50 protein-coding genes, 4 tRNA genes, 1 other RNA gene and 1 riboswitch (2 of these 56 cut by a window edge) are annotated in these 56,497 nt (G+C 67.0%); of the genes, 24 read left to right on the forward strand and 31 right to left on the reverse strand.

Features of this window, described 5'->3' with window-relative positions; all coding sequences use genetic code 11:
* The 4 genes from LMA02_RS04500 to LMA02_RS04515 form a co-directional block, all read left to right on the forward strand.
* Positions 1–191, forward strand: the final stretch of a protein-coding gene (locus LMA02_RS04500; protein WP_011656223.1) for a YicC/YloC family endoribonuclease. The gene continues 733 nt to the left of window position 1, outside the view; the window shows 191 of its 924 coding nt (coding positions 734–924); its start codon lies beyond the left edge, outside the window; it ends in the stop codon at positions 189–191.
* An 87-nt stretch (positions 192–278) separates the two neighbouring features.
* Positions 279–962, forward strand: a complete 684-nt coding sequence (gene gmk / locus LMA02_RS04505) for a guanylate kinase (protein WP_006750850.1) — start codon at positions 279–281, stop codon at positions 960–962.
* Positions 963–1,020: 58 nt separating this feature from the next.
* Positions 1,021–1,224, forward strand: a complete 204-nt coding sequence (gene rpoZ / locus LMA02_RS04510) for a DNA-directed RNA polymerase subunit omega (RefSeq protein WP_006750851.1) — start codon at positions 1,021–1,023, stop codon at positions 1,222–1,224.
* A 63-nt stretch (positions 1,225–1,287) separates the two neighbouring features.
* Complete coding sequence (locus LMA02_RS04515; protein WP_228907085.1) at positions 1,288–3,654, forward strand: RelA/SpoT family protein; 2,367 nt, start codon at positions 1,288–1,290, stop codon at positions 3,652–3,654.
* Positions 3,655–3,842: 188 nt separating this feature from the next.
* Here LMA02_RS04515 and LMA02_RS04520 read toward each other — a convergent pair.
* The 3 genes from LMA02_RS04520 to LMA02_RS04530 form a co-directional block, all read right to left on the reverse strand.
* A tRNA-Arg gene (locus LMA02_RS04520) sits at positions 3,843–3,919 on the reverse strand.
* A 61-nt stretch (positions 3,920–3,980) separates the two neighbouring features.
* Positions 3,981–4,057: transfer RNA gene (locus LMA02_RS04525), tRNA-Arg, on the reverse strand.
* Between the two features lie 67 nt (positions 4,058–4,124).
* Positions 4,125–4,201, reverse strand: a tRNA-Arg gene (locus LMA02_RS04530).
* A gap of 130 nt (positions 4,202–4,331) precedes the next feature.
* Between LMA02_RS04530 and greB the strand changes: the two genes are divergently transcribed.
* Positions 4,332–4,895 (forward strand): transcription elongation factor GreB, encoded by a 564-nt coding sequence (greB, locus tag LMA02_RS04535; protein WP_228907086.1) that lies wholly within the window; start codon positions 4,332–4,334, stop codon positions 4,893–4,895.
* A 108-nt stretch (positions 4,896–5,003) separates the two neighbouring features.
* On the opposite strand, the gene LMA02_RS04540 is transcribed toward greB, so the two are convergent.
* Both LMA02_RS04540 and LMA02_RS04545 read right to left on the reverse strand, forming a co-directional pair.
* Positions 5,004–6,146 carry a porin gene (locus LMA02_RS04540; RefSeq protein WP_228907087.1) on the reverse strand — a complete coding sequence of 381 codons (1,143 nt, stop codon included), beginning with the start codon at positions 6,144–6,146 and terminating at the stop codon, positions 5,004–5,006.
* A gap of 499 nt (positions 6,147–6,645) precedes the next feature.
* Positions 6,646–6,909: a hypothetical protein gene (locus LMA02_RS04545; RefSeq protein ID WP_006750856.1), complete on the reverse strand. Its 264-nt coding sequence runs from the start codon at positions 6,907–6,909 to the stop codon at positions 6,646–6,648.
* A gap of 391 nt (positions 6,910–7,300) precedes the next feature.
* Here LMA02_RS04545 and LMA02_RS04550 point away from each other — a divergent pair, with 391 nt between their 5' ends.
* The gene (locus LMA02_RS04550) at positions 7,301–7,504 is read left to right on the forward strand and encodes a cold-shock protein (RefSeq protein WP_006750857.1); all 204 of its coding nucleotides are present in this window, start codon (positions 7,301–7,303) and stop codon (positions 7,502–7,504) included.
* 161 nt (positions 7,505–7,665) lie between these two features.
* Positions 7,666–8,793: an exonuclease domain-containing protein gene (locus LMA02_RS04555; RefSeq protein ID WP_228907607.1), complete on the forward strand. Its 1,128-nt coding sequence runs from the start codon at positions 7,666–7,668 to the stop codon at positions 8,791–8,793.
* Between the two features lie 36 nt (positions 8,794–8,829).
* Here LMA02_RS04555 and LMA02_RS04560 read toward each other — a convergent pair whose 3' ends face one another.
* Both LMA02_RS04560 and LMA02_RS04565 read right to left on the reverse strand, forming a co-directional pair.
* Complete coding sequence (locus tag LMA02_RS04560) at positions 8,830–9,423, reverse strand: chorismate mutase (RefSeq protein ID WP_228907088.1); 594 nt, start codon at positions 9,421–9,423, stop codon at positions 8,830–8,832.
* A gap of 220 nt (positions 9,424–9,643) precedes the next feature.
* Positions 9,644–9,790 carry a hypothetical protein gene (locus LMA02_RS04565; RefSeq protein ID WP_006756195.1) on the reverse strand — a complete coding sequence of 49 codons (147 nt, stop codon included), beginning with the start codon at positions 9,788–9,790 and terminating at the stop codon, positions 9,644–9,646.
* A gap of 197 nt (positions 9,791–9,987) precedes the next feature.
* Between LMA02_RS04565 and LMA02_RS04570 the strand changes: the two genes are divergently transcribed.
* The 4 genes from LMA02_RS04570 to LMA02_RS04585 all read left to right on the forward strand — a co-directional run bounded on the left by LMA02_RS04570 (position 9,988) and on the right by LMA02_RS04585 (position 14,585).
* Positions 9,988–10,377 carry a DUF2946 domain-containing protein gene (locus LMA02_RS04570; protein ID WP_228907089.1) on the forward strand — a complete coding sequence of 130 codons (390 nt, stop codon included), beginning with the start codon at positions 9,988–9,990 and terminating at the stop codon, positions 10,375–10,377.
* 127 nt (positions 10,378–10,504) lie between these two features.
* A complete protein-coding gene (locus LMA02_RS04575) occupies positions 10,505–12,859 on the forward strand; it encodes a TonB-dependent receptor (protein ID WP_228907090.1) in 2,355 nt (784 codons plus the stop codon).
* Positions 12,847–14,106 carry a sialidase family protein gene (locus LMA02_RS04580; RefSeq protein ID WP_228907091.1) on the forward strand — a complete coding sequence of 420 codons (1,260 nt, stop codon included), beginning with the start codon at positions 12,847–12,849 and terminating at the stop codon, positions 14,104–14,106. Before LMA02_RS04575 ends, LMA02_RS04580 begins: the two co-directional genes overlap by 13 nt.
* On the forward strand, positions 14,103–14,585 hold the full coding sequence (locus tag LMA02_RS04585) for a TlpA family protein disulfide reductase (protein ID WP_228907092.1): 483 nt from the start codon (positions 14,103–14,105) through the stop codon (positions 14,583–14,585). The genes LMA02_RS04580 and LMA02_RS04585 overlap by 4 nt, the downstream gene beginning before the upstream one ends.
* A gap of 85 nt (positions 14,586–14,670) precedes the next feature.
* Here LMA02_RS04585 and LMA02_RS04590 read toward each other — a convergent pair whose 3' ends face one another.
* The 7 genes from LMA02_RS04590 to pepN form a co-directional block, all read right to left on the reverse strand.
* A complete protein-coding gene (locus LMA02_RS04590) occupies positions 14,671–14,925 on the reverse strand; it encodes a GlsB/YeaQ/YmgE family stress response membrane protein (protein WP_006753220.1) in 255 nt (84 codons plus the stop codon).
* Positions 14,926–15,185: 260 nt separating this feature from the next.
* The gene (locus LMA02_RS04595; protein WP_228907093.1) at positions 15,186–15,398 is read right to left on the reverse strand and encodes a hypothetical protein; all 213 of its coding nucleotides are present in this window, start codon (positions 15,396–15,398) and stop codon (positions 15,186–15,188) included.
* Positions 15,395–17,140, reverse strand: coding sequence for an FAD-dependent oxidoreductase (locus LMA02_RS04600; RefSeq protein WP_228907094.1), 1,746 nt, complete (start codon positions 17,138–17,140; stop codon positions 15,395–15,397). Before LMA02_RS04600 ends, LMA02_RS04595 begins: the two co-directional genes overlap by 4 nt.
* A gap of 174 nt (positions 17,141–17,314) precedes the next feature.
* Complete coding sequence (locus LMA02_RS04605) at positions 17,315–18,124, reverse strand: helix-turn-helix transcriptional regulator (protein ID WP_228907095.1); 810 nt, start codon at positions 18,122–18,124, stop codon at positions 17,315–17,317.
* A gap of 174 nt (positions 18,125–18,298) precedes the next feature.
* A tRNA-Thr gene (locus tag LMA02_RS04610) sits at positions 18,299–18,374 on the reverse strand.
* A 205-nt stretch (positions 18,375–18,579) separates the two neighbouring features.
* Positions 18,580–19,599: a class 1 fructose-bisphosphatase gene (locus LMA02_RS04615; RefSeq protein ID WP_166725654.1), complete on the reverse strand. Its 1,020-nt coding sequence runs from the start codon at positions 19,597–19,599 to the stop codon at positions 18,580–18,582.
* Between the two features lie 288 nt (positions 19,600–19,887).
* Positions 19,888–22,581, reverse strand: coding sequence for an aminopeptidase N (gene pepN / locus LMA02_RS04620; RefSeq protein ID WP_228907096.1), 2,694 nt, complete (start codon positions 22,579–22,581; stop codon positions 19,888–19,890).
* 187 nt (positions 22,582–22,768) lie between these two features.
* Here pepN and LMA02_RS04625 point away from each other — a divergent pair, with 187 nt between their 5' ends.
* Positions 22,769–23,473, forward strand: coding sequence for a DUF4136 domain-containing protein (locus LMA02_RS04625; RefSeq protein WP_228907097.1), 705 nt, complete (start codon positions 22,769–22,771; stop codon positions 23,471–23,473).
* 61 nt (positions 23,474–23,534) lie between these two features.
* Here the strand turns inward: LMA02_RS04625 and LMA02_RS04630 are convergent, their stop codons facing one another.
* The 8 genes from LMA02_RS04630 to LMA02_RS04665 form a co-directional block, all read right to left on the reverse strand.
* On the reverse strand, positions 23,535–24,107 hold the full coding sequence (locus LMA02_RS04630; RefSeq protein ID WP_166725651.1) for a TMEM165/GDT1 family protein: 573 nt from the start codon (positions 24,105–24,107) through the stop codon (positions 23,535–23,537).
* Positions 24,108–24,185: 78 nt separating this feature from the next.
* A riboswitch (yybP-ykoY riboswitch) is annotated at positions 24,186–24,323 on the reverse strand.
* Positions 24,324–24,436: 113 nt separating this feature from the next.
* On the reverse strand, positions 24,437–25,753 hold the full coding sequence (guaD, locus tag LMA02_RS04635) for a guanine deaminase (protein ID WP_228907098.1): 1,317 nt from the start codon (positions 25,751–25,753) through the stop codon (positions 24,437–24,439).
* The gene (locus LMA02_RS04640; RefSeq protein WP_228907099.1) at positions 25,750–26,133 is read right to left on the reverse strand and encodes a hypothetical protein; all 384 of its coding nucleotides are present in this window, start codon (positions 26,131–26,133) and stop codon (positions 25,750–25,752) included. The genes guaD and LMA02_RS04640 overlap by 4 nt, the downstream gene beginning before the upstream one ends.
* Before the next feature lie 27 nt (positions 26,134–26,160).
* Complete coding sequence (locus LMA02_RS04645) at positions 26,161–27,186, reverse strand: adenosine deaminase (protein WP_228907100.1); 1,026 nt, start codon at positions 27,184–27,186, stop codon at positions 26,161–26,163.
* A gap of 18 nt (positions 27,187–27,204) precedes the next feature.
* The gene (gene xdhC / locus LMA02_RS04650; RefSeq protein WP_228907101.1) at positions 27,205–28,209 is read right to left on the reverse strand and encodes a xanthine dehydrogenase accessory protein XdhC; all 1,005 of its coding nucleotides are present in this window, start codon (positions 28,207–28,209) and stop codon (positions 27,205–27,207) included.
* A gap of 610 nt (positions 28,210–28,819) precedes the next feature.
* Positions 28,820–29,332, reverse strand: a complete 513-nt coding sequence (locus tag LMA02_RS04655; RefSeq protein WP_228907102.1) for a disulfide bond formation protein B — start codon at positions 29,330–29,332, stop codon at positions 28,820–28,822.
* A gap of 149 nt (positions 29,333–29,481) precedes the next feature.
* Positions 29,482–30,858 carry an amidase gene (locus LMA02_RS04660; RefSeq protein ID WP_228907103.1) on the reverse strand — a complete coding sequence of 459 codons (1,377 nt, stop codon included), beginning with the start codon at positions 30,856–30,858 and terminating at the stop codon, positions 29,482–29,484.
* A gap of 7 nt (positions 30,859–30,865) precedes the next feature.
* A complete protein-coding gene (locus LMA02_RS04665) occupies positions 30,866–31,546 on the reverse strand; it encodes a GntR family transcriptional regulator (RefSeq protein WP_228907104.1) in 681 nt (226 codons plus the stop codon).
* A gap of 279 nt (positions 31,547–31,825) precedes the next feature.
* Between LMA02_RS04665 and LMA02_RS04670 the strand changes: the two genes are divergently transcribed.
* From LMA02_RS04670 to LMA02_RS04680, 3 genes are all read left to right on the forward strand, one after another.
* On the forward strand, positions 31,826–33,025 hold the full coding sequence (locus LMA02_RS04670) for a gamma-glutamyl-gamma-aminobutyrate hydrolase family protein (protein ID WP_228907105.1): 1,200 nt from the start codon (positions 31,826–31,828) through the stop codon (positions 33,023–33,025).
* 164 nt (positions 33,026–33,189) lie between these two features.
* Complete coding sequence (locus LMA02_RS04675; protein ID WP_228907106.1) at positions 33,190–33,843, forward strand: DUF2968 domain-containing protein; 654 nt, start codon at positions 33,190–33,192, stop codon at positions 33,841–33,843.
* 461 nt (positions 33,844–34,304) lie between these two features.
* Complete coding sequence (locus LMA02_RS04680) at positions 34,305–35,600, forward strand: MFS transporter (protein WP_228907107.1); 1,296 nt, start codon at positions 34,305–34,307, stop codon at positions 35,598–35,600.
* Between the two features lie 76 nt (positions 35,601–35,676).
* Here LMA02_RS04680 and LMA02_RS04685 read toward each other — a convergent pair whose 3' ends face one another.
* A complete protein-coding gene (locus LMA02_RS04685; protein WP_416378657.1) occupies positions 35,677–37,515 on the reverse strand; it encodes a tetratricopeptide repeat protein in 1,839 nt (612 codons plus the stop codon).
* 130 nt (positions 37,516–37,645) lie between these two features.
* Here LMA02_RS04685 and LMA02_RS04690 point away from each other — a divergent pair, with 130 nt between their 5' ends.
* Positions 37,646–39,298, forward strand: coding sequence for an FAD-dependent monooxygenase (locus tag LMA02_RS04690; RefSeq protein WP_228907109.1), 1,653 nt, complete (start codon positions 37,646–37,648; stop codon positions 39,296–39,298).
* An 8-nt stretch (positions 39,299–39,306) separates the two neighbouring features.
* On the opposite strand, the gene LMA02_RS04695 is transcribed toward LMA02_RS04690, so the two are convergent.
* Genes LMA02_RS04695 through LMA02_RS04720 form a run of 4 tightly spaced genes read right to left on the reverse strand, consistent with a single transcriptional unit; the run spans position 39,307 to position 44,609 of the window.
* A complete protein-coding gene (locus tag LMA02_RS04695; protein ID WP_228907110.1) occupies positions 39,307–39,558 on the reverse strand; it encodes a formate dehydrogenase subunit delta in 252 nt (83 codons plus the stop codon).
* Positions 39,559–39,565: 7 nt separating this feature from the next.
* On the reverse strand, positions 39,566–42,517 hold the full coding sequence (gene fdhF / locus LMA02_RS04700; protein WP_267478973.1) for a formate dehydrogenase subunit alpha: 2,952 nt from the start codon (positions 42,515–42,517) through the stop codon (positions 39,566–39,568).
* Positions 42,518–42,534: 17 nt separating this feature from the next.
* On the reverse strand, positions 42,535–44,112 hold the full coding sequence (locus LMA02_RS04715; RefSeq protein WP_228907111.1) for a formate dehydrogenase beta subunit: 1,578 nt from the start codon (positions 44,110–44,112) through the stop codon (positions 42,535–42,537).
* A complete protein-coding gene (locus LMA02_RS04720; protein ID WP_175763310.1) occupies positions 44,109–44,609 on the reverse strand; it encodes an NAD(P)H-dependent oxidoreductase subunit E in 501 nt (166 codons plus the stop codon). Before LMA02_RS04720 ends, LMA02_RS04715 begins: the two co-directional genes overlap by 4 nt.
* Before the next feature lie 131 nt (positions 44,610–44,740).
* Here LMA02_RS04720 and LMA02_RS04725 point away from each other — a divergent pair, with 131 nt between their 5' ends.
* The 3 genes from LMA02_RS04725 (at position 44,741) to LMA02_RS04735 (ending at position 46,897) form a co-directional block, all read left to right on the forward strand.
* Positions 44,741–45,847 (forward strand): substrate-binding domain-containing protein, encoded by a 1,107-nt coding sequence (locus LMA02_RS04725; protein ID WP_228907112.1) that lies wholly within the window; start codon positions 44,741–44,743, stop codon positions 45,845–45,847.
* Positions 45,848–45,947: 100 nt separating this feature from the next.
* Entirely contained in the window at positions 45,948–46,217 is a 270-nt protein-coding gene (locus LMA02_RS04730; protein ID WP_012363336.1) for a hypothetical protein, read from the forward strand.
* A gap of 326 nt (positions 46,218–46,543) precedes the next feature.
* Positions 46,544–46,897 carry a DUF4148 domain-containing protein gene (locus LMA02_RS04735; protein WP_166722795.1) on the forward strand — a complete coding sequence of 118 codons (354 nt, stop codon included), beginning with the start codon at positions 46,544–46,546 and terminating at the stop codon, positions 46,895–46,897.
* Positions 46,898–47,135: 238 nt separating this feature from the next.
* Here the strand turns inward: LMA02_RS04735 and ssrA are convergent.
* The 4 genes from ssrA to ompA form a co-directional block, all read right to left on the reverse strand.
* Positions 47,136–47,505: a transfer-messenger RNA gene (gene ssrA / locus LMA02_RS04740) on the reverse strand.
* Positions 47,506–47,522: 17 nt separating this feature from the next.
* Positions 47,523–48,239 carry a phosphoglycolate phosphatase gene (gene gph / locus LMA02_RS04745; RefSeq protein WP_228907113.1) on the reverse strand — a complete coding sequence of 239 codons (717 nt, stop codon included), beginning with the start codon at positions 48,237–48,239 and terminating at the stop codon, positions 47,523–47,525.
* 13 nt (positions 48,240–48,252) lie between these two features.
* Complete coding sequence (ubiG, locus tag LMA02_RS04750) at positions 48,253–48,951, reverse strand: bifunctional 2-polyprenyl-6-hydroxyphenol methylase/3-demethylubiquinol 3-O-methyltransferase UbiG (RefSeq protein WP_166722797.1); 699 nt, start codon at positions 48,949–48,951, stop codon at positions 48,253–48,255.
* Positions 48,952–49,105: 154 nt separating this feature from the next.
* Positions 49,106–49,774, reverse strand: coding sequence for an outer membrane protein OmpA (gene ompA, locus LMA02_RS04755; protein ID WP_006400736.1), 669 nt, complete (start codon positions 49,772–49,774; stop codon positions 49,106–49,108).
* Between the two features lie 537 nt (positions 49,775–50,311).
* On the opposite strand from ompA, the gene gyrA reads away from it, so the two are divergent.
* The 5 genes from gyrA to LMA02_RS04780 all read left to right on the forward strand — a co-directional run.
* Entirely contained in the window at positions 50,312–52,915 is a 2,604-nt protein-coding gene (gyrA, locus tag LMA02_RS04760; RefSeq protein ID WP_012363342.1) for a DNA gyrase subunit A, read from the forward strand.
* Positions 52,916–52,998: 83 nt separating this feature from the next.
* Positions 52,999–53,598 (forward strand): DUF2059 domain-containing protein, encoded by a 600-nt coding sequence (locus LMA02_RS04765; protein WP_006750759.1) that lies wholly within the window; start codon positions 52,999–53,001, stop codon positions 53,596–53,598.
* 161 nt (positions 53,599–53,759) lie between these two features.
* Positions 53,760–54,842, forward strand: coding sequence for a 3-phosphoserine/phosphohydroxythreonine transaminase (gene serC / locus LMA02_RS04770; RefSeq protein WP_228907114.1), 1,083 nt, complete (start codon positions 53,760–53,762; stop codon positions 54,840–54,842).
* 34 nt (positions 54,843–54,876) lie between these two features.
* Positions 54,877–55,959 carry a prephenate dehydratase gene (pheA, locus tag LMA02_RS04775; protein ID WP_228907115.1) on the forward strand — a complete coding sequence of 361 codons (1,083 nt, stop codon included), beginning with the start codon at positions 54,877–54,879 and terminating at the stop codon, positions 55,957–55,959.
* Positions 55,960–56,146: 187 nt separating this feature from the next.
* Positions 56,147–56,497 carry the beginning of a prephenate dehydrogenase gene (locus LMA02_RS04780; protein ID WP_228907116.1) on the forward strand. 576 nt of this gene lie beyond the right edge of the window, so the window shows 351 of its 927 coding nt (coding positions 1–351); its start codon is at positions 56,147–56,149; its stop codon lies beyond the right edge, outside the window.

A 56,497-nucleotide genomic window follows, 5' to 3' on the forward strand; every position in this document is an offset into this window, starting at 1 on the left:
TGAACGAAACGCGTCACGTGATCGAGAAGGGCGGCCGCGTCGGCAAGCGTCTCGACTTCATGATGCAGGAACTGAATCGCGAAGCAAACACGCTCGGCTCGAAGGCGGCGGCGAAGGAACTGGCCGACGCATCGATGGCGCTCAAGCTGTTGATCGAGCAGATGCGCGAGCAAGTGCAAAACCTGGAGTAAAGAGATGAAACAACCCCCATGCTCACTACGTTCGCTGCCCCTTGAAGGGGCGGGGAATCTTATTGGGGCGGCACGGCGGAGGCTGACATGACCGAATTCACCCGCGACGGCCACGCGTCGCATGCGCTGCACGGCGGCGTCTATCCCGGCAACCTGTTCATGGTCATCGCACCGTCGGGCGCCGGCAAGTCGACGCTCGTGAACGCGCTGCTGTCGAAGGACAGCGACATCTGCCTGTCGATTTCGTACACGACGCGCAAGCCGCGCCCGGGCGAGCAGGACGGCCAGCACTACCACTTCACGACCGTCGAGGATTTCCGCGCGCGCCACGCCGCGCACGAATTCCTCGAGAGCGCGGAAGTGCACGGCAACTACTACGGCACGTCGCGCGTCTGGATCGAAGAGCAGATGATGAACGGCCACGACGTGCTGCTCGAGATCGACTGGCAGGGCGCGCAGCAGGTGAAGAAGCAGTTCCGCAACGCGGTCGGCATCTTCATTCTGCCGCCGTCGCTCGATGCGCTCGAGGAGCGCCTGAAGAAGCGCGGTCAGGACGAGCCGAACGTGATCACGCGACGCCTGCTCGCCGCGGGCAGCGAGATGGCGCACGCATCCGAGGCGGAATACGTCGTGATCAACGAGAATTTCGATCGTGCGCTGGCCGAGCTCGAATGCATCGTCACGGCAACGCGCCTGCGCTTTGCTTCGCAGTACGCGCGACACACGGAGCTGTTCATCGAGCTCGGCATCCATCTGCCCCACGCGGAATGACGCGAGGGTAGAGGGACATAAGGTAGAATAAGGACTATATTCAGAAGGAATTACCAACATGGCTCGCATTACTGTCGAAGACTGCCTGAAGCAAATCCCCAACCGCTTCGAACTGGCGCTCGCCGCCACCTACCGCGCGCGGCAGCTCGCGCAAGGCCATACGCCGAAGATCGAGAGCCGCGACAAGCCGACCGTCGTCGCGCTGCGCGAGATCGCTTCCGGTCTCGTCGGCGTCGAGATGTTGAAGAAGGTGCCGGTGTAACGCGCATCCGGCCCGTTCCAGCCATGTAATCCACGCGCGCAACGACTCGACCTGGAGGCGAATATGAGCACCACCCCATCGTCCGCCTCCGCGGATTCGACCACCGAAGCCACGGCCCGGTCGCCTGCGCGCCAGTACATCGACGCGGTCCTCGAACAGTCCTTCCGGCATCTGTTCGGGCCGACCGCCACTCCGGAGCAGCCGCGCAAGCACGGCGTCGTTTCGATCGCGAAACTGACGGCCGTGCTTGCCGAGTATCTCCCTCCGGAAGAAATCAAAGAGGTCAAGGCGGCGTTCCACTTCAGTGACGAAGCCCACCTCGGTCAATATCGCCAGAGCGGCGAACCCTACATCACTCATCCCGTCGCCGTCGCGGAAATCTGCGCCGGCTGGAAGCTCGACGCGCAAGCCGTGATGGCCGCGCTCCTGCACGACGTGATGGAAGACCAGGGCGTGACCAAGAGCGAGCTGGCCGAACGCTTCGGCCCGAAGGTCGCCGAACTGGTCGACGGCCTGTCGAAGCTCGACAAGATGGAGTTTCGCAGCCGCGAGGAAGCGCAGGCGGAAAACTTCCGCAAGATGCTGCTCGCGATGGCACGCGACGTGCGCGTCATCCTCGTCAAGCTCGCCGACCGTCTGCACAACATGCGCACGCTCGGCGCGGTGCCGATGGAAAAGCGCCGCCGCGTCGCACGCGAGACGCTCGACATCTATGCGCCGATCGCGCACCGTCTCGGGTTGAACAATACGTATCGCGAGCTGCAGGACATGAGCTTCGCGAATTTCAACCCGCATCGCTACGCGACGCTCGAGAAGGCCGTGAAGGCCGCGCGCGGCAACCGCCGCGAAGTGATCAGCAAGATCCTCGAGTCCGCGCAGCGCGCGATGAGCGACGCGAAGATCGACGCCGAGATCACCGGCCGCGAAAAGACGATCTACAGCATCTACCGCAAGATGCGCGACAAGCAGCTGTCGTTCTCGCAGGTGCTCGACGTGTACGGCTTTCGCGTCGTGGTCGATAGCCCGCTCGACTGCTACACGTGCATCGGCGCGCTGCACGCGCTGTACAAGCCCGTGCCCGGCAAGTTCAAGGACTACATCGCGATCCCGAAGATCAACGGCTATCAGTCGCTGCACACGACGCTCGTCGGCCCGTTCGGCGCGCCGATCGAGTTCCAGGTGCGCACGCGCAAGATGCACGAGATCGCCGAGGCCGGCGTGGCCGCGCACTGGCTGTACAAGAACGGCGGCGCCGATCTGAACGACGTGCAGAAGCGCGCGCACCAGTGGCTGAAGTCGCTGCTCGACATCCAGAGCGAAGCCGGCGATTCGAGCGAATTCCTCGAGCACGTGAAGATCGACCTGTTCCCGGATGCGGTCTACGTGTTCACGCCGAAGTCGAGGATCATGGCGCTGCCGCGCGGCGCGACGGCGCTCGATTTCGCGTATTCGATCCACAGCGATCTCGGCAACCAGTGCGTGGCCGTGAAGATCAACAACGAGTTGCTGCCGCTGCGTACCGAGCTGAAGAGCGGCGACATCGTCGAGGTGATCACCGCGCCGTATTCGAAGCCGAACCCCGCGTGGCTCGGTTTCGTGCGTACCGGCAAGGCACGCTCGGCGATTCGCCACTACCTGAAGACGATGCGCCTGAACGAGTCGGTGCAACTCGGCGAGCGGCTCGTCGATCAAAGCCTCAAGGGTTACGGGCTTGCGCTGGCCGACGTGGCGCCGGAAGTGTGGGAGAAGCTCGTGCAGTGGACGGGCAACAAGAGCCGCCAGGAAATCTTCGCGGACATCGGCCTCGGCCGCCGCGTCGCCGCGGTGATGGCCAAGCGCATCGAGGTGCTGACGAGCGGTCGCGATGCGGACGACGATCTGCCGAAGTCCGAGCGGCATCCCGCGCACAATGCGCCGCCGGTCGTCATTACCGGCACCGAAGGGATGTCCGTGCAGCTGTCGGCATGCTGCCGGCCGATTCCGGGCGATGCGATCATGGGCTATATCGGCATCGGCCTCGGGATGGCGATTCATACGACCGATTGCCGTGTCGCGCAGCGCATCCATCGCCGCGATCCGGGCCGCTGGATCGACGTCGAGTGGGCGCCGCAGCCGGGTCGTTTGTTCGACGTCGCGGTGAAGGCGCTCGTGAAGAACACGAAGGGCATCTTCGCGCGCGTGGCGGCGGACATCACGTCGGCCGACGCGAACATCGTCCACATCGCTATGGACGAGGATCTGACGCACGAATCGACGGTGCTGCGCTTCGTGATCCAGGTCAGCGATCGCGTGCACCTGGCGAACGTGATGCGGCGCGTGCGGACCAATCCGGACGTGATGCGGATCATGCGCGAGCGCTCGACCGACGACAGCGTGCATGCGCGTCACGACGGCGGCATGCGCATCGAGCGCGAACGACAGGATTACTGACGCGACGCGTTGCCTGAGCGGGATACGACGGCGGCCACGGGCCGCCGTTTTCATTGGTGACGCGGGCCGGGCGGCGTGGTGCGGTGGCGGCCCGGCTCGAGTCGAGCGGGAGCGACGATCGCCGCGAAGAAGCGTGGAGGGGAGTGGCAAAGAAAAAAGGGCCTTCCCGGAGGAAGGCCCTTCTAAGGTGGCGCGGCTGGCAGGATTCGAACCCACGACCCCTTGGTTCGTAGCCAAGTACTCTATCCAACTGAGCTACAGCCGCACGCAAAGCGGTACTACTTCAACTGTCGGAACCTTCTGCGATGGGAAGGCCCCCAAAAAGGTGGCGCGGCTGGCAGGATTCGAACCCACGACCCCTTGGTTCGTAGCCAAGTACTCTATCCAACTGAGCTACAGCCGCACGCAAAAACAAAATACTACTACTTTGAACTGAAAGGGCCTTCGGTTCGGAAGGCCCTCGAAAAAGGTGGCGCGGCTGGCAGGATTCGAACCCACGACCCCTTGGTTCGTAGCCAAGTACTCTATCCAACTGAGCTACAGCCGCACGCAGAAGCGGAAGTATAGCAGAGTCGTATAAAAAGGGAAGCCTTATCCGCAAAATATGTCGCACGATATTGTGCGGCCGCCTTCGTGTACCCTTGAAGCATCGATCATCCAGGTTTTGAATCCGCATCATGAACAAGGCGTTTGTCAAAGAGTCGGACGGTGACGACGACGATCTCGACCCGAGTCAACCCGCGATCCCGGCGGGCACGAAGAACTACATCACGCCGGCCGGCCACAAGCGGCTCAGGGACGAGCTCCTGAACCTGATCGACGTCGAGCGTCCCGAGGTCGTGCGCCTCGTGTCGTGGGCCGCGTCGAACGGCGACCGGTCGGAGAACGGCGATTACATCTACGGCAAGCGGCGGCTGCGCGAGATCGACCGCCGGATCCGCTTCCTGACGAAGCGGCTCGATCTCGCCGAAGTCGTCGACGCGAGCCGGCAGGAGAACGTCGACCAGGTGTTCTTCGGCGCGACCGTCGATTATGCGACGCCGGACGGCGAGGATCACACCATCACGATCGTCGGGATCGACGAGGTCGATCTCGATCGCGGTTGCGTCAGCTGGATCTCGCCGGTCGCGCGGGCGCTCATCAAGGCGAAGATCGGCGATACCGTCACGCTGATGACGCCGGCCGGTCCGCAGCCGATCGACGTGCTCGACGTTCGCTATCCGGCAGCGGGCAACGTGTGAGCATGAAGCGACGCATCCGCGCCACGCCGCGCTGAAACGAACAAGCGCCCCGGGCGGGGCGCTTCGTCATGACGGTCCCGGTCGAACGGCCGGGGCCCATCGTATCGCTCAGAAGCGGTGGCGCATGCCGGCCGTGACGGCGATCTGCTTGTTCGTCGACGACGCGGTGCCGAGTCCGTTGATGTTCGCGCCGATCGCCAGCCCATTGGCATTGACCCGCTGGTATTCACTCTGCAGGTACAGGTCGGTGCGCTTCGACAGCGCATAGTCGGCCTGCAGGTTGAACTGGTGCCAGCTTGGCGTCTGGCCGTCGAGACGGCTGTCGGTGTACGTGTACGAGCCGGCGAGCGAGAACGCCGGCGTCAGCGCGTAGCGGCCATTCACCTCGTAATTATTGAAGCGCGTGCCGCCGGTGAGCGGGATGCCGCTCGACACGCCGGACTGCCCGGGGCTGATCCCAGCCGAATTGGTCAGGCGCGTCTGCGTGAACACGAAGCCGGCCGTCGCGGGCCCGAACGTGTAGTTGAGGCCTGCGCCCCAGGTGCGCTGCCGGCTGGCCGCGAAGGTCCAGTCGCCGGCTACCGCGCCGGGGTCGCTGGCCGCGAGCGCCAGCGCGTTGATGTTGTTGTTGAGCTGCAGGTACGCGGCCGCGACGTTGAAACCCATGTAGCTGTACGACGCGCCGACGCTGTACGCGCGATTGTTCGCGAAACCGGTGGAATTCGAGAAGCCGTACAGGCCGCCGAACTTCAGGCCGCCGTAGTTCGCGCTCTGGTACTTGACCGAGTTGTTGATCCGGAACGAGTTGTTCAGGTTGTCGTTGTCGAACGGGTGCGCGAACTGCGTGCCGCCATACTGGGTGCCGGTCAGGGACAGCGGGCCGACGAAGTCGACGACGCTGTCATATTGGCGGCCGAGCGTGAGCGAGCCGTAGCTGTTGTGCGCGAGCCCGACGAACGCCTGGCGACCGAACTCGCGGCCGTTCTGCTTCAGTGAACCGTTGTTGATGCCGAAGCCGTTTTCCAGCGTGAAGATCGCCTTCAGTCCGCCGCCGAGATCCTCGGTGCCGCGCAGGCCCCAGCGGCTGCCGTTGATCGAGCCGCTCGTCTCCTGCCACGCGCTGTGACCACGCTGGTTGTTCGTGTAGGTGATGCCGGCATCGATCAGGCCGTACAGCGTGACGCTGCTTTGCGCATGGGCGGCGCTGGCAGCCACGCCCGCCAATGCGGCGACGATCAGGGTCTTTTTCATGATCTGTCTCCAAACAGGATGATGTCGATCGAACCTGCTGTGGGCATCGGCGGCGTCGCGGGTCGGCGACACCGTGCGCGTGGGGCGCGGCACCCTCGTCGGAAAACCATTTGCAGTGTACGGATCGGTCCGGGCGGGGACGAAAACCGCTTCCTGCAATACTGTATTTTGAATCGCGCAAGAATAACCGCATGCGCGGAGAGCCGCGGCCAGCAAGGCTTTGCGGCGGCGCAGCAGGCGGAAATGCTACTCAGGACTGCGTACTAGGCGTTGCGCGATCGCGACAGGCGCTCAGGGGCAGGCGAGGGTAGGCCTAGCGCGATTATTGACACATCGGCAATAGAGGTTTGTGTGGAGCATGGATAATGAAAGGATGCTCTCTCGCTATACTGCGATCTCTGCTTTCCGAAGCAGACTTTTTCGTTGACGGAAAAGATCTCCAAACCTTTGTCGGCGCGACTTCCCAGTCGCGCTTTTTTTTGCCCCGTCTTCTCGATCCCTACTGCGTGTACGAGCGCCGCTTGCGCTTGGCAGCCGGCGGCGTGTCGTCGGCTTCGGCCGGCAGCGGCGTATAGGTCCAGTCTTCCATCACATAGTGACGGGCGTCCAGCGGCGACGCCAGCAGGTTCTGCCAATGATCGCCGTGCCAGTTCGGATCGAACTCGGTATCGCACGGCGCTTCACGGGGCTCGGCCAGCGCGCGGGACTTGCGGCGTGCGCGTGCGAGCCGGCTCGCGAAGCGCTTGATTCCATCCAGCCACATGACCCTTCTCCTTCCATTGCCTGGCACCAGCATTGCAACGTCCCCCGCTTTTCGCAACCCGAAAAAACCCGAGGATTTTACCGACCCGTTTTTTCTCGGTAGGTTTTTCACGGTATTGATTATTGGGGATCCGATCCCGGTAATATTGACAGGTTTTTGATGCGAATCAATTAATAAAAGACGATGGTGTACCGATTCCAGTGGTATTGACGTTTTTTTGATAAAGAACGCATCAAAAATTTTCTTGACGCACCCGGATTGTCCAATTTATAAAGTGAGCACTCCGTCCCCGGGCGGAGCGCTGGGGGTGGGTATCGGCGCGCCGTTGCGGGATTTCGGGAGGCGGCTATATCAGTAGCTTTTTTGATCTAAACGAGTGGGGAAGAAAGGTATGGATACCGGTATCGTAAAATGGTTTAACGATGCTAAAGGTTTCGGCTTTATTACGTCAGACAATGGCGGCGAAGATTTGTTTGCGCACTTTTCCGAAATCCGGATGGACGGCTTCAAAACGCTGAAGGAAAACCAGCGCGTTTCCTTTGAGGTGAAACTCGGGCCGAAAGGCAAGCAGGCAGCGAATATCCAGGCGGTCTGACGCGCCACGCACTGCCGATCACGTCCGGCCCCCGCATCGCGGGGGCTTTTTGCTTTTTGGGGCATGAAAGCCGGCTACCGGCGAATCGTTTCCGGTTCGGACTGGTCGTGAACCTGCATGCCGGTGCATACTCACGAAAGCACCGTTTCCCTGCATTTTTCATGTCCGATTCTTGTCCGTCCGATCCCGCCTGCGAGCAGCCGCTCGTCTTCGTCGACCTTGAAACCACCGGTGGCTCGTCCGCCGAGCACCGCATCACCGAAATCGGCGTGGTCGAAATCGGCCCACTCGGCGTATCGACGTGGACGACGCTGGTCAACCCGGGACAGTCGATTCCACCGTTCATCGAGCAACTGACCGGCATTTCGGACGAAATGGTGCGCGATGCGCCGTCGTTCGCGTCGCTCGCACCCGCGCTGTTCGAGCGGCTCGACGGCAAGCTGTTCGTCGCGCACAACGCGAGCTTCGACCGCGGCTTCCTGCGCGCCGAATTCGAACGTGCCGGCATCGCGTTCAATCCGGACGTGCTGTGTACGGTGCGGCTGTCGCGCGCACTGTTTCCGCGCGAGGCGCGGCACGGACTCGATGCGCTGATCGAGCGGCATGGCCTTGTCCCCGCGGCCCGCCACCGGGCGCTCGCGGATGCCGATCTCCTATGGCAGTTCTGGCGTCAGTTGCACGAGATCGTGCCGCTCGAGCGTCTGCGCGACCAGATTGCGCTTACGACGCGCCACTTCCGTCTCGCGGGGGGCATGACCGAAGCGTGGCTTGATACCGCGCCCGCCGGATGCGGTGCGTACGCGCTGTTCGGGGAGGGCGACGAAGCCCTTTACGTCGGGCGCAGTGTGCGTGTGCGGCAGCGCTTGCGGGCGTTGCTGACCGGCGAGCGGCGCTCGTCGAAGGAAATGCGGCTCGCGCAGCAGGTGCGGCGAGTCGAATGGCGGGAGACCGGCAACGAGCTGGGGGCGATGCTCGCCGAAGCGCAGTGGATCGCCCGCCTGCGCCCGTCGCACAACCGGCGGCCCGCGGCAGATAAGGCCCGTGCGGGCAATGCGTGCTGGCCGTTCGACGGCGCGGTCGCGTTCGAAGCGTGCGGCGAGCGCCGCCTGTTTCACGTGATCGACGGGTGGCGCTATCTCGGTGTGGCCGAATCACTCGACGCGGCCGTGCGGCTCGTGGCCGACGGCCCGGACGGTGCGTACGAACCCCATACCCATCGCCTGCTGCAGACCCATCTCGCACGCGGCCTGCAACTGATTCCGCTCGCGGCGCTCACGCCTGCCGACTGAGCGCCGCGTGCCGCGGCGCGCGGTGGCCGCGCGTCGTCAGCCGATCGCGCTGGCGCCGCCACCCGAGCAGACGTGCGACAGCGCGGTGCCGAGCGCCTGCGTCCGGCTGGCGTCGTAGCGGGTGAGCGTCTTCCAGTTCGCAATGCTGCGGGCGAGCCGCGCCTGGCAATCGGGCGCGTCGCGCAGCGGCGCGATCTGTACGAGGGCGGCCAGCATCTTTTGCGTGAGCTGGTCGAGTGCCGGCCGCGTGCTGGTCGCGAGGTCGGGCGGCGTGCCTTCGGGCGGCCGCGTCGCGCGCCAGGTGGCAAAGAGCGCGTTCTGCACGTCCTTGCTCGCGGCGATCTGATCCTCGAAGAACGTACGCGCGAACGCCGGATCCACGCCCGCCTGTGCGGCGCGCTTCTCCACCGATGCGAGCAGTTCCGCTTCGCGCGGCTGGTCCTCGATCGCCTTGTGGTTCGCCCATTTCCAGCGTGCGACGGGTTCGGCAAGCGCGATCCGCTGCGACGCGAGCGCGACGAGGTTGGTGAGCGCGGTGTCGTCGCCGTCGGCGCGCGCGACGGGCGGCGACGAAAAAAGGGCGACGCCGAGCGCGGCGACAGCGACGCTGGCACGAATGGCTTGTTTCATCGGAACGATCGGGAGAGCCGGGCGGGCCGGAGGTGGAAAACCAGAAGGATAGACGAAGACAGTCGCGCGGCGAAACGACGCGACAGAAGAATCAGCGGACGCGCTGACCCGGCACCGTCAGGCCGTTGCAGCCCGGGTGCGAAGCGATCTGCGCCGAAAACGCAGCGATGAACCGCACGATATCGATCGACACGTGGCGGTTACAGAACCGAACGTAGGTTCACTTCGGCGAGTACAGCTTGTGCTGCTCGTCGAAGAATGCCCGGACGTGGTCGGGCAATTCGGCGAGGAATTCCACGCCGACGGGTTCCGGATCCGGGCTCATCACTTGCTCGGGCGGGGGCATGCGAGTTGGTCTTTCGTCCATGGTCGTTTCTCCAGCAGGTCCAATAATTATCAACCTCGCGCTTGGATTTATGCCAGTGGCGAATCGTTAGATTTTGTCTCTGTTGTATTAACGGCACATGCGCTGCGGCGCGCCGTGCGATGCCGACTATTGCATCCGGCTCAATCGGCAACCATCGGGTGCTTGCTATACTTGCGCGCACTTTTTCCTGGACCGCGATGAAACGGACGACGCGATGGATCGGCCTCGTATGGCTGGCGCTGGTACTGAACGTACTGTCGCCCGTCATCGGCTACGCGCGTGTCGCGTCGAGCGGTTCCGGCGAGCTCACGCTCGAGCTGTGCAGCGCGGCGGGCGCTCGGCAGGTCATCCTCGCGCAGTCCGGCGACGATCGTGGCGCAGCGTCGTTCGACCATGCCGGCGTGCCGCACTGCGTGTACTGTCCCGGCTTCGCGGCGAACGTCGCGCTCGGCACGAGCCTGCCCGCGTTGCCGGGTTTCGTGCGCGCGTTCGCATACCGGTCGGCCGCCCCGGCCGTTCCCGATTTCCCCCGCAAGGGCATCCGCCTCGCGCAGCCGCGCGGTCCGCCTGAAAACGTCCCGATCTGATTGACATCGTCCGCGCGCCCCGCAGGCGCGCGTGCCGCCCGCGGCCCGGTCCGCGCGCCGCGCCGTATGCGCGCGGCGCGTCGGCTCGCGTCCGGCGGCTCCCGGTCACGTTTTCAGGAATTCATCCATGTCGTTCACCTTCGCCGCGCGGCCGTCGCGCGGTCGGCTCGCGCTCGCTTGCGCGGCCGCTTTTGCCTGGCCTGCCGCGCAGGCGGCTGCGATCGATGGCGCGTCCGCCGAGCCGGTGGCCGGCGGCTCGGGCAACCCGGCCGGCCGTGCCGCATCGGTTGCCGCAGCTGTGCCCGCGCCGTCGGGCGACACGCTGACCGAGGTCAGCGTCACCGCCCGGCGGCAACCCGTCGATCCGGATACGCCGGCCGTCGTTGAGTCGATCACGCGCGAGCAGATCGACGCGCACACCAACGTCACGACCGAGGACGCGCTGAAGTACGCGCCCAACCTGATGGTTCGCAAGCGCTATATCGGCGACCGCAACAGCGTGTTCGCCGGCCGCGACTTCAACGAACTGCAGAGTGCGCGCGGGCTCGTGTATGCCGATGGCCTGCTGCTGTCGAACCTGCTCGGCTCGAGCTATGCATACCCGCCGCGCTGGTCGCTGATCGCGCCCGACGATATCGAGCGCGTCGACGTGCTGTATGGCCCCTTTTCCGCGCTGTATCCCGGCAACGCGATCGGCTCGACCGTGCTGCTGACGACGCGGCGCCCCGACAAACTCGAGGCGTCGCTGTCGACGCAGTTCTTCACGCAGCGCTATCACGACGGCTACGGGCTGGCGGACAGCTTCGGCGGCAATCACCAGACCGCGCGGATCGCGAACCGGATCGGCAAATTCTGGTTCTCGCTGTCGCTCGACCGGCTGGAGAACGACGGTCAGCCGATGCAGTATGCAAGCCCCAATTCCGCGTACAACCCGAAGCTCGGCGCCGCGGTGCCCGTGACGGGCGCGGCCACCGACATCGGACCCAACGGCAAGCCGCGCACGATTGTCGGCGCGCAGAACATCGAGCGGACCGAGCAGCTCAACGAGACGGTCCGGATGGGCTACGCGTTCACGGACCGCGTCGACGCGACGCTGACGCTCGGGCACTGGGAGAACCATTACCGGCAGCACGGCGAAACCTTCCTGCGCGACGCGGCCGGCAATCCCGTCTACGGCGGCAACGTGTCGATTGGCGGCCGGAACGTGACCGTCGCGCCGAGTGCATTCGCGCCGCAGCGCGGCGACCAGGAGAACTGGCTGTACGCGCTCGGCCTGAACGGCCGGCTCGATTCGGGTTGGCGGCTGTCGGGCGTGGTGTCCGCATACGACGTGTCGCGCGACGTGCTGCGCGCGGCAGCGACCGCGCAGGGCGGGGCGGGCACGCTGTTCCAGGGCGACGGCACGGGCTGGCGTACGCTCGACCTGAAGGCCGAGGCGCCGGAAGTGAAGGGCCATACGTTCACGTTCGGCTATCACTACGACAACTATTTCCTGCGCAACGTCACGTACAACACGGCCGACTGGCTGGCCGGGCCGACCACCTCGCTCGCGAGCGTCTATCAGGGTGACACGCGCACCCAGGCGCTGTTCGCGCAGGACGCGTGGCGTTTCGCGCCCGGCTGGCTCGCGACCCTCGGCCTGCGCTACGAGCGCTGGGATGCATATGGCGGGGCGCTCGGCAACGCGGACGGCACGGTCGGCTACGCGGACCGCGGCGCGAATGCGCTGTCGCCGAAAGTCGCGCTGCAGTGGGACGCGACGGACGTCTGGCGCTTCCGGGTGTCGTTCGCGACGGGCACGCGCTTCCCGACGGTCGGCGAACTGTTCCAGGGCACGATCTCGAACAACGCGATCGTCAACAACAACCCGAGCCTGCGGCCGGAAAAGGCGATCGACTGGGACTTCACGGCCGAGCGCGACGTGGGCGTCGGCGTCGTGCGCGCGAGCGTGTTCCAGAGCGACCTGCGCGATTCGATCTACAGCCAGACGACGGTGTCGGGCGCATCGACCGTCACCAACATCTCGAACGTCGATCGCGTGCGCGTGCGCGGCGTCGAACTCGGATTCAGCGGCCGGAACGTCGGGCTGCGCGGGCTCGACATCGACGCGAACGTGTCGGCGAGCAATGCGCAGATCCTGGCCGACACCGCGAATCCCGCGTACGTCGGCTCGCGCTTTCCGCGCATCCCGCGCATGCGCGCGAACCTGCTCGCGTCGTACCGCTTCGACGAGCACTGGCTCGCGAGCGTCGGCGTCCGCTACTCGGGCCGCCAGTTCAACACGCTGGACAACAGCGACGTGAATCCGGACGTGTACGGCGGCACGAGCATCTTCACGGTCGTCGACCTGAAGGCGCGCTACCGGTTCGACCGTCACTGGACCGCCTCGGTCGGCATCGACAACCTGACGGACCGCCGCTACTACGTGTTCCACCCGTATCCGGGCCGCACTTTCTTTGGAGAACTGAAATGGTCGCTGTGAAATCGTTCGCGGCAGGCTGCGCGCTGTGGCTCGCGGCGCTGTCGCCCGCCGGCGCGCACGACGCACCGAAAACCGCCGATCCGCATGCCGCGCACATGAGCATGCAGGCTGCGCCGGCGCAACAGAAGCAGCCGCTCGCAACCGGCGCCGCGTTCGACGCGCGGCACCGGCTGTGGGTCGCATGGGTCGAAGGCGCGCACGTCGTCGTCGCGCACTCGGACGACGCGGGCCGCACGCTGTCCGCGCCCGTGACCGTCAACGCGATGCCCGAGCCGATCTACACGAGCGCGGAGAATCGGCCGAAGATTGCGACGAGCCCCGACGGCCGGGCGGTGTACGTGTCGTGGTCGATGCCGCTCGATGCGCCGTACACCGGCATGGTGCGCTTCTCGCGCTCGCTCGACGGCGGCGCGACCTGGAGCGTGCCCGTCACCGTGCATCGCGACCGGCAGGCGATCACGCACCGCTTCGACATGATGGCCGTCGATCCGGCCGGCAACATCGCGATCGCGTGGATCGACAAGCGCGATCTCGTCGCGGCGAAAGCGGCGGGGCAGGCGTATGAAGGCGCGGCCGTCTACTACGCGGTGTCGCGCGACGGCGGCGCGTCGTTCGAGCCCGAGCGCAAGGTGACCGACCACACGTGCGAATGCTGCCGCATCGCGATGGCGATCGATCCGGCCGGACACATCGAAGGCGTGTGGCGCAACGTGTTCCCGGGACAGATCCGCGATCATGCGCTCGCGGTGCTGCCCGTGTCGGCGTCGGAGCCCGTCGTGCCGGTGCGTGCGACGTTCTCGAACTGGCATGTCGAGGCTTGCCCCGAGCACGGGCCGGCGCTTGCGATCACGCCCGACGGTACGCGTCATATCGCGTGGTTCGGCGTCGTCGATGGCCGCGCCGACGTGTTCTACTCGCGCATCGGCGCCGACGGCCAGCCGCGCGGCACGCCGTGGGCATTCGGCGCGAATCCGGCGGCGCCGGCCGAGCAGGCATCGCATGCGGCGCTTGTCGCGCGCGGCGACGTCGTCTGGCTTGCGTGGAAGGCGTTCGACGGCGACACGATGCAGATCAAGCTGCGCCGCTCGGACGATCGCGGCGAGCACTGGTCGGCGCCGCGCGTGATCGCGTCGACCTCGGGCGCGAGCGACAATCCACAACTGCTCGACGACGCGGGCCGCATCTACCTGTCGTGGCGTACGCGTAACGACGGCTACCGGCTGATTCCCGTGGAGGGCGCACAATGAAACGGCTGATGGTGTTGATCGGCGCCGCGCTCGCGAGCCTGCCGGCGTGGGCCGGCGAGCTGCAGCCGCTGCGCGTGGCCGAGGTCGCGAAGTTGTATGCGACGGCGCACGAACGGCCGCTCGCGGTCGAGATCTGGTCGCTCGATTGCGGATACTGCCGCGAGAACGCCGCGCATCTCGTCGCGTGGCAGCGCCGGCATCCGGACGTGCAGCTCGCCATGGTCGCGATGGACGCTTATGACGACAACGGCACCGCGATCACCCAGGCGCTCGCGCAAATGAACCTGCCGCCGCAGGTCGCGCAGTATGCGAACGCGGAGCCGATGCCCGAGCGTCTGCGGGCGGCGCTCGATGCGGGATGGCGGGGAGAAATGCCGCGTACCGTGTGGATCGGTCGCGATGGCGCACGCGAAGCGCGCAGCGGATTGCTGACGACCGACGTGCTCGACGGCTGGTCGCAGCGCGGCAAGCGCCGCTGAAAACGGAAGGCGGCGCGCGGGATGTCGCGCGCCGCTTCGATGCGAAAACAAACCAGCGCGCGCCCGAAGGCGCGCGAGAAGATCGTCAGGCCGCGCGCCTGAATAGCCGGATCACGAACAGCAGGACCACGGCGCCGATGACAGCGACGATCACCGAGCCGATGAAGCCGCTGCCGATGGTGATGCCGAGCATCCCGGCCAGCCAGCCGCCGATCACCGCGCCGACGATACCGACGATGATGTCGACGATCAGGCCGAACCCGCCGCCCTTGACCAGCAGGCCTGCCAGCCAGCCGGCGATCGCGCCGATGATGAGCCACATAATCAAGCCATGAGTCATGGTGATCCTCTCCTTGTATTGAGTCGAAATGACCGGACGTCGGCTGTTTCGCCGCAAGCTGCAGGAAGGCGGCATGCGACCGCCGCGCCGCCCACGCAATGTAACGCGATAGACGGGTCGGAATCGTTAAGTAATGTTATGCACCCTTAACGGGTTTTTCCAGGGGATTCGTCTGCCTACGGCGCGGCGGGGGCGCAAACGATGCGCGGCGAAATGAACCTGTAAGGAAGGGTGCTGCCCGTTCGGCGGTGTGTCATGCGTCATTGTCCGCGCGCCGGCGCCGGTGCGCCCGTATCGGGCAGGCCGTCGCCGGCGTCTGCAATCAGGCGGGTGACGGTCGCCGTATCGCCGATCGTCTCGATCGCCAGCAGCGCGAAGCGGGCGAGAAAGAGCGGGGCGTCGGTTTCGCCGATGCGGGTCATCGCGCGGCACAGGTCGGTGTAGAGGATGTCGCGTTCGGTGTCGGTCATCATGCGTTCTCCTGAAGATCGGCCGACGTGCGCGGGCGAAGCGCACGCTCGAGTGAGGCGGTCAGGTCGGCGGGGCGCGCGTCGTGCCAGCGGCCGAGCACGTGTCCGTCCGGACGCACGAGGTAGACGGTGCCGTCGCGCGCACCGTACAGGTCGAACAGCCGGTCGTCGGCATCGTAGCCGTCGCATCCCGGATGGTGCGATGCCGCATGCCGCGCGAGCGTTACCAGCGCGAACGGTATGCGGGCGGCGTGCAGGTGTTGCTCGAGTTCGGCGAACGATGGATCGGGCGCGCCGTCGCGCGTGAAGCGCAACGCCGTGAAGCATGGGCCGACGAGATCGGTCAGATGGCCGCGGCGTGCGCCGCCGGCGTTGCCGATGTCGAGCGACGTCTGCAGCATCAGCGGACATTCCGCGAGTACGGTGCCGGGCGCCGGTCCGGCCGGAAATGCATCGCGCTCGTCCGCGTTGAGCGGCGACGCCGTGTACGCGATGGCCGTCGTCTGGCGCGGATTGATCAGCGAGCGCAACGCCGGATGCCGGACCGCGAGTGTCAGCACGGCCTTGCGCATCAGCTCGAACGCGAACGACGGCGGCGCCATGAACTCGGTGCTCTTGGTGCCGTAGCGCAGGTTCTCGTGCGTCGCGAACACCCGCTCGTCCGAATAGCTGTCGAGCAGTGCGTCCGACGCGAGGCCGCGAATCACGTACGCCAGTTTCCACGCGACGTTGTCGGCGTCGTCGATGCCCGAATTCGCGCCGCGCACGCCGAAGATCGGCACGAGGTGCGCGGCGTCGCCGCAGAACAGCACGCGGCCGTGCCGGTAGCGTTCGAGCGTCAGTGCGTTCGCCTTGTAGATCGTGATCCAGATCGGCGACCAGTCGCCGCGTTCGCCCATCATGTCCAGCAGGTTCTGCACGCGCGGGATCACGTTCTCGGGCTTCACGGCCGCGTCGGGATCCTCGTCGTCGCGCAGTTGGTAGTCGATCCGCCACACGTTGTCGGGCTGCTTATGGACGAGCACCGTCGAGCCGGGGTTCGACGGCGGGTCGAAATACGCGAGCCGTTCGGTCGGCCGGTCGCTGTCGAGCGCGATGTCGACGATCACGTAGCGGCCTTCGTAGCTCGTGCCCTGAAGCGACAGGCCGAGCGCATCGCGCATCGTGCTGCGCCCGCCATCGCTCGCGACGATCCAGTCGGCATCGAGTGCGTAGCCGCCGAGCGGCGTTTCGATGTCGAGGCGCACGCCGTCCGGGTAGCGCGTGACGCCCGCGACCTTCGCCTGCCAGCGGATCTCGATGAGCTCGGGGCGGCGCAGCGCGGCATCGAGCAGGAACTGCTCGATGTGATACTGCGCGAGGTTCACCATCGGCGGCAGCTTCTGGTTCTCGTCCTGCGGCATCGTGAAATGCAGCACTTCGTCGCGACGATGGAAACTGCGCCCGCCGCTCCACGGCAGTCCGACGCGCAGGAAGTCGTCGAGCGCGCCGAGCCGCTCGATGATCTCGAGGCTGCGTCGCGAGATGCAGATCGCGCGGCTGCCGTGACAGACCGAGTCGTCGGCTTCGAGCAGCACGCTGCGGATGCCGTGGTTGGCGAGGCCGAGTGCGACGGCGAGACCCACCGGCCCGCCACCGACGATCGCGACGCGGTGCCGCTGCGTATCGACACCGTCGCTGCAGGTCGGCAGGTGCGCCGCGTGGCGCGCGGCGACGAACGGATATGGCTTGAATTCGATGCCCATCGTTGGCTTCCAGGTTGCAGTGATCGGACGCACCCGCGCGATGATGCGAGGCGTGCGGCGGGTCGAGGCAGTATGGAAGCCGCGCCGATCACCGCTGTCCCCATTCCGGGTACGGCGAACGGATGGCGGCGGGTCGGGATTTACCCGGACGCGTTCAGGATCGGCGGGCGCCGTTCACGGTTGCAGGCACAGCGCAAACAGCTGGCGCTGGCTCGAGATGCCGAGACGCCGGTACGCGCGCTTCTGGTAGGTGACGACGCTCGACGCCTTCACGCCGATCATGTCGCCGATTTCCCGCGCGCTCTGGCCTTCGAGCACACCGCGCAGCACGTCGAGTTCGCGCTTGGACAATGCCGGACAGGCGCCGCGCAGCCGCGCGAGCATCAGTTGCGGGATGCCGATCTGCGTCGAACCCACGAGCGCGTAATGATGTTGCGCCGCCTGCGCGATCAGCGGCGCGAGCGTTTCGATGGCCGCGATCTCGCGCGGCTGGAATGCGCCGCTGCGATGCGCGCGATACAGGTTGATCGACAACCAGGTCGAGTCGTTCGGCTGCATCAGCAGCGCGAGGCGATCGGATACGTCGGGGCCGCGGTAGCAGGCCGCGCGATACGCGTCGTGACCGATCTCGTCGCCGGCCTGCTGATGCAGCAGCACGTCGCGGCGGTGCGTACCGCGACCGGCGGCCGAGACGATCGTCTGGTTGCCGTCGAGCGCATAGAAATGTCGCGCGTAGGTGTCGGCGACATCGCGCAGGTAGCGGCCGCCGCGATGATCGGCGACCGACACGGTGCGCGGCCGGTTGCCGAACTCGTACGCGAAGATCGTGCACTGCGTGACGGACAGCGCATCGTCGAACAGCTTCAGGATTTCCGCGGCGAACGCGTTCGGCTCGCTGCCGCCGATCGCGGCGACGAGGCCGGTCGCACGGGACACGTCCAGTTGCCCGCTGAGGTTCGGTCGCTCGAGACGCCAGGTGCGCATGATGCAAGGGAGGGCAGGGTGATCCGGCGATTGTAATCGGCGGTGTGCGGGGTGGGAGTCGGGAGATGCCCGCAAGCGGAAATGACGGGGCGGGCGCACGATTTCGTGTATCGGAAAACGCGGCCGGAAAAGAGAAAAGGCCTGACAAGCGATGCTTGTCAGGCCTTTATGTCTTGGTGCCGGAGATAGGAGTCGAACCTACGACCTTCGCATTACGAATGCGCTGCTCTACCAACTGAGCTACACCGGCAGCAGAGAAATGAAATTATATGGTCAAATCCGAGATCTTGGCAATAGGTTTTGCGAAATTTTTTCAGCTTGCTGCTGCTTCGCGAAACCATCGATCCGGCGGACTTCCCGCTTTCACTTCATTGCGACGCAGCCTGTCAGGGCCACATCGCGAAGGCGCGATTGTACTGACGTCTCGCACCTTCGTCCAGTGCTGCGGGGCAAATTTATTTGCCTTCGCCTTCGTTGTGATAGCCGGTCACGCGCTCGACTTCGTTCTTCGAACCGAGGAAGACCGGCACACGCTGGTGCAGGCCGGTCGGCTGCACTTCCATGATGCGCTGCGTGCCCGTCGTCGCGGCGCCGCCCGCCTGTTCGACGATGAACGACATCGGGTTCGCTTCATACATCAGGCGCAGCTTGCCCGGGCGATCGGGCGTGCGCTTGTCGGCCGGGTACATGAAGATGCCGCCGCGGTTCAGGATCCGGTGCACGTCGGCCACCATCGACGCGATCCAGCGCATGTTGAAGTTGTCGCCGCGCGGGCCGTCCTTGCCGGCGTTCAGTTCGTCGACATAGCGCTGGACCGGCTCGTACCAGTGGCGCGCGTTCGACGCGTTGATCGCGTATTCGCGCGTATCGGCCGGGATCTGCATGTTGCTTTGCGTGAGCACCCACGAACCGACTTCGCGGTCGAGCGTGAAGCAGTTCACGCCGTTGCCGGTCGTCAGCACGAACACCGTTTGCGGGCCGTACACCGCGTAGCCGGCCGCGACTTGCTCCGTACCGGGCTGCAGGAACGATTCCTCGGTGGCCTGCTTGCCGTCCGGGCAGCGCAGCACCGAGAAAATCGTGCCGATCGACACGTTCACGTCGATGTTCGACGAGCCGTCGAGCGGATCGAACACGAGCAGGTATTCGCCGCGCGGGTAGTTCGCGGGGATCGGGAAGAACGTTTCCATCTCCTCCGACGCCATCGCGGCGAGGTTGCCGCCCCATTCGTTCGCGTCGAGCAGGATCTCGTTCGACAGGATGTCGAGCTTCTTCTGCACTTCGCCCTGGACGTTCTCGCTGCCGGCGGTGCCGAGCGCTTCGCCGAGCGCGCCCTTCGACACGTTGTAGCTGATCGCCTTGCACGCGCGTGCGACGACTTCGATCAGCAGGCGCAGGTCGGCGGGGAGGTTGTTGGTCTCACGTTGCTGTTCGATCAGGAACTTCGACAGCGTGGTGCGGCGGGCAATGGACATGACTGACTCCGAAAGGCCAAAGAATCCTTGAATGCCCGCAATTTTACCCGCCGCGCCTCCCGCGCCGCCGGCTTTTTTCGTCCGGTTACATGGCCGGGCGGCCGATTCGGCCGGGTGCCGGCGTGCGCGGCGCGGCGGACCGGCCCTGCGGCGGCGGGACCGCCGGGCGGTCGAACGCGCGCTCCGGCTCCGACCCCGCGAACCTTCAGCCGATAAAAAAGCCGGCGCCGCAACGGGGCGGCGCCGGCTTCTTCGCGCGGGAGCGCGACGCGAATCGCATGCGTGCCGTTACGCGAGCGCCTTCTCGACGATCTCGCGCACGTCGCGCGATTTCGCGCCGGCCGCGACCTGCTCCAGGGCTTCGCGCATCCGGTCGCGCAGCGCCGGCGTGAAGCGGCGCCACAGTTCGAGCGAGCGGGCGAGGCGCGCGGCGACTTGCGGATTGATCGCGTCGAGCGCGAGCACCTGTTCGGCCCAGAACGCGTAGCCCGAACCGTCCGCCGCGTGGAATTGCGCCGGGTTCGCCGCGCAGAAGCTGAAGATCAGCGAGCGTGCGCGATTCGGGTTCTTCAGGTTGAACGCGGGGTGGGCCATCAGCTTGCGGACTTTCGCGAGCGTCGGCTGGGCGGCCGTGCCGCGTTGCGCCGCCTGCATCGCGAACCACTTGTCGATCACGAGCGCTTCCTTCTCGAAGCGACGGTAGAAGTCGCCGAGCGCACGCGTGGCCGCGTCGTTCGCGCCCGAGGCCGCGGCGGACAGCAGCGCGCCGAGCGCGGCGGCGCGATCGGTCATGTTGTTCGCCGCGTCGTACTGCGCGGTCGCGATGCGCACGGCGTCGGCCGGATCCTCGAGTTCGGCGAGATACGCGAGCGCGAGGTTCTTCAGCGCGCGGCGGCCGGACGCTTCGGGCGTCGGCTCGTACGCGCCCGGCGTCTGGTGCTGCTCGTGCGCGGCGAGCCACTCGGCGCGCAGCGCGGTCGCGAGCTGGCGGCGCACGAACTGGCGTGCGCGATGCACGGCGGCCGGATCGGCTTCCGCCATCTGGTCGGCGAGATAGGTTTCCGACGGCAGCGTCAGCGCGAGTTCGCGGAACGCGGGCGACAGGTTTTCATCGGTCAGCACGCGGCGGAACGCGGCGACGAAGTTGCCGCCGAGCGTGAGCGGCTGGTTCGCGGCGGCGCGCGCGGCGAGCGTCAGCAGCGCGCGCGTCGCGAGGCGCTGGCCGGCTTCCCAGCGGTTGAACGGGTCGCTGTCGTGCGCGAGCAGGAACGCGAGATCGTCGTCGCTGTAGTCGTACTCGACGATCACCGGCGCCGAGAAATTGCGCAGCAGCGACGGCAGCGGCTGTTCCGGCACGTCGACGAACGTGAAGGTCTGCTCGGTGTCGGTGAAGTCGAGCACGCGCGTCGTGCCCGACGCGGCGGCTTCGCCGTCGAGACGCAGCGGCAGGTCGCGGCCGTCGCGGCCGATCAGGCCGATCGCGAACGGGATCAGCAGCGGCCCCTGTTGCGTCTCGCGCGCCGCCGGCGACGCATCGCCGTAGCCCTGCGCGAGCGTGACCGTGTAGCGGCGTGCGGCCGCGTCGTACGCGGTACGCACCGACACGCGCGGCGTGCCGGCCTGGCTGTACCAGCGCTCGAACTGCGCGAGATCGCGCCCGTTCGCGTCGGCCATCGCGTGACGGAAGTCGTCGCACGTCACGGCGTGACCGTCGTGGCGCTTGAAGTACAGGTCCATCCCCTTGCGGAACCCGTCGCGGCCGAGCAGCGTCTGGTACATCCGCACGACTTCCGAGCCTTTCTCGTAGACGGTCATCGTGTAGAAGTTGTTGATCTCGACGTAGCTTTCCGGACGCACCGGATGCGCCATCGGGCCCGCGTCCTCGGCGAACTGCAACTGGCGCAGCACGCGCACGTCCTCGATGCGCTTGACCGCGCGGGCCGCCGATGCGACGTCGTCGCCCGCTGCCATGTCGGCCGAGAACTCCTGATCGCGGAACACCGTCAGGCCTTCCTTCAGGCTCAGCTGGAACCAGTCGCGGCAGGTCACGCGGTTGCCGGTCCAGTTGTGGAAGTACTCGTGGCCGACCACCGACTCGATGTTCGCGAAGTCGGTGTCGGTCGCGGTCTCGGGGTTCGCCAGCACGTACTTCGTGTTGAAGATGTTGAGCCCCTTGTTCTCCATCGCGCCCATGTTGAAGTCACCGACCGCGACGATCATGAAGCGGTCGAGATCGAGCTCGAGACCGAAGCGCTTCTCGTCCCAGCGGATCGAGTGGATCAGCGAATCCATCGCGTGACGGGTCTTGTCGAGATCGGCCGGTTCGACCCACACCTGCAGCAGCTTTTCCTTGCCGGAGCCGGACGTGATCTTCTCCTCGATCGCGACGAGCTTGCCCGCGACGAGCGCGAACAGGTAGCTCGGCTTGCGGAACGGGTCTTCCCATTTCGCGAAGTGGCGGCCGTCGGGCAGCTCGCCCGAGTCGACCAGGTTGCCGTTCGACAGCAGCACCGGATAGGCGGCCTTGTCGGCGCGCAGCGTGACGGTGTAGGAGGCCATCACGTCGGGGCGGTCGAGGAAGTAGGTGATGCGGCGAAAGCCTTCGGCCTCGCACTGCGTGAAGAAGTTGCCGCTCGATACGTACAGGCCGGACAGCGTCGTGTTCTGGTCCGGCGCGCACGCGTTCTCGAGCGTGAGCTCGAACGCGTCGGGCACGTTTTCGACGGTCAGCCCGTGTTCGTGCGCACGCACCGCACCGTACGGCGCGCCGTCGAGCTGCGCGCCGAGGAATTCGAGCGCTTCGCCCATCAGCTCCAGATGCGGGGTGGGCGCCGCGTCCGGATTGCGGCGCACGCGCATCGTATTCCTGACGATCGTACGGGCCGGCGCGAGATCGAATTCGAGTGCGACGGAATCGATGAGGAAGGCCGGCGGCGTGTAGTCGGCGCGGCGGATCACGGTGGAGGAGGCGTTGTCGGACATGGTCGTCGAGATCGGTGGGGTGGGGATCGGGCCCGCAGCGCGGACCGGGCGAACCGGGCCATTGTACAAAGGCTTGCGGCCGCGTGCCGCAGCGAACTTTTTACCGGTTCGGGCAGTCCGCGTATTATCGGCATCCCGTGCGGTTCGCGCGGTGCGACGTACGGATGACGGATCGACGAGGATCGACATGAAACGCGAATGGATTCAACGCGGTGCGGGCTGGGCGGCGGTGCTGTGCGTGGCGCTGCTGACGGGCTGCACCAGCTACGTGACGACGCAGGTCACGGCCTTCTCCGACTGGAGCGGCAGCGACGCGACACGCACTTACGCCTTCACGCGCACCGATGCGCAGAAACACAGCATCGAGCAGTCGACCTACGAGCCGATCGTCGCGAACGAGTTGTCCGCGTACGCATTCCGGCAGGTGCCGGCCGCGCAGGCGCGCTATCTGGTCGGGCTGACCTACGGGGTCGGCAGCGATCTGGTGACGGTGCCGCAGCCGGTCTACTACGACCCGTGGTTCGCGGGGCCGGGGCCGTACTGGCGGGGCGGGCCGTGGGGCCCGTGGGGGCCCTGGGGGCCGATGCCGGCAGGTTATGTCGCGCAGACCTACCAGGTGTTCGACTACACGCTCGGCATCCGGATCACCGAGCGCGCGACCGGCAAGGAGGTCTACAACGTGACCGCGCGCACCACCGGCGACAACGGTGCGCTGCTGTATGCGATGCCGTTCCTCGCGCGCAGCGCGCTCGCCGATTTCCCGTTGGCGAACGGCGCGATCCGCACGGTGCGGCTGCCGGTCGACAAGCGCGGCGGGCCCGCGGCGGCGCCGGCCGCCAACGAGCGTGCGGTGCCGGCCGTGCCGGCCTCGGGTGCGGCGCTCGCGAAGTAACGCGCTGTCGACACCGGCGCGGCCGCCCGGCCGCGCCACCTGCCTGCGTGCGTTGTGTGCGTCAGACCCCGACGCCCAGCAACGCCAGCGCGCCCAGCACGATGAACAGCACGGCCGCGATGCCGTGCACCAGCTTCGTCGGCAGGCGGTGCGCGAAACGGTCGCCCAGCAGGATCGCGGGCACGTTCGCGAGCATCATCCCGAAGGTCGTGCCGGCCACCACGCCGATGTAATCCTGGAAGCGCGCGGCGAGCGCGACGGTCGCGATCTGCGTCTTGTCACCCATTTCCGCGAGGAAGAACGCGACGAGCGTCGCGCCGAACACGCCGAGCCGCGAGCGGGTCGCATTGGCTTCGTCGGCATCGAGCTTGTCCGGCACGAGGATCCACAATCCCATCGCGATGAACGAGAACGCGAGCGCCCAGCGCATGATCGACGGCGTGACGAGTATGCCGAGCCACTCGCCGAACGCACCGGCGAAGCCGTGGTTCACGAGCGTCGCGACGAGCACGCCGAGAATGATCGGCACGGGCTTGCGATAGCGCGCGGCCAGCACGAGGGACAGCAGTTGGGTCTTGTCGCCGATTTCAGCGAGGGCGACGGCGCCGGTGGAGATCAGGAAGGCTTGAGACACGTATGGGGTTCCACGGGCCGATGTTGTGCGTGCGAGCGACGATCCGCCGCGCGCCGGGCCCTGATGCGGCGCGCAGTGAACCATCGGTCTCGCCAGGCCTTGGTGGCTGCGTCCGCCATGGCCGCATGGCCAAGTCTGTTGACGGACGCCTCCGTCACGATGCGCGCCGGGAGCGCGGGACATCGAGCGGAGCGGCTACTCCCCAATGAGGGGCGAATTCTAGCACGGCGGGTGCGGCGGGCGGAGCGAATCCGGCGGCTCCGGCATGCGCCGTAGCGCACGCCGGAGCAGGAGGGGAGCGGGGGAGGGAGCGGGCAAACGCGCGCGCGTTACGCGGCGGCGCGGCGTGCGGCACCGCGCTCGTGCACGAGCCGGCCGGCCGCGTACGTGCGATACACGGCGCGGTCGTCGCCGAGCAGCGCGAACGCGAACAGCAGCTCCTCGAGCGAATCCGCGCGCTTCGTGCGGCGCGCGAGCAGCGGCGTGGCCTGCGGGTCGAGCACGATGAAGTCGGCTTCGGTGCGCGGCGCGAGCGTGCCGACCGTGTCGGCGAGATCGAGCGCCTGCGCGGCGCCGGCCGTGGCGAGCCAGAACATCCGCGTCGCACTCAGGTGGTGGCCCGACAGCCGCGCGACCTTGTGCGCCTCGTTCATCGTCTGCAGCATCGAGAACGACGTACCGCCGCCGACGTCGGTCGCGAGCGTGACCGGCACGCCGTATTCGCCGGCCTTGTCGAAGTCGAACAGTCCGCTGCCGAGAAAGAAGTTCGACGTCGGGCAGTGCGCGACGACGGTGCGCGTCTCGGCCATCCGGCGGCGGTCCTCGTCGTCGAGGTGAATGCAGTGGCCGTACACCGCGCGCGGCCGCAGCAGCCCGTAGCGATCATAGATGTCGAGATAGCTGCGGTGGCCGGGGAACAGCTCCGCGACCCATTTCACTTCATCGACGTTTTCCGCGACGTGGCTCTGCACGAACACGTCCGGATGGCGGCGCGCGAGTTCGCTGCACGCCTCGAGCTGCGCCTCGGTGGACGTCGGCGCGAAGCGCGGCGTGAGCGCGTACAGCTGGCGGCCGTTGCCGTGCCAGCGGTCGATCAGCTCGGCGCTGTCGTCATAGCCCGATTGCGCGGTGTCGCGCAGGAACTCGGGGCAGTTGCGGTCCATCAACACCTTGCCCGCGATCATCCGCAGGTCGCGTGCCTCGCTCGCCGCGAACAGCGCGTCGGCCGACTGCTTGTGCACGGTGCAGTAGACGAGCGCGCTCGTCGTGCCGCAGGCGAGCAGTTCGTCGACGAAGAAGTCGGCGACCTCGCGCGCATGCTCCGGATCGCCGAACCGACGCTCGGTCGGGAACGTGTACTTGTCGAGCCACGGCAGCAGGCCGGGGGCCGGCGACGCGATCATGTCCGTCTGCGGATAGTGGATGTGCGTGTCGATGAAGCCGGGCACGATCAGCTTGTCGCGCAGGTCGTGGACGATCGCGTCGCGCGCGAGCGTCGCGGCGAGCCGCGCATACGGGCCGACCGCGACGACCTTGCCGTCGTCGACGATCAGGAGGCCGTCGGTCTCGTGGTTCGCGGCCTGGCTCGACTGCGCCGGGTCGCCGTTGAAGGTCAGCAGCTGGGAACGGAAAGCGGTTTGCGTCATGACGAATGGTCCTGCATCAAGGTAAGGCGAACAGAAGAAAACGGTCGGTGCCGCGCGGGCGACGGCCTGAAGGGCGCGGCCCGTGCATGCGCGATGCGGCGACGCGAGCAGGCGGGGGCGCCGCGGACTGTGCGCGCGCACGCGAGCGTCGCGGCCGTCATCGCGGGATTGCCGGCGGACAGCGCCGCAATCGCGACGGGCGCGGCGGCGAGCGGCATGACGCGCCGCAACGACAGGCTTCGGTGCACGACGACGCGCAACGCCGTCGCCGCGCGAGCGACGGGCGCGATGCCGGCATGCAGGTGCCGCGCACGCATGCGGCCGGTGCGGCGCAGGGCCGAGCCGGTCGTCGCGAAGCGGATGTCGTCGCGGTGTTTCATCTGTCTAGCGAACCTCGATGCCGGCCGTCACGCGGCCTGCCAGTACGAATCGAGACGCGCGATCAGCGCATCGCGCTCTGCCGCGTCGACGAACGATGCCTCGAAGCCATTGCGGATCACGGCGTGCACTTCGGCGTCCGTCAGCTGCAGCCCGTCGACCGTCGCGAAGTAGTTGTCGTTGACGTAGCCGCCGAAGTAGGCCGGATCGTCGGAGTTGATCGTTACCGCGACGCCGCGATCGAGCAGCGCCTTCAGCGTGTGCTTCGCCATGTCGTCGAACACGCACAGCTTCAGGTTCGACAGCGGGCACACGGTCAGCGCCATGCGCGTGCGCGCGAGGCGTTCGACGAGCGCCGCGTCCTCGATGCTGCGCACGCCGTGGTCGATCCGGTCGACCTTCAGCACGTCGAGCGCTTCGTGGATGTAGGCGGGCGGGCCTTCCTCGCCCGCATGCGCGACGAGCTTCAGCCCGAGCGCACGCGCCTTCTCGAACACGCGCGCGAACTTCGCCGGCGGATGGCCGAGCTCGGACGAGTCGAGGCCGACGCCGATCAGCCGGTGGCGATAGCGTTCGAACAGCGGCCGCGCGGATTCGAACGTCGCGAGCGCGTCATCTTCGGACAGGTGGCGCAGGAAACACAGGATCAGCTTGCTCGACAGCCCGCGTTGCTCGGCATCGGCGAGCGCGCGGTCGATGCCGGCCACCACCGTTTCGATCGGCACGCCGCGTTCGGTGTGCGTCTGCGGGTCGAAGAACAGTTCGGTGTGGACGACGTTGTCGGCGAGCGCGCGTTCGCAGTACGCGGCCGTCATGTCGTAGAAATCCTGTTCGGTCAGCAGCACGCTCGCGCCTGCGTAATAGATGTCGAGGAACGACTGCAGGTCGGTGAACGCGTAAGCGGCGCGCAGCGCGTCGATCGACTCGTACGCGAGCTTCACGCCGTTGCGTTGCGCGAGCGCGAAAATCAGTTCCGGCTCGAGCGAGCCTTCGATATGGATGTGCAGTTCCGCTTTCGGTGCACGGGCAATCTTGTCCTTGAATGTCGGGATCATGGCGTTGTTCTTGGTCGGTCAGAATGTAGGGGAAGCCTGCGCGGGTGCGTTCGCCTCGACGGCCTGCAGCAACTGCGCGGCCACCGAGATCGCGATGACTTCGGGCGCCTTGTCGATGATGCCTTCGACGCCGATCGGGCAGTGCATCCGCGCGACCTGGGCCGGGTCGATGCCGATCGCTGCCAGCCGATGATCGAACTGCACGCGCTTGGTGTGCGAGCCGGTCATCCCGAAGTAGGCGTAGTCGCCGCGCCGCAGGATGCGCTCGGCCAGCACGAAATCGAGTGCATGGTCGTGCGTCATCACGACGAAGTATGCGTGCGGCGGCGCCGTGTCGACGGCGTCGGCCGGGCTGGCAACCGCGTCGATCACGAGATTGCCGACTCCGGCGAGCGCCTCGGCCGGCGGGAACACCGCAGCGGGCCCGTCGATCCAGCACACGTGGCACGGCAGCGTCGCCAGCACTTTCACGAGCGCGGTGCCGATGTGTCCGGCGCCGAACAGCATGACGGGGAACGCATACGGCGCGATCGTTTCGGTCATCAGCGACACGCCGCCGGTTTCCCACAGCAGGCAATCGGCACGCGCGGCGGGCGATTCGGGCTCGCTCAGCAGCGGCGCGCCCGACGAGGGGCCGAATGATACGCTACGCACGGTCGCGGCGCCGGCCGCGACGCGCTTCGCGAGCGACATGATCCAGCCGAGGTCGCCGACATCGAGCCGCTCGAACGCGAGCACGACCGCGCCACCGCAGCACTGGCCGAGGCTCGGGCCGAGCGCGAGCCGTTCGAGCCTGCGCGCGTGGGGCACGTGCGCGCCGTCCTTCAGCAGATGCCGCGCGATTTCGATCGCCTTCCATTCCAGATGACCGCCGCCGATCGTATGGCGGGCCGTGTCGCGCGTGACGAGCATCTTGGTGCCGGCCTCGCGCGGCGCTGAGCCGTCGGTATGCGCGACCGTCACGAGCACGGCCGCTTCGCCGTGCGCGAGCAATTGCTGCAGATCGCCAATCCACGCTTCCATCAGCACGCTCCGTTCTCGACGACGCGGCACGACGCGCGGCGCGCGCTGGCGGCCGTGGCGGTAACGAGGACTGACGGGAGCGACGCAGGCCGGGCGCACGGTCGATGCGGTGCGGCGGCGGTGCGCCGCAGGCGCGCGCGAACGGCGTCGCGGGACGCGCGGACGCCATGAGGGTGACGGATGCGGATGGTTTGCGTTGTCATGAGAAATCCAGTCGACATTGCGGATCGGGCGCGCGTTACGCAGGAGGTGAGACCGCCTGGCCTCGCGCACGTAGATCGCCATCCAGTCGCGAAGATAGCACCGCAAGGCGGCGGGAACATCGCCGGGCGGTGATCCGGGCTATCAGGCAGCGATCATGTCGATCATAGGCCCGCCGCGCGGGATTGGGGCGCCGTTGCGTGCGCATCGGGCCGAAACGCTTGCGTGGCGGGGCATGCGCGCGGAGGTTGCGCGGATGTCGTGCGATGTGCGTTCGCCCGGAAATCCGGGCTGCGGCGGGGTTAGGTGTTTACGCGTGGCCGGCGAGGTGCGGCCGGCAGGGTGCGGCCGCGCGGGACGTCGCCGGCGGCGCCGGACGAACGAGGGGCGGCTACGCGGCCCCGACCGGTCAGCTCGCCAGCTTGCGGCGATGGCGCCAGATGCTCGACGCGACGGCGATCAGGATCACGGCGAAGCCGATCAGCGCCCAGCCGGGCAGCAGGATGCCGAGAATCGGCGGGTAGACCGTCTCGCACAGGCCGGCGACCTTGAACATGCCGGGGAACCACTGGGCGGGCGGCAGGCTGTCGACGATCGGCTGCAGCGTGTCGAAGCCGCAGCTGAAGCCCGGATTCATCTGGATCGACAGGTGTCGCGCGGCGGTGCCGACGCCGCCGGCCGCGGCGATCGCGATCAGCAGCTCGAGCACCCAGATGCCGCGCCAGTTGCGTATCCCGGCAGCCAGGAACGCGAAGATGCCGATCGCCGCGAAGAAGTAGCGCTGGATGATGCACAGCGGGCACGGATCTTCGTTCTTCACATATTGCAGGTACAGCGCGCCGGCCAGCAAGGCGATGCACACCCAGCCGAGCAGCATCAGCAGGCGGCGTTCACGGCGGAGTGCGAGCGTGGAGTCATTCATGTCGGCGGGATTCCTGTCGTTGGTCGGTCCGATAAACAATCGCGCGATTTTAGCGCGAACGATCTGGCACGAAACTGACAGCGCGCGTGCGGCACCCTGCCGCACCCGCTTCGTCCGGTGCATCGTCCACCGTCATTGCGCTTGCGCGGTCATCGGATCGTGTTGAGCACGGCCTCGACCGCCTGGCCGATCGCGAGCAGCGCGTCGTCGCGATGCGGCGCGGCCGCGAGCATCAGGCCGACCGGTGCCGCGTCGCGCGGATGGCAGGGCAGCGACAGCGCGCATGCATCGAGGAAGTTGAAGGCGCTCGGGTTGCGCAGGATCAGCGCATTGGTGCGCGTGAATGCGGCGTCGTCCGCTTCGAGTTCGGCGATGCGCGGCGGCACGACGGGCACCGTCGGGGCGACGAGTGCGTCGAAGCGCGACCAGACCGTGTGTGCCGCTTCGTCCAGCATCGCCTGGCGGGCGGCGAGCAGGTCGAGATAGTCGGCCGCGCTCGCCGGCTCGCCCTTCAGGATGCGCGACAGCACGCGCGGGTCGTATCGGTCGCGGTGCTGCGCGAGCAGCGGGCGATGCCACGCGTACGCCTCGATCGGCGAGAAGCCGAAGCGGTTGATATCCGGCAGCCGGTCGAGCGCGGAAAAGCGTACTTCCGTGACGATCGCGCCGGCGGCCTCGAGATGCTTCAGCGCTGCGTCGAGCGCGGCGGCGACGTCGGCGTCGACGCCGTCCGTCACATAGTTGGTCAGCACGCCGAGCCGCACGCCTTCGAGCGGCCGCGCGGCCGGCACGTGCGGCTCGAGACCCGCGAGCATCCGATCGACGAGCGCGCAGCAGGCAACCGTCAGGCCGATCGGGCCGAACGAGTCGAGCGTCGTCGACAGCGGCACGCCGCCTTGCGTCGGAATCCGGCTCGCGGTCGGCTTGAAGCCCGTAAGCCCGCACAGCGCGGCCGGAATCCGGATCGAGCCGCCGGTGTCGGTGCCGAGCGCGACGGCCGCCATCCCGTCGGCGACGGACGCGGCCGCGCCGGACGACGAGCCGCCGGCAATGCGCGCGTCGCCCGGTACGTCGCGGTGGTACGGCGAGCGCGGCGTGCCGAAGTGCGGATTCAGGCCGAGCCCGGAGAACGCGAACTCGCTCATGTTGGTGCGGCCGACCAGCACCGCGCCCGCACGCTTGAGCCGCGCGACGGCGACCGCATCGGCCTGCGCGGGCGGCGCGCCGTCGAGCACGCGTGAACCGGCGCGCGTCACCTGGCCCGCGACGTCGAACAGGTCCTTCACCGACACGGGGATGCCCGCGAGCGGCGACAGCACGGTGCCGGCGGCACGCAGGCGATCGTGCGCGTCGGCGGCCGCGCGCGCGTTATCGGCGTCGACTTCGGTGAAGACGGCCGCGCCCTGGCCCGACGGATCGGCGATCCGTTCGAGCGCGACGTCGACGAGCGCGCGGCTCGTGGTCCGGCCGGCGGCGAGGTCGGCGGCGAGTCGGGCGAGCGGGGGGAAGGGCGTGAAAGTGGTCATGGGCGGCTCAGGGGCGAAGATGTTGGACAAGGGTGGCGCGAAACGAATCGATATGGCGCTCGACGGCCGCGCGTGCGCCGGCGGCGTCGCGCGCGGACAGCCGCTCGAACAGTTCGCGGTGTTCGCGCTGGACGTCGGACAGGTGGTGCGGTTCGGACAGCGTGACGAACCAGAAGCGCAGCGAGCGTTCGTGCAGCGCGCGCAGGATCTCCGCGAGCACCGTATTGCGTGCCGCCGCGGCGATCGCCTGATGAAACGCGCGGTCGAGTTCCATCATGCCCTCGACGTCGTGCGTGTCGACGCACGACTGCCCGTCGTCGAGCAGTGCGGCGATGCGGGTGAGATCGTCGGGCGTCGCATGGCGGGCGGCGAGTTCGACGCAGTGCGCTTCGTTGATGCGCCGCACGTCGATCACCGCGACGATGTCGTCGAGCGACAGCGGCTGCACCAGCAGCCCCTTGCGCGGCATCACGGACAGCAGCCCTTCGAGCACCAGCCGGTGCACGGCCTGATGGACGGGCGTGCGGCCGATGCCGGTGCGTGCGACGAGGTCGGCTTCGTTGAGCGCGGCGCCGGGCTTCAGGCGCATCGTGATGATGTCGCGCTGGATCAGCGCGTACGCGCGCTCGGCGAGGCTGAGCGCCGAGGCGGCGCGCCGGGCGGGCAGGGCGTCGGGCTGGGCGTTCATGCGGGTGGCGGCGCAGTGGCCGGGCGGAGCACGATCATGGCGCGGGTGATTGGATAAGGTGGCAATCCGTGAATATTATTGTGATATATCACTGGTGTCCAGTTCACCGGGGCGACCTTCGATGCCGCCAGCCGCGGTACGCTGGCCTGTCCGGCGCCGCATGCGACGACTTGCAACAATATCGACAGGATGTTGCAGGTTTACCGCGCGATCGTGCACTGAAGCATAATGAATCCTCGTCAATCCAAATACGCGCGAGCGACGCACCAGACCATCGTCATGAGCGAAACCACGCCTTCCCCGGCCGGTCTGCCCGGCACCCTTTCCGCGTCTCCCCACTCCCACCGTTCCGATCCGGCACAAGCGCCGGAGGTGCTCGCCGCACAGCCCTCCGTCGCGCAGGCTGCCGCGGCCGAGGATGTCGCGGCGGACGGCGCATCGCCCGTCACGACGGCGTCGGAGCCGGGCGCCGCGGGCACGACGCCCGCTGCCGAACCGACTGCCGCGCCGCCAAAAGCCGGTGCCGCGCCGCCCGGTTTTGGCGCGCAGCCCGATTTCGACACGCCGCGCCCGCCGCCCGCGAGCGCGCAGAATGCGCCGCCGGCTTACCTGAAGAACAGCGACACGCCATGGTCGGTGTTCGGCCGCATCGTGGCGGCGCGTGCGCGCCGGCTGTTCGATCGCGCCGGCCAGCGGATCACGCAGCGCACGTTGCGCATCGGCGTGTCGGCGCGGATCTTCCATCCGGAGCCGGGTGCGAAGGGGTTGCGCGGCAAGACGCTGCAGTATCTCGAGGAATCGATCGCGCACTGGGTGATGTCGCGCGACGTGCTCGTGTTCATGATTCCGACCGTCGGTCACCAGGGCATGCTGCACCCGAGCAACATCCGCCTGCGCGACTACGCGAAGCATCTCGACGGCCTGCTGCTGCAAGGCGGCGCCGACGTGTCGCCGCAAACCTACGCGGCATCGGATGCGCGCCCCGAATGGCCGGGCGACCGCGTGCGCGACATGTACGAGCTCGAGCTGTTTCACGAGTTCGTCGAGTCCGGCAAGCCGGTGCTCGGCGTGTGCCGTGGCTGCCAGCTGATCAACGTCGCGTTCGGCGGCTCGCTGTACCAGGACATCGCGACCGACGTGCCGACCGCGCATCCGCACGTGAGCGAGCATTACGACCAGCATCGCCACGCGATCCGCTTCCCCGACTCGTCGACGCTCGCGAGCATGTTTCCCGGGCGCAGCGAAGCGATCGTGAACTCGATCCACCATCAGGCGATCCGCGATCTCGGCCGCGATCTGAACATCGAGGCCGTGTCGGCCGGCGACGGGATCATCGAAGGCATCCGCTACCGGCGCGCACCGTTCGTCGTCGGCGTGCAATGGCACCCCGAGTTTCATCGCGCGGGCGGCTCCGAGCTGCTCGACTGCACACCGTTGCTCGACGCATTCCTGCGCGCGGCACGCGAAACGCGCCTGTAGCCGGCGCTTGTATCGCGTTGCAGGAAGGCCGGCCGCATCCCGTCAATTCGAGATGCGGCCGTTTCGTTTTGAACGATAATCGCGACTCCCGATTCGTTCGCCGGAGTCTGACGTTGGTCTTCCGAAAATTTTCCGTCGCACGCTGCGCAACGTGGATCGTTGCGATGGCCGCCTGCGCGCACGCGGGCGCAGCATGGTCCGCCGATGCGACCGCGCCCGCTGCGGGTACGCGCCCCGCGGTGACGAGCCTGAGCGGCGATGCCACGCCGGCGTCCGCCGCGTCACCCGCATCCGCGACGGATGCCGCCGCGGAAGGCAACGTGGCCGAACTCACGCAGATGCTGCACGACGGGCGGATCGTCGAGATGCGCACCACCTACAACGGCAGCTACGGCGCAAGCCTGATGTTCGATCAGCGCGAGATGACCTATTACGTCGCGCTGTTCCAGGACAAGCATCTGTGGCGCGTGATCAAGTCGCAGGAGAAGAACCGTGCGGAGATGGTGTACGCGAACTTCGTCCAGCAGACGGCGCAGCTCGCGGACGTCGAGATCCGTCGCACCGAACTGCAGGCGCAGAAGACGTTCCTCGAACGCGTGATCGCGCTGCAGGCGAATCGCGCGCAGCAACTGCAGGCCGATCTGAGCGTCGCGCGCAGTCAGCAGGCCGAGGTTGCGCAGCGGCAGCAATCGGCGCAGGAGCAGACGCAGGCGCTGCAGGTCGAGAAGCGGGCCGCGCAGGCGCAACTGCGCGATCTGCAGGAGCAGGTGCGGCAACTCGAGCGGCAAGCCGACACCGGGTTGCCCACGCGCAAGTGACGACAGGTCGGTCCGCTGGATCGACGCACGAACGAAACCCGGCAAAGCTTGCTTCGTCGGGTTTTTTATTGGGTGGCCGTCGGCTGGGGAAGCGTGCGAAGCAGATCGGTTGGGCGGCGCTGCGACAGTTGCGACGCGTGGTCGAAGTAAGTCGGTGCGTGGGCACCTCTGCGACTCGTGTCAGGGCTATCGGTCGATCGGATCAATCCGACTTTGATGTGCCTTTCGAGAGTATCCATAAGATCCGTACGGGCCGGATGCGGCGTCGGCAACCGCGACTGCCGGCCCGCTCCAAGGCAACCGTTGGCTTCGCGTGGCATCATTTGCCGACCATGGCGGCGTGCGCATCGTCGCGCGACGTGCCGCCGGATGGTGGCGATGTCCGTGCGCGCCGGCCGGTGCGACACGCATCGCCGGCTCACACGGCGCGGATGTCGCGCCATCCGAATCGAGAGAACAACATGTCCACAGCAACACACGCCGTCGTGCAGGAATCGAAAGTCCGCACTGTGTTCCGGGTCGTCAGCGGCAACTTTCTGGAAATGTACGACTTCATGGTCTACGGGTATTACGCGTCGGCGATCGCGAAAACCTACTTTCCGAGCGGCAACGCATTCGCGTCGCTGATGCTGTCGCTGTCGGTGTTCGGCGCGGGCTTCCTGATGCGCCCGGTCGGCGCGATCGTGCTCGGCGCGTACATCGACCATCACGGCCGCCGCAAGGGGCTGATCCTGACGCTCGGGCTGATGGCGCTCGGCACGCTGACGGTGGCCGGCGTTCCGAGCTACGCGACGATCGGCGTGCTCGCGCCGGCGCTCGTGCTGCTCGGCCGGTTGCTGCAGGGCTTTTCCGCGGGCGTCGAGCTGGGCGGCGTGTCGGTCTACCTGTCGGAGATCGCGACGAAGGGCCACAAAGGGTTCTATACGTCGTGGCAATCGGGCAGCCAGCAGGTCGCCGTCGTGTTCGCCGCGTTTGTCGGCGTGCTGCTGAACCGCATGCTGCCGGCCGAGGACATGACCGCGTGGGGCTGGCGCATTCCGTTCCTGATCGGCTGCCTGATCGTACCGTTCCTGTTCCTGATCCGTCGTTCGCTGAAGGAAACCGACGAGTTCCTCGCGAAGCGTCACCGTCCGACGATGGGCGAGATCATGCGTTCGATGCTCGAGAACTGGGGCATCGTGATCGCCGGCATGGGGATGGTGATCATGACGACGGTGTCGTTCTACTTGATCACCGCATACACGCCGACGTTCGGCAAGGAAGTGCTGCACCTGTCGTCGCTCGACGCACTCGTCGTGACCGTCTGCGTCGGCCTGTCCAACCTCGTGTGGCTGCCGCTGTCCGGCGCGCTGTCGGATCGCATCGGCCGCCGACCGGTGCTGATCGCGTTCACGGTGCTCACGCTGCTGTCGGCTTATCCGGCCGTGCTGTGGCTCGTGGCCGAACCGTCGTTCCTGCGGCTGCTGGCGGTCGAACTGTGGCTGTCGTTCCTGTACGGCTCTTACAACGGCGCGATGGTCGTCGCGCTGACCGAAGTGATGCCGGCCGATGTGCGCACCGCTGGCTTCTCGCTCGCTTACAGCCTGGCGACGACGATCGGCGGCTTCACGCCCGCGATCTCGACGTTGTTGATCCACCAGACCGGCAACAAGGCCGCACCGGGGCTGTGGCTGACCGTCGCGGCGCTTTGCGGGCTCATCGCGACGCTCGTGCTGTATCGCACGCCCGAGTCGCGCAACCAGTACAAGTCGGCCTGACGCCGCCTGCACCGCGCCACGTCGGGTGAAAAAAGGGAGCGCGCCGCGCTCCCTTTTCTTATCGGCCTTCTGGCATTCAGGCGGCGCGCAGCGCGTCGGCGACCGTCGCCGCCACGTCGAGCCATTGTCCCGGTGCGGACTGGCGGGCGAGCCGGGCGTGCGGATACCACGGACAGTCGTCGCCGGTGAACCAGCGCCAGTCGGGCGCGAACGGCAGCATGATCCACAGCGGTTTGCCGAGCGCGCCCGCCAGATGCGCGACGGCCGTATCGATCGTGACGACGCCGTCGAGCCGTTCGATCAGCGCGGCCGTGTCGGCGAAGTCGTTCAGCCGCCCGTCGAGGTGATGCACGCGCGGATGCGCGTCGACGCGCGCCCGTTCGTCTTCGTCGAGCGCGGGCTGCAGCACGACCCAGTCGATGTCCGGCAGCGCGAGCAGCGGCGCGAGCGCGTCGAACGGCATCGAGCGGTTTTCCTGTGCCTGGCGGCGCCCCGACCACGCGAGGCCGAACTTGCGCTTCGACTGGCCGCCGAGCGAGCCGCGAAAGCGCCGGTGCGCGATGTCCGGCGCATCGAGGTAACGCTTGCCCGCGACGATGTCGGACGGCTGCAGACCGAGCAGGAACGGCAGGCTCATCAGCGTGCACGCGACGTCCGCCGCCGGCGGCTTCGCCGCGCCCTGTGCGACGAGCGTCACGCGCCAGCGCGTCGCCGCCGGCGCGAGCAGCGCGACGAGTTCTGGCTGCACTTCGAGCACGACGCGCGCGCAGCGCGCGCGGGCCAGCGGCACGAAGCGGACGAACTGCAGCGTGTCGCCGAAGCCCTGTTCCGCGCGGATCAGCAGCGTGCGCGACGCAATCGGCTCGCCTTGCCAGCGCGGCAGCGTGCCGAGCGGCGTCGCGCCCGGCGTGTCGTGACGCGTTTCGTACGCGGGCAGCCCGCGTGTGAAGTCGCCCAGCGTCAGCAGCGTGACGGCGCGGTGCAGTTGCGCGAGCTTCAGGTCGGGCGCGACGCGCAGCGCCTGATCGAACGCGCGCAGCGCCATTTCGTGCGCACCGAGTGCGTGATGCGCATTGCCGAGGTTCAGCCATGCGAGACTGAACGACGGATCGAGGCCGACCGCGCGTTCGTAGTAGGGCAGCGCTTCGCGCTGGCGCCCGAGCGCGCACAGCGCGTTCGCGAGCCCGAACAGGGCGAGCGGGAACGGCGGGTGCAGCGCGAGCGCGGCTTCGAACGCCGCCGCGGCTTCGCCGTGACGGCCGAGCGCCTCGAACGTGTTGCCGAGATTGAAGTGAGCGGCGACGAAGCGCGGCTGCGCGGCGATCGCCGCCTGGAAATGCGCGACCGCGTCGTCGGCCCGGCCCATCGCGTTCAGCGCCATCGCGAGATTGTTGTGCGCGCCGGCATGTCCGGGCCGCAGCTCGAGTGCGCGATGGAACGCGGCGAGCGCATCGTCGTGACGGCCGAGCGCATTCAGCGCGTTGCCGAGATTGTTGTGGATCGATGCGTCGTCGGGCGTGAGCCGAAGGGCGCGGCCGAACGCGTCGACGGCATCTTCGTGGCGCTGCAGCGCCGCATACGCGTTGCCGAGGTTGTAGTGCGCGAGCGGAAATTCGGGCGCGAGCGTCAGCGCGTTGCGAAACCGCTCGATCGCTTCGTCGAGCCGCCCGAGCGCCTTCAGCGCGTTGCCGAGATTGAGCTGCAGTGCGGCGTCGCCCGGGCGCAACTCGACCGCACGCCCGACGAGATCGGCTGCCTCGGCATGCTGGCCCTGCTGATGCCGCAGCACGCCGAACAGATGCAGCGCGTCGGCGTCGGCGGGATTGGTGCCGAGCGCGGCACGATAGCCGTGCTCGGCCTCGGCGAGGCGGCCCGCGCGGTGCGCGGCATACGCTCGGTCGAATGCGGAATCCATGACGCGAAAACTGGCGGAAAGCGCGTATTTTCCCACACTGCGCGCGGCCGCCCCAGTTTGGCCGGTCGGCATATGGCCCCGTCACGCGGAGCGGCGTAGACTTGCAGGATCGCGTGTCATCGAGGTGCTCATGGCTGACACACTGCTCGACATCCCGCCCGTGCTGATCGTCGGCGCAGGCCCGACCGGCCTTGCCGCCGCGATGAGTCTCGCGCGTGCCCGCGTGCCGGTGCGCATCATCGACCGGCTCACCACGCCCGCGCCGTATTCGCGTGCGATCGGCATCCAGGCGCGCACGCTCGAAATGCTGGAGCAGCATCGTGCGGTCGAACCGTTTCTCGTGCTGGGGCATCGCGCGCACGCGGCCGCGTTGCATGCGGACGGCCGCGTGATCGCGCGGCTCGATTTCGATCCGCTGCAAACGCGCTATCCGTACCTGCTGTTTCTCGACCAGAGCATCACCGAGCGGCTGCTCGCCGAGCACCTGGCCGGGCTCGGCGTGACGGTCGAACGCGGCGTCACGCTTACGGCGTGCGACGCGGGCGGTACCTCGCTCGACGTGACGATCCGCGACGCCGACGGGCATGAACAATCGTTCGCGCCGTCCTACCTGATTGCCGCCGACGGCGCGCACAGCACGGTGCGCCATCTGCTTGGCCTCGGCTTCGCCGGACAAGCGTTCGAGCAGACCTTCCTGCTCGCCGATTTCTCGGCGATACCCGACTGGCCGGAAGAGGAGATCCACCTGTTCACGACGCCCGACGGCATCGCGGGGTTGTTCCCGATGGGCGGCGGCCGCTACCGGCTCGTCGCCGACCGGCCGCCTGGCGATGCATCTCCCGATGCGCCGCCACCGTCGCTCGCGGAATGCGAGGCGATCGTGCGCGCCCGCGTCGGTGCGTCGATCGCGCCGAGCGACCTCGCGTGGTCGTCGTATTTCCGGCTGCATAGCCGGATGGTCGACCGGCTGCGTCACGGGCGCGTGTTCTTCGCGGGCGACGCCGCGCACGTTCACAGCCCGGCAGGCGCGCAGGGCATGAACACGGGCATGCAGGAAGCGTTCAATCTCGGCTGGAAGCTCGCGCGCGTGCTTGGCGGGGGCACGCCGGAGCGGCTGCTCGACACGTATCACGCGGAGCGCCATCCGATCGAACGTGACGTATTGCGGCAGACCGGCCTCGTCACGCAAATCGTCGAAGCCGATCACGGCGCGATGAAGCTGCTGCGCGATCATGTCGTGCCGCTGCTGGCGACGTTCGGGCCGGTGCGCGACGCGGTGCGGCGCACCGTCAGCGAGCTGGGCGTGCAATACCGGAAGAGCCCGCTCACGCTCGAACGCGTGCTCGACGGCGGGCCGCGCGCAGGCGAGCGTGCGCCGGACGCGCTCGTGCATGTGGTCGACGGGCCGCTCGGGCGGGCACCTGGAACCGCGCGGCTATACGACCTGCACGACCCGGCGAGCTTCACGCTGCTGCTGCTCGAGGAGCCGGCAGGCGCCGACGCGGGCGATGCGAACGACGTGCCGCCGATGCCCGCGGATGCGCGGGCGCTCGCGCAGGGGCTTGAGAGGATCATGCCGGGCGCCGTGCGGACGTGGCGCGTCGCCGATGCCGAAAGCGACGGGGCGGACGGGCTTGCGCAGGCGTACGGCCGCTCGCGGCCGTCGTTCTACCTGCTGCGGCCCGATGGTTACATCGCGGCGCGCGGCCGTACTGCCACCGACGCAAACGCGCTGCTGCGCCACTGCGAAAGCTGGTTCGCGGGCATGTCGCTGCCCGCGTAGCGGGGCGCTCAGGCGGAGGCTGCGGCCGGGATGAGCGACGCGCGGTGCGCGGCGATCGCGGCGAGCACGATCGGCGCCGCGCGTTGTGCGGCTGCGCTCGACGGATCGTCGAGCGCGGCGAGCAACGCACGACGCATCCGCGGCTCCCAGAAGCGCCGGATGTGCTCGGCGATTCCGGTCAGCGCTTCTTCGCGATCGGGCATCGATTCGAAGAAAGCGCCGATCTGGTTGGCCATGTCGATCAGGTGTCCGTTGTCCATCGCGTCCTCACTTGCCCGTCGTCACGGTGGCCGGCGCGGCTGCACGGCGCTCGAGCAGGTCGAGCTGCTCCGAGTTGAAGCGCGCGTAGGCACGCTGCCAGTCGGACGGCTGCGCAACCGGCATCACCTGCACGGCCGTGACCTTGTATTCCGGGCAGTTCGTCGCCCAGTCGGAGCTGTCCGTCGTGATCACGTTCGCGCCCGATTCGGGGAAGTGGAACGTCGTGTACACGACACCCGGCTGCATGCGATCGGACACGAGCGCGCGCAACACCGTCTGGCCCGCCCGCGATTCGATGCCGACCCAGTCGCCGGTCCGGATCCCGCGATCCTCCGCGTCGTGCGGGTGGATCTCGAGGCGGTCCTCTTCGTGCCACTGGACGTTCTCGGTCCGGCGCGTCTGCGCGCCGACGTTGTATTGCGACAGGATGCGGCCCGTGGTCAGGATCAGCGGATAGCGCTGCGTGACCTTTTCCGGCGTCGGAATGAACTGCGTGATCACGAAGCGGCCCTTGCCGCGCACGAACGCGTCGATGTGCATCGTCGGCGTGCCGTCCGGTGCCTGGTCGTTGCACGGCCACTGGATACTGCCGAGCGCGTCGAGCTTCTCGTACGACACGCCCGAGAAGGTCGGCGTGAGCCGTGCGATCTCGTCCATGATTTCCGACGGATGCGTGTAGTGCATGTCGTAGCCGAGCGCCTGCGACAGCAGCAGCGTCACTTCCCAGTCCGCGTAGCCCGCGAGCGGCGGCATCACCTTGCGCACGCGCGAGATGCGGCGCTCCGCGTTCGTGAACGTGCCGTCCTTCTCGAGGAACGTCGAGCCCGGCAGCAGCACGTGCGCGTATTTCGCGGTCTCGTTCAGGAAGATGTCCTGCACGACGACGCATTCCATCGACGACAGCGCGGCGGCGACGTGCTGCGTGTTCGGGTCCGACTGGACGATGTCCTCGCCCTGGCAGTAGAGCCCCTTGAAGCTGCCGTCGAGCGCCGCGTCGAACATGTTCGGGATGCGCAGCCCCGGTTCCGGTTGCAGCGTGGCCGACCAAGCCTGTTCGAACAGCGCGCGCACGCGGTCGTCGCCGATGTGGCGGTAGCCGGGCAGTTCATGCGGGAACGAGCCCATGTCGCACGAGCCCTGCACGTTGTTCTGGCCGCGCAGCGGATTGACGCCGACGCCTTCGCGGCCGATGTTGCCGGTCGCCATCGCGAGGTTCGCGATGCCCATCACCGTCGTCGAGCCTTGCGCGTGTTCGGTCACGCCGAGGCCGTAGTAGATCGCGGCATTGCCGCCGGTCGCATAGAGGCGCGCGGCTTCGCGTACCACCTCGGCCGGCACGCCCGTCACATCCGCGGTCGCTTCCGGCGAGTTCTCGGCACGCGACACGAAGTCGCGCCATTGCTCGAATGCACGCGCTTCGCAGCGCTCGGCGACGAACGCGTCGGCGATGAGCCCTTCGGTGACGATCACGTGCGCGAGCGCGTTGACGATCGCGACGTTGGTGCCGGGGCGCAGCTGCAGGTGGTGCGCGGCCTTCACGTGCGGGCCGTCGACCACGTCGATGCGGCGCGGATCGATCACGATCAGCTTCGCGCCTTCGCGGATGCGGCGCTTCAGGCGCGAGCCGAACACCGGGTGGCCGTCGGTCGGGTTCGCGCCCATCACGACGATCACGTCGGCGTGGTCGACCGACGCGAAGGTCTGCGTGCCGGCCGATTCGCCGAGCGTCGCCTTCAGGCCATAGCCGGTCGGCGAATGGCACACGCGTGCACAGGTGTCGACGTTGTTATTGCTGAAGGCGGCGCGCACGAGCTTCTGCACGAGGTAGGTTTCCTCGTTCGTGCAGCGCGACGACGTGATGCCGCCGATCGAATCGCGGCCGTACTTCTGCTGCAGCTTGCGGAATTGCGTCGCCGCATAGTTGAGCGCCTCTTCCCAGCTGACTTCGCGCCACGGGTCGGTGATCTTCTCGCGGATCATCGGCTTCGTGATGCGGTCCTTGTGTGTCGCGTAGCCCCACGCGAAGCGCCCCTTCACGCACGCGTGGCCTTCGTTCGCGAGGCCGTTCTTGTGCGGCGTCATGCGCACGACCTGCGTGCCCTTCATCTCGGCCTTGAACGAGCAGCCGACGCCGCAGTACGCGCAGGTCGTAACGACCGAGTGCTCGGCCTGGCCGAGCCGGACGACGGATTTTTCCTGCAGCGTGGCGGTCGGGCAGGCGGCGACGCACGCGCCGCACGATACGCATTCCGAGGCCATGAACGATTCGCTTTCGCCGGCGGCGACGCGCGATTCGAAGCCGCGCGCGGCGATCGTCAGCGCGAACGTGCCTTGCGTTTCCTCGCACGCGCGCACGCAGCGGTTGCATACGATGCACTTCGACGGATCGTACGTGAAGTACGGATTCGATTCGTCCTTCTGCTCGCGCAGGTGATTCGCGCCATCGAAGCCGTAGCGCACTTCGCGCAATCCGACGACGCCCGCCATGTCCTGCAGCTCGCAGTCGCCGTTGGCGGGACAGGTGAGGCAGTCGAGCGGGTGGTCGGAGATGTACAGCTCCATCACGTTGCGGCGCAGCGACTGCAGCCGGTCCGACTGCGTGCGCACCTTCATCCCGGCTTCGGCGGGCGTCGTGCACGATGCCGGATAGCCGCGCCGGCCTTCGATTTCGACGAGGCACAGACGGCATGAGCCGAACGGTTCGAGCGAATCGGTCGCGCAGAGCTTGGGCACATTGACGCCGGCTTCGATCGCGGCGCGCATCACCGACGTGCCGGCCGGCACCGTCACCGGCTGGCCGTCGATTTCGAGCGTGACGTCGGTATCGGCATGCCGTTGCGGCGTGCCGTAGTCGGTATCGTCGAACGGATCGAATGCGCGCGCCTGTGCGGCGCTCTTGCACGCGCATTGGCCTGAGCCGCAGCCGCCTTGGCGGACGTTGTTCGTGTCGAGGGACATGCAGGGCTCCTTCTGGGTCAGGCCGCAGCCTTGACCGGACCCGACGCGGCTTGCTTGCCGGCGGCGAGCCCGAAATCTTCGGGGAAATGATCGAGCGCGGACAGCACCGGGTACGGTGTCATCCCGCCCATCGCGCACAGCGAGCCGGCGAGCATCGTGTCGCACAGGTCGCGCAGCAGCGTGACCTGTCGCTCCGACGTATCGCCTTCGCGAATGCGTGCGATCGTCTCGACGCCGCGCGTCGATCCGATCCGGCACGGCGTGCATTTGCCGCACGATTCGATCGCGCAGAACTTCATCGCGTATTCGGCGAGCTCCGCGAGATTCGACGTGTCGTCGTGCAGCACGATGCCGCCGTGGCCGACGACCGCGCCGATGGCCGTATAGGCCTCGTAGTCGAGCGGCACGTCCCACTGGTGTTCGGGCAGATAGGTGCCGAGCGGGCCGCCGACCTGGGCGGCGCGCGCGGGCCGGCCGCTCGCCGTGCCGCCGCCGTAGTCGAACAGCAGCTCGCGCAGCGTGACGCCGAACGCGAGCTCGACGAGCCCGCCGTGGCGGATGTTGCCCGCGAGCTGGAACGGCAGCGTGCCGCGCGAGCGGCCCATCCCGTAGTCGCGATAGAACGCGGCGCCGCGCGCGAAGATCACCGGCGCGGTCGCGAGCGTGATCACGTTGTTGATCACGGTCGGCTGGCCGAACAGGCCGGAGAGTGCCGGCAGCGGCGGCTTCGCGCGCACGACGCCGCGCTTGCCTTCGAGCGATTCGAGCAGCGCCGTTTCCTCGCCGCACACGTACGAACCGGCGCCCTTCGCGACGTGCAGGTCGAACGCATGCGCGGAGCCGAGCACGCGTTCACCGAGCCAGCCGGCTTCCCGGGCGCGCACGATCGCGGTTTCGAGCGCCGCGATCGCGTGCGGATATTCGCTGCGCACGTAGATGTAGCCGAGCGTCGCGCCCGTCGCGATGCCCGCGATGATCATCCCTTCGATCAGGCAGTACGGATCGCTTTCCATGATCAGGCGATCGGAGAACGTGCCCGAATCGCCTTCGTCCGCGTTGCAGACGATGTACTTCTGCGTCGCGCTCGCCTGCCGGACCGTGCGCCACTTGATGCCGGCCGGGAAGGCCGCGCCGCCGCGGCCGCGCAGCCCCGATTCGATCAGCGTCTCGCACGCGGCGTCGCCGTCGAGCGCGAGTGCGTTCTTCAGGCCGGCGAGGCCGTCGTGCTTCAGGTAGTCGTCGATCGACAGCGGATCGGTCAGGCCGATGCGCGCGAACGTGAGGCGCTGCTGGCGCGCGAGATAGGGCAGGGCATCGACGAGGCCGACGCCGCTCGGATGCGTGCCGCCGTCGAGCCAGTTTGCGTCGAACAGGGCGGGCACGTCGGTGGCCGACAGGTTCGCGTAGCCGACGCGTCCAGCGGCCGTGCCGATCTCGACGAGCGGCTCGAGCCACAGCAAGCCGCGCGAACCGTTGCGGACCAGTTCGATCGCGATGCCGCGCCGCTCGGCTTCCGCGACGATCGCGGCGGCAAGGGCGTCGGCGCCGAGCGCCAGTGCGGACGAATCGCGCGGAACGTAGATGCGGGTCGTCATGCGGCCTCCGCGGTGTGGGCGGACGCGTCGGCGAGCAGCGCGTCGAACTTCTCGGGCGTGACCTTCGCGTGCAGCACGCCGTTGACCGTCATCGATGGCGATTGTGCGCACAGCCCGAGGCAGTAGACCGATTCGAGCGCGACGTCGCCCGGCGCGTGCGCATCGGCGCCATCGCCGTGCGCGGCGTCGAACCGGCAACCCGTGCGCGCTTCCGCGTGCGCGGCCAGTGTTTCGCAGCCCATGCTGCGGCACGCCTCGGCGCGGCACATCTGGATCGTCACGCGCGCGGGCGGCGCGGTGCGGAAGTGGTGATAGTAGGTGAGCACGCCGTGCACTTCCGCGCGCGACAGGTTCAGCGCCTTCGCGAGCGGCGCAACGCAGCCGGCCGGCACGTAGCCGGCGTCGTCCTGGATCGCGTGCAGGATCGCGACGAGCGAGCGGCCGGCGCGCGCATGGCGCTCGACGAGCACGTCGGGCGCGGGGGAATTCGGGGACATCGATTTTGCTCCTCCAAAGTCTCATATGCGCTCGGAATGCATATAGTGCGCAGCAGGACTTCGTACTGATTGATTTTGCCCAACGATAAGCGGAAGATTTCGCAGTCGCAATAGGAAATCGGAGTGCATAATTGATTCGAATAGAATGCGACGCGTATCTGACCGTACGCGACACGGAGGGCCGCACCGCGAGCCTGTCGGACGTGGCTCCGTTGCTCGAGCTCGTGGCCGATACGGGCAGCATCGCGCAGGCCGCGCAGGCGAAAGGGCTGTCGTATCGGCACGCGTGGGGCATGCTGCGGGCGCTGGAGTCGTGCGTCGGCGGCGGGCTGATCGAAACCGCGCGCGGCAAGGGGTCGACGCTGTCGGAGCTGGGGCGGGCGGTCGTCGAAGCGCAGCGCCTCGCGCGCAGCCGTCTCGACGGGAACCTGCGCGCGCTGGCGGCCGAGGTGGCGAGTGACCTGAACCGGCGGCTCGCGCAACGCGACGGCGCCGTGCGCATCCATGCATCGCACGGCTACGCGGTCGCGGCACTCGTTTCCGCGCTCGTCGATGCGCAGGCAGCCGTCGACATCAAGTATCGCGAGAGTGTCGAGGCCGTGCAGGCGCTCGCGCGCGGCGAATGCGAGCTGGCCGGGTTCCATCTGCCGCGCGGCGCGTTCCGCGAGCAGTGCGCGCAGATCTACCGGCCGTGGCTGGACGACACGCGTCACGTGCTGATTCATCTGACGCGTCGCCAGCAGGGGCTGTTCGTGCCGCGCGGCAACCCGAAGCAGGTCCGCGGGCTCGCCGATCTCGCGCGCAACGACATCCGCTTCGTCAACCGGCAGCCGGGGTCGGGCACGCGCATGCTGCTCGATCTCGCGCTGCGCGCGATCGGCATTGATCCCGAGCGTATCGACGGCTACGCGTCGGCCGAACTCACGCACTCGGCGATCGCCGCGTTCGTCGCGAGCGGGATGGCCGATCTCGGCTTCGGCGTCGAGCCGGCCGCCCATCATTTCGGACTCGATTTCATCCCGGTCGTCGACGAGGACTATTACTTTGCGTGCGAACGCGCGCGGCTCGACTCGCACCCGCTCGCCGGCGCGCTGGCCTTGCTGCGCGATCCGCGCTTCGTCGAGCGCGTCGCGCATCTCGACGGCTACGATCCGGCCGCGTGCGGGACGCTGACCGGCATCGCGGCGGGGCTCGCCGGCACGGCCGAGGCCGGTGGGCCGGACGGCAACGCACGGTAACGGGAAGCGTGTGAAGCGCGCTGCAGCAGTGGGGGATTTGCGCTACGCTTGCCGCTTGATCAACGTTCCAACAAGCACGCCGTTCAGGCGTCATCCCGCCATGAAATTTTCCGTTCCCCTCGCCGCGGCAGCGTTGACCGCGGGACTTCTGGTCGCTGTTTCGCCGTTTGCGTTTGCGCAGAATTCCCCGGGCGTGCCCGGCGGGATCCTGAGCGAACAGTTCCGCCTGGCCGAGCATCCGCAGATGCCGTTCGCAGCGTCAGCGCCGTCGCAGAAATACCAGAATGGCAAGAAGTCGGCGTTGCGCCGCAAGGGCGATCTGGGGGACCCGAACGGTTGCAACCTGAAGTGCCCGCTGGACACCCAGTAAACCCGCGCCGGCGTGCGGCATCGCTGCCGCCGCGAGCGCGTTGCCGATAACGATAACCGCACGGGGTTGCGCGGTTATCTCCGGGCCCCGCGAAGCTTGCTGCTTCGCGGGGCCGTGTTTTTTGCGCACGTTGCGGTTCGAGCACGAGCATCCGGCGCCGGATCGGCCGAATGTCGAATTCATGAATCTAGGGTTAACCCTGAATTCAGGAAGGATGTCTTCCGGAAACCCGCCTTATTCTTAAGCACGCGCCTACATAAACTTCGGTTTGTCAGCGATGAACGGGTGTTCACCGCGAAATCAGACAAATCTGGAGGTAGGTCATCATGAAGTCGCTCGTTCAAGCCGTTGTCGTTGCTGCCGCTCTCGTCGCCCCGGTCGTGTCGTTCGCGCAGCCCGGCTCGGCACTCACCCGCGCACAGGTCCGCGCCGAACTGGTTCAGCTCCAGCAGGCCGGTTACAACACCGCCCGCGGCGAAGATCCGCACTATCCGGAAGCCATCCAGGCAGCCACTGCGCGCGTCGCCGAGCAGCAGCGCAGCGCGTTCGCGCAGGCGCAAGGCGCCGATGCCAGCGGCTATGGCGCACAAGTGCAGGGCGCATCGGCATCGGGCTCGCGTGCGATCGGCGTGCGCCCGGCCAGTGCCGAAGAAATGAAGTCGCTGTATCGCGGCAGCTAAGCGGTGCATCGCCCGGTGACGCTGCGCGGCCGGCGCAACGACACGTCGCGCGCCCCGTCGCGGTGCCCGGCGGTACCGAACATCCGTTACCTCCTGCCGCCGGCATACCGGCGGCATTCCGCCCGGCCCATCCGGGGCTGGGCGCTTTTTCGAGAAGGCGTGGGACGTATGGTTTCGCCGGCAACAAAAAACCCCGCAGACTTGCGTCGTGCGGGGTTTGTGCGTCAAGCGCGGAATTTGGTGGAGGCGGCGGGAATCGAACCCGCGTCCAGAAGCGCTCCACGACTAGTTCTACATGTTTAGTTCAGTCATTTGATTTAACCGCAGCGACGCGGACGAACACGCTGCACTACGGCGATTCGCTAAATTTTCGACCCTGGCGTCGCGACGCCGACAGGGCTTAACTGACGTAAATGACCTCTGGCGGTATTGCTACCGGTCTTGCGACACTAGCCCGTCAGTGAACTAGGCAGAGGACGGCGGCCGTTAGGCTGCCAGTGCGAACGTATCGTCGTTTGCAGTTACGATTTTCCCATTGATTAACGAGGTGACGGGTCCTCGACATGCCCTAGCCGCTTCACAACCCCTGTCGAAACCAGGTCGCCCCCGCGGATCAGATCGATCATTATAGCCCAACATCGCGCAGCAGTTCGCGTAGTTCCTGCGTCGAGCCGACGAGATGCTGCGCTTGCCAGTCGGCCGGCGCGGCGCCGTCGCCGCAATAACCATAGGCGGCCGCGACCGTCGCCATGCCTGCCGCGCTGCCGGCCTGGATGTCGCGAAGATCGTCGCCGACATAGACGATGCGCGTGGGCGCGAGCGTCATTTGTTCGGCCGCATGCAGCAGCGGGGCCGGATGCGGTTTCGAGTGCGGCGTTGTGTCGCCCCCGACGATGCAGGCCGCGCGCGGCGCCAGGCCGAGCAGGTCGGCGAGCGGTGCGGTGAGGCGCATCGCCTTGTTCGTGACGATGCCCCAGCGCACGCCGCGTGCATCGAGTTCGTCGAGCACGTCGCCGATGCCGGGGAACAGCGTCGTGTGCACGCAGATGTCCGTCGCGTAATTGGTCAGGAACTCGTCGCGCATCGCTTCGTAGCCGGGCGATTGCGGGTCGATGGCGAACGCGCCGCCGAGCAGGCCGCGCGCACCGGCCGATGCCAGCGGGCGCAGCACGTCGAGCGGTGTTTCGGGCAGGCCGCGCACGCGCTGCATCTTGTTGACGGCGGCGGCGAGATCGGGCGCCGTATCGGCGAGCGTGCCGTCGAGGTCGAACAGCACCGCATCGCAGTGCAGCAGGCGCGGCTCGTCGAGCGTGGCCCGCTCGGTCGAAAGGGGAGTCGTCATGCCGGTCGGGAGGTCACGCGCCGCGGCGGCACGCGACGAGATAGTTGATGTCGGTGTCGTTCGACAGCGCGAAGCGCTTGCCGATCGGGTGATAGGTAATGCCCTTGATCTCCACGATGTGCAGATCGGTCCCGCGCACGAAGCTCGCCAGTTCCGACGGGCGGATGAAGCGCGCGTAGTCGTGGGTGCCCTTTGGCAGCATTCGTGCGATGTATTCCGCACCGATCACCGCGAACAGGTACGACTTCAGGTTGCGGTTCAGCGTCGAGAAGAACACCCAGCCGCCCGGTTTGACGAGGGTTGCGCACGCAGAGACGATGCCGGCCGGCGACGGCACGTGCTCGAGCATCTCCATGCACGTGACGACGTCGTAGGTACCCGGCTCGCGTTCGGCGATCGCTTCGGCGGCGATCGCCTCGTAGTCGACCGTGACGCCGCTCTCCAGGCTGTGCAGATCCGCGACGCCGAGCGCCTCGGTCGACAGATCGATGCCTTTGACCTGCGCGCCGAGCCCCGCCATCGATTCGGACAGGATGCCGCCGCCGCAACCGATATCGAGCGCGCGCTTGCCGGCCAAGTGCGCATGCGCATCGATCCAGCCGAGCCGGACCGGGTTCAGCTCGTGCAAGGGCTTGAATTCGGCATTCGGATCCCACCACCGATGGGCGAGGTCGCTGAATTTCTGGAGTTCGTGCGGATCGGCGTTGGTCATGTCGGCAAACGGGCTACGGGAGGAGGGCGGTGCAACGGTGCGTCAGCCCCGAGTATATAAGATGCGGGCGAGCGGCGAAGCGACGAGCGCGTGGACGGGCGGCAACGAAAAAGCCCCGCCGGAGCGGGGCTTTGAAGCAGTCGAAAACCGTGGCTTACTGCGCCGGAACGGTCGTCTTCTGGACTTCTTGCGTACCGACCACTTCCACTTCCACGCGGCGATCCGGTGCGAGGCAGGCGATCAGTTGCTTGCGGTTCTTCTGGTTGCAGCCCGTCGTGACCGGGTTGCGCTTGCCCTTGCCTTCCGTGTAGATCTTGTTGGCCGGGACACCCTTGCTGACCAGGTACGACTTGACTGCTTGCGCACGGCGCAGCGACAGACGGTCGTTGTACTTGTCCGAACCGATGCGGTCCGTGTAGCCCGTTGCGACGACCACTTCCGTGTTCATGCCCTGGATCTTCGAAGCCAGTTCGTCCAGCTTTTGCTTGCCCAGCGGCTTGAGCGTTGCCTTGTCGAAGTCGAACAGTGCGTCGGCTTGGTACGTGATCTTCTGGCTCGTGATGGCCGGAGCAACCGGAGCGACCGGCGGCTGCGGTGCCTGGGCGACCAGTGCGCCATCGCACTTTGCGTTGGCGGTGGCCGGCGTCCAGAACGCGTCACGCCAGCAGAGCTCGTTCGTGCCGTTCATCCACACCCATTCGCCCGTGCCGTTCACCCAGTTGTCGTTGACGGCTTGACGCGACGCCGGCACCGACTGTGCCGAAGCGGATGCAGCCATAACTGCGGTAGCTGCAATGAACGCGAGCTTTGAAAGTTTATTCATATTTCTCCTCTCGAAATTGAGATTACCGCAGGTTTACTGCGAGCCTGTTGACGGTGACAAGTCATACATTGCTCGAAGTATAACATTGGTGCGGCACAAAAAACGTGGCACCGCTCTGTGTAGACTTCGAGCAGCGTCTAACTTTCAGTGCGTTGGCATTTTGCCATATCGTTCCCTTCCTACGAAAAAAAATCCTCCCCACCCTAAGATCGCCTCAACGTTTGTGGTGCATGCGCAACACCGACCTGCCGTAACTTTTAGGGATTGTCAAGTGCGTGTCCGCGAAATTGCGCGAAAGGCTGCATATGTTTACGCGCGTGCGTGACGCCGATTCGTGCGACCCCGCGGCGTAGTGAAGGGGCGCGATCAGGGTTGGCATGGGGCGGCTCGCCCATGGCGACGTTTCTTGCTGTTTACATATAGAGGGGGTGGCGAACTGGCGGCCGATGGGCGCATGTTAGAATCTCGCGTTGCGTTGCGCATGCAGCGCCCACGCGAAAGGCGGTCGCCGTCTTCGCTCCGAAACGATACGGATACATGGATCAATTCGCCAAAGAGACCCTGCCCACCTCCCTTGAGGAGGAAATGCGCCGTTCGTATCTCGATTACGCGATGAGCGTGATCGTCGGACGTGCCCTTCCGGATGTCCGCGATGGCCTGAAGCCCGTGCACCGGCGCGTATTGTTCGCGATGCACGAACTGAACAACGACTGGAACCGCGCGTACAAGAAATCGGCGCGTATCGTCGGTGACGTGATCGGTAAGTATCACCCGCACGGCGATACCGCGGTGTACGACACGATCGTGCGGATGGCGCAGGACTTCTCGCTGCGCTACATGCTGATCGACGGGCAGGGCAACTTCGGCTCGATCGACGGCGACAATGCCGCGGCGATGCGTTACACCGAAATTCGCATGGCGAAGATCGGTCACGAACTGCTCGCCGACATCGACAAGGAAACGGTCGACTTCGAGCCGAACTACGACGGCAACGAGATGCAGCCGGCGGTCCTGCCGTCGCGCATTCCGAACCTGCTGATCAACGGCTCGTCGGGCATCGCGGTCGGCATGGCGACCAACATCCCGCCGCACAACCTGAACGAAGTCGTCGACGCTTGTCAGCATCTGCTGAATAACTCCGAAGCGACGATCGACGAGCTGATCGAGATCATCCCGGCGCCGGACTTCCCGACGGCCGGCATCATCTACGGCGTCGCCGGCGTGCGCGACGGCTATCGCACCGGCCGCGGCCGCGTCGTGATGCGTGCCACCACGCACTTCGAGGAGATCGACCGCGGCCAGCGGATGGCGATCATCGTCGACGAGTTGCCGTACCAGGTGAACAAGCGCTCGCTGCTCGAGCGGATCGCCGAGCTCGTCAACGAGAAGAAGCTCGAGGGCATCTCCGACATCCGCGACGAGTCCGACAAGAGCGGCATGCGCGTCGTGATCGAGCTCAAGCGCGGCGAAGTGCCGGAAGTCGTGCTGAACAACCTGTACAAGGCGACGCAGCTGCAGGACACGTTCGGCATGAACATGGTCGCGCTGGTCGACGGCCAGCCGAAGCTGCTGAACCTGAAGGAAATCCTGCAGTGCTTCCTGTCGCACCGACGCGAAGTGCTGACGCGCCGCACGATCTACGAACTGCGCAAGGCCCGCGAACGCGGCCACGTGCTCGAAGGTCTCGCGGTCGCGCTCGCGAACATCGACGAGTTCATCGCGATCATCAAGGCCGCGCCGACGCCGCCGATCGCGAAGCAGGAGCTGATGGCGAAGCCGTGGGATTCGTCGCTCGTGCGCGAGATGCTCACGCGCGCCGAGACCGAGAACGCGTCGGCGGGCGGCCGCTCCGCGTATCGTCCGGAAGGCCTGAACCCCGCGTTCGGGATGCAGACCGACGGGCTGTACCGTCTGTCCGACACGCAGGCGCAGGAAATCCTGCAGATGCGTCTGCAACGCCTGACCGGTCTCGAGCAGGACAAGATCATCGGCGAGTACCGCGAAGTGATGGCACAGATCGCCGACCTGCTGGACATCCTCGCGCGCCCCGAGCGGATCACGACGATGATCGGCGACGAGCTGACGTCGGTGAAGGCCGAATTCGGCGACGCACGCCGCTCGCGGATCGAGCTGAACGCGACCGAACTGAATACGGAAGACCTGATCACGCCGCAGGACATGGTCGTCACGATGTCGCACGCGGGCTACGTGAAGTCGCAGCCGCTGTCCGAGTATCGCGCGCAGAAGCGCGGCGGTCGCGGCAAGCAGGCGACGCAGATGAAGGAAGACGACTGGATCGAGACGCTGTTCATCGCGAACACGCACGATTACATCCTGTGCTTCTCGAACCGCGGCCGCGTGTACTGGGTCAAGGTCTATGAAGTGCCGCAGGGCTCGCGCAACTCGCGCGGCCGCCCGATCGTCAACATGTTCCCGCTGCAGGACGGCGAGAAGATCAACGTCGTGCTGCCGGTCAAGGAATTCTCGGCCGACAAGTTCGTGTTCATGGCGACGTCGCTCGGCACCGTGAAGAAGACGCCGCTCGAGGCATTCAGCCGCCCGATGAAGAAGGGCATCATCGCGGTCGGCCTCGACGAGGGCGACTACCTGATCGGTGCGTCGATCACCGACGGCGCGCACGACGTGATGCTGTTCTCCGACTCCGGCAAGGCCGTGCGCTTCGACGAGAACGACGTGCGCCCGATGGGGCGCGAGGCGCGCGGCGTGCGCGGCATGCAGCTCGAGGACGGGCAGCAGGTCATCGCGCTGCTGGTCGCCGGCAGCGAAGAGCAGACCGTGCTCACCGCGACCGAGAACGGCTACGGCAAGCGCACGCCGATCGCCGAGTACACGCGTCACGGCCGCGGCACGAAGGGGATGATCGCGATCCAGACGTCCGAGCGCAACGGCAAGGTCGTGGCCGCGACGCTCGTCGACGCCGAGGATCAGATCATGCTGATCACGACCGCCGGCGTGTTGATTCGTACCCGCGTTTCCGAAATACGCGAGATGGGGCGCGCTACGCAAGGTGTTACACTCATCAGTCTCGATGAGGGTACCAAGCTCTCCGGCCTGCAGCAGGTCGCGGAAGCCGAAGAGGGCGAGGGCGAGGCCGACGAGGCGTCGGACGGCGAAGCCTGAATAACGGATGAGACTCGAGCCGCCGCTGGCGCCACGCGCCGCGGTCGGCGAGCAACCATTCATATTTCCAAAAGGGAGTGATGATGCAAAAGCAATTCAAGCAACTGGTTCTGCTGGCTGCACTGGTGCCGACGTTCGCGATGGCGCAAGCGCTGTCGAATTCCGCACCGGCTGCGACCGCGGCAGCTGCGCCGATCGACGCCGACAAGAAGGCTGCGATCAAGGATCTGCTCGACGCGATCGACGCGCCGAAGCTCGTGTCGGCTATCGGCAACAGCGCCGAGATGCAGGCAAAGCAGCTCGTGCCGGCGATCCTGTCGGACGCGCTGTCGGAAAACAAGTCGCTGAACGACAAGCAGAAGCAGGCCGCCGTGCCGTCGCTGCAGAAGAACGCGGTGCCGAAGCTGGTTGACGGCGCGGGCAAGGTGTTCGGCACGCAGCAGTTCCAGAGCGACGCGATGTCGGCTCAGTACGACGCCTACGCGAAGTACTACAGCACGTCGGAGATCAAGGATCTGACGACGTTCTACAAGAGCCCGACGGGCCGCAAGTTCATCCAGGTTCAGGATCAGGTTGGTCGCGACGTGGTCAACGGCCTGATGCAGAAGTACATGCCGCAAGCGATCCAGGCGACGCGCGCGCAGGCTGACAAGGAAGTCGCGGCAGTCAAGCCGGGCAAGTAAGCCGTCCGGGCACGCCGCCCGGCCATTCGGCCGGGTTTGGCGGGAGCCTGATGACAGTGCGATAATGGCCGTTTGCGCGCGAGCGCAAGCGGCCATTCCTTTTCTGGCGCGGTTCTTTCTGCCGGCGGCAAGCCGGTCGCGTCCCTCCCGAGGTTTTCACGATGCGCGTCTTTAATTTCTCCGCCGGTCCTGCGGCGCTGCCCGAGGAAGTGCTGCGGCAGGCCGCCGACGAAATGCTCGACTGGCACGGCAGCGGCATGAGCGTGATGGAGATGAGCCATCGCGGCAAGGAATTCATGTCGATCCACGAGGCGGCGCTGGCCGACCTGCGCGAGCTGCTCGAGGTGCCGGCCAGCCACCGGATCCTGTTCCTGCAGGGCGGCGGCATTGCCGAGAACGCGATCGTGCCGATGAACCTGCTCGGTTCGCGCAAGACCGCCGACTTCGTCGTGACGGGCTCGTGGTCGCAGAAGTCGTTCAACGAAGCGAAGAAATACGGCACGCCGCATCTGGCCGCATCCGGCAAGACGGCGGACGGTTTCACGCGCGCGCCCGCCCGCGCCGAGTGGCAACTGTCGGACGATCCGGCGTACGTGCATCTGTGCACGAACGAGACGATCGACGGCGTCGAGACGTTCGAGATTCCCGACCTCGGCGACGTCCCCCTCGTCGCGGATGTGTCGTCGCACATCCTGTCGCGCCCGATGGACGTCGCGAAGTACGGCGTGCTGTTCGGCGGCGCGCAGAAGAACATCGGGATGGCCGGCGTGACGGTCGTGATCGTTCGCGAGGATCTGCTCGATCGCGCATTGTCGATCTGCCCGTCCGCATTCGAATGGAAGACCGTCGCCACGAACAACTCGCTGTACAACACGCCGCCCACCTATGCGATCTACATCGCGGGCCTCGTGTTCCAGTGGTTGAAGCGGCAGGGTGGCCTCGAGGCGATCGAGGCCCGCAATACCGAGAAGGCGAAGCTGCTCTACGACACGATCGATGCGAGCGGCTTCTACCTGAACAAGGTCGAGCCGGCGGCGCGTTCGCGAATGAACGTGCCCTTTTTCCTGGCCGACGAAACGCGCAATGAAGACTTCCTTGCCGGCGCAAAGGCGCGCGGGCTGCTGCAGCTGAAGGGCCACAAGTCCGTCGGCGGCATGCGGGCGTCGATCTACAACGCGGTGCCGCTCGAGGGCGTGAAGGCGCTCGTCGAGTACATGAAGGACTTCGAACAGCGCGGCGCCTGAGCGCGACGCTGTTCAAACAGCACGGCAACTACGCATGGACGACGAACTGAATTCCCGCCTGAAACCGCTGCGCGACCGCATCGATGCGATCGACGCGCAGCTGATCGCGCTCCTCAACCAGCGCGCCGCGGTGGCGCTCGAGGTAGGCGAGGTCAAGAAGCATTTCAACGCGCCGGTGTTTCGGCCGGAGCGCGAGCTGCAGGTGATCGCGCGCCTGCAGGACATGAGCGCGGGGCCGCTCGCGGGCGAGCACATCAGCGCCATCTGGCGCGAGATCATGGCCGCGAGCCGTGCGCTCGAGCAGACGATCCACGTCGCATTCCTCGGGCCGGTCGGCACGTACAGCGAACAGGCGATGTTCGAGTATTTCGGCCAGTCGATCGAAGGGCTGCCGTGTCCGTCGATCGACGAGGTGTTCCGCTCGGTCGAGGCAGGCGCGTCCGCATTCGGCATCGCGCCCGTCGAGAATTCGACCGAAGGTGCGGTGTCGCGCACGCTCGACCTGCTGCTGCAGACTCAGTTGCTGATCAGCGGCGAGCTCGCGCTGCCGATCCATCACAACCTGCTCACGCAGAGCGGCACGCTTGACGGCGTGACGCGCGTCTGCGCGCATGCGCAGGCGCTCGCGCAATGCCAGCAGTGGCTTGCCGCGAACGCGCCGCAGCTCGAGCGGCAAGCGGTGTCGAGCAACGCGGAGGCCGCGCGTCTCGCGGCGGCCGACCCGAGCGTCGCGGCAATCGCGGGCGATCGCGCGGCCGCGCACTACGGGCTGCAGATCGCGTTCTCGCTGATCCAGGACGATCCGCACAATCGCACGCGCTTCGTGATCATCGGCAAGGAGCCGGCCGGGCAGAGCGGTCATGACCAGACGTCGCTGATCGTGTCGGTGAAGAACGAGCCGGGCGCCGTGTTCAAGCTGCTCGAACCGCTCGCGCGGCACGGCGTGTCGATGACGCGCTTCGAGTCGCGTCCGGCGCGGGTCGGCACGTGGGAGTATTACTTCTACATCGACATCGAAGGGCACCGGGACGAGGCGGCCGTGGCCGCCGCGCTCGCGGAGCTCGGCCAGAAGGCCGCGTTCCTGAAGATACTCGGTTCGTATCCGCGCGCGCGCTGACGCGCAGCGGCCCGCCACCCGCACCGCGCGGGCGGCGTGGTGCAGCGGGCAGGGCAGGCCGGGTGGCACTGCCGAAGGCGGGCTCGGGCAGTATCCGGTGCAGGGCGCGCCGGGTGCGGGCCCGTTGCCCGGGATCTGGACTTCCGTGCGCGGGGCGTCGTTCCGCGCGCGTCACTTGGCTCTTGTCGTGTCAGGCTTTGCATTCAACAAACTGGTCATTTTCGGCGTCGGCCTGATCGGCGGATCGCTGGCGCGCGCACTGCGCGAGCGCGCGCCGGGCGGCGCGGGTGAAGTCATCGGCGTCGGCCGTTCGCGTGCGTCGGTCGAGCGGGCGCTGGCACTCGGCGTGATCGATCGCGCGGCGGCGCTCGACGACGACGCGCAACTGCGCGACGCAATGGCCGGCGCCGATCTCGTGCTGCTGGCCGCCCCCGTCGCGCAAACGGGTCCGCTGCTCGCGCGCATCGCGCCGTGGCTCGACGCCGCGACGATCGTCACCGACGCGGGCAGCACCAAGTCCGATGTCGTCGCGGCCGCG

Source organism: Burkholderia sp. B21-005 (assembly GCF_020843965.1).
In the GTDB taxonomy this organism is placed as follows: Bacteria; Pseudomonadota; Gammaproteobacteria; order Burkholderiales; family Burkholderiaceae; genus Burkholderia; species Burkholderia ambifaria.

Bases quoted from the DNA above. Each gene is read 5' to 3' on its own strand.
- LMA02_RS04590 (WP_006753220.1), bottom strand. From the start codon at position 14,925: ATGACTCATGGCTTGATTATGTGGCTCATCATCGGCGCGATCGCCGGC.
- LMA02_RS04565 (WP_006756195.1), bottom strand. From the start codon at position 9,790: ATGGACGAAAGACCAACTCGCATGCCCCCGCCCGAGCAAGTGATGAGC.
- LMA02_RS04765 (WP_006750759.1), top strand. From the start codon at position 52,999: ATGCAAAAGCAATTCAAGCAACTGGTTCTGCTGGCTGCACTGGTGCCG.
- LMA02_RS04570 (WP_228907089.1), top strand. From the start codon at position 9,988: ATGAAACGGACGACGCGATGGATCGGCCTCGTATGGCTGGCGCTGGTA.
- LMA02_RS04720 (WP_175763310.1), bottom strand. From the start codon at position 44,609: ATGTCCCCGAATTCCCCCGCGCCCGACGTGCTCGTCGAGCGCCATGCG.
- serC (WP_228907114.1), top strand. From the start codon at position 53,760: ATGCGCGTCTTTAATTTCTCCGCCGGTCCTGCGGCGCTGCCCGAGGAA.
- rpoZ (WP_006750851.1), top strand. From the start codon at position 1,021: ATGGCTCGCATTACTGTCGAAGACTGCCTGAAGCAAATCCCCAACCGC.
- LMA02_RS04680 (WP_228907107.1), top strand. From the start codon at position 34,305: ATGTCCACAGCAACACACGCCGTCGTGCAGGAATCGAAAGTCCGCACT.
- gph (WP_228907113.1), bottom strand. From the start codon at position 48,239: ATGACGACTCCCCTTTCGACCGAGCGGGCCACGCTCGACGAGCCGCGC.
- gmk (WP_006750850.1), top strand. From the start codon at position 279: ATGACCGAATTCACCCGCGACGGCCACGCGTCGCATGCGCTGCACGGC.
- xdhC (WP_228907101.1), bottom strand. From the start codon at position 28,209: ATGGAAGCGTGGATTGGCGATCTGCAGCAATTGCTCGCGCACGGCGAA.
- LMA02_RS04690 (WP_228907109.1), top strand. From the start codon at position 37,646: ATGGCTGACACACTGCTCGACATCCCGCCCGTGCTGATCGTCGGCGCA.
- LMA02_RS04670 (WP_228907105.1), top strand. From the start codon at position 31,826: ATGAGCGAAACCACGCCTTCCCCGGCCGGTCTGCCCGGCACCCTTTCC.
- LMA02_RS04560 (WP_228907088.1), bottom strand. From the start codon at position 9,423: ATGAAACAAGCCATTCGTGCCAGCGTCGCTGTCGCCGCGCTCGGCGTC.
- LMA02_RS04605 (WP_228907095.1), bottom strand. From the start codon at position 18,124: ATGCGCACCTGGCGTCTCGAGCGACCGAACCTCAGCGGGCAACTGGAC.
- guaD (WP_228907098.1), bottom strand. From the start codon at position 25,753: ATGACGCAAACCGCTTTCCGTTCCCAGCTGCTGACCTTCAACGGCGAC.
- fdhF (WP_267478973.1), bottom strand. From the start codon at position 42,517: ATGTCCCTCGACACGAACAACGTCCGCCAAGGCGGCTGCGGCTCAGGC.
- LMA02_RS04625 (WP_228907097.1), top strand. From the start codon at position 22,769: ATGAAACGCGAATGGATTCAACGCGGTGCGGGCTGGGCGGCGGTGCTG.
- LMA02_RS04660 (WP_228907103.1), bottom strand. From the start codon at position 30,858: ATGACCACTTTCACGCCCTTCCCCCCGCTCGCCCGACTCGCCGCCGAC.
- pheA (WP_228907115.1), top strand. From the start codon at position 54,877: ATGGACGACGAACTGAATTCCCGCCTGAAACCGCTGCGCGACCGCATC.
- LMA02_RS04550 (WP_006750857.1), top strand. From the start codon at position 7,301: ATGGATACCGGTATCGTAAAATGGTTTAACGATGCTAAAGGTTTCGGC.
- LMA02_RS04545 (WP_006750856.1), bottom strand. From the start codon at position 6,909: ATGTGGCTGGATGGAATCAAGCGCTTCGCGAGCCGGCTCGCACGCGCA.
- LMA02_RS04655 (WP_228907102.1), bottom strand. From the start codon at position 29,332: ATGAATGACTCCACGCTCGCACTCCGCCGTGAACGCCGCCTGCTGATG.
- pepN (WP_228907096.1), bottom strand. From the start codon at position 22,581: ATGTCCGACAACGCCTCCTCCACCGTGATCCGCCGCGCCGACTACACG.
- LMA02_RS04580 (WP_228907091.1), top strand. From the start codon at position 12,847: ATGGTCGCTGTGAAATCGTTCGCGGCAGGCTGCGCGCTGTGGCTCGCG.
- LMA02_RS04640 (WP_228907099.1), bottom strand. From the start codon at position 26,133: ATGAAACACCGCGACGACATCCGCTTCGCGACGACCGGCTCGGCCCTG.
- gyrA (WP_012363342.1), top strand. From the start codon at position 50,312: ATGGATCAATTCGCCAAAGAGACCCTGCCCACCTCCCTTGAGGAGGAA.
- LMA02_RS04695 (WP_228907110.1), bottom strand. From the start codon at position 39,558: ATGGACAACGGACACCTGATCGACATGGCCAACCAGATCGGCGCTTTC.
- LMA02_RS04645 (WP_228907100.1), bottom strand. From the start codon at position 27,186: ATGATCCCGACATTCAAGGACAAGATTGCCCGTGCACCGAAAGCGGAA.
- LMA02_RS04585 (WP_228907092.1), top strand. From the start codon at position 14,103: ATGAAACGGCTGATGGTGTTGATCGGCGCCGCGCTCGCGAGCCTGCCG.
- LMA02_RS04735 (WP_166722795.1), top strand. From the start codon at position 46,544: ATGAAGTCGCTCGTTCAAGCCGTTGTCGTTGCTGCCGCTCTCGTCGCC.
- LMA02_RS04730 (WP_012363336.1), top strand. From the start codon at position 45,948: ATGAAATTTTCCGTTCCCCTCGCCGCGGCAGCGTTGACCGCGGGACTT.
- LMA02_RS04540 (WP_228907087.1), bottom strand. From the start codon at position 6,146: ATGAAAAAGACCCTGATCGTCGCCGCATTGGCGGGCGTGGCTGCCAGC.
- greB (WP_228907086.1), top strand. From the start codon at position 4,332: ATGAACAAGGCGTTTGTCAAAGAGTCGGACGGTGACGACGACGATCTC.
- LMA02_RS04600 (WP_228907094.1), bottom strand. From the start codon at position 17,140: ATGGGCATCGAATTCAAGCCATATCCGTTCGTCGCCGCGCGCCACGCG.
- LMA02_RS04555 (WP_228907607.1), top strand. From the start codon at position 7,666: ATGTCCGATTCTTGTCCGTCCGATCCCGCCTGCGAGCAGCCGCTCGTC.
- LMA02_RS04515 (WP_228907085.1), top strand. From the start codon at position 1,288: ATGAGCACCACCCCATCGTCCGCCTCCGCGGATTCGACCACCGAAGCC.
- ompA (WP_006400736.1), bottom strand. From the start codon at position 49,774: ATGAATAAACTTTCAAAGCTCGCGTTCATTGCAGCTACCGCAGTTATG.
- LMA02_RS04595 (WP_228907093.1), bottom strand. From the start codon at position 15,398: ATGATGACCGACACCGAACGCGACATCCTCTACACCGACCTGTGCCGC.
- LMA02_RS04575 (WP_228907090.1), top strand. From the start codon at position 10,505: ATGTCGTTCACCTTCGCCGCGCGGCCGTCGCGCGGTCGGCTCGCGCTC.
- LMA02_RS04665 (WP_228907104.1), bottom strand. From the start codon at position 31,546: ATGAACGCCCAGCCCGACGCCCTGCCCGCCCGGCGCGCCGCCTCGGCG.
- LMA02_RS04685 (WP_416378657.1), bottom strand. From the start codon at position 37,515: ATGGATTCCGCATTCGACCGAGCGTATGCCGCGCACCGCGCGGGCCGC.
- LMA02_RS04675 (WP_228907106.1), top strand. From the start codon at position 33,190: ATGGCCGCCTGCGCGCACGCGGGCGCAGCATGGTCCGCCGATGCGACC.
- ubiG (WP_166722797.1), bottom strand. From the start codon at position 48,951: ATGACCAACGCCGATCCGCACGAACTCCAGAAATTCAGCGACCTCGCC.
- LMA02_RS04715 (WP_228907111.1), bottom strand. From the start codon at position 44,112: ATGACGACCCGCATCTACGTTCCGCGCGATTCGTCCGCACTGGCGCTC.
- LMA02_RS04615 (WP_166725654.1), bottom strand. From the start codon at position 19,599: ATGTCCATTGCCCGCCGCACCACGCTGTCGAAGTTCCTGATCGAACAG.